Origin of the sequence: Paenibacillus sp. CR_12, from assembly GCF_041953985.1 — a bacterium.
Lineage (GTDB): Bacteria > Bacillota > Bacilli > Paenibacillales > Paenibacillaceae > Paenibacillus_AQ > Paenibacillus_AQ lautus_A.
The window spans coordinates 1-57247 of record NZ_JAVFHO010000001.1 but is presented as its reverse complement, the minus strand read 5'-3'; the positions used below and the strand labels follow the sequence as shown (position 1 = coordinate 57247).

The 57247-nt window shown below is 51.5% G+C and carries 63 protein-coding genes (1 of these 63 cut by a window edge); 2 read left to right on the top strand and 61 right to left on the bottom strand.

Annotation, left to right across the window (positions count from 1 at the left end):
• From RB297_RS00315 to RB297_RS00175, 29 genes are all read right to left on the bottom strand, one after another.
• Positions 1 to 120 carry the 5' portion of an RNA polymerase sigma factor gene (locus tag RB297_RS00315; protein WP_255250451.1) on the bottom strand. 372 nt of this gene lie to the left of the window's left edge, so only the first 120 of its 492 coding nucleotides appear in the window; it begins with the start codon at positions 118 to 120; its stop codon lies off the left edge, out of view.
• A gap of 232 nt (positions 121 to 352) precedes the next feature.
• Entirely contained in the window at positions 353 to 1060 is a 708-nt protein-coding gene (locus RB297_RS00310; RefSeq protein WP_375119421.1) for a CPBP family intramembrane glutamic endopeptidase, read from the bottom strand.
• 225 nt (positions 1061 to 1285) lie between these two features.
• Positions 1286 to 1555, bottom strand: a complete 270-nt coding sequence (locus tag RB297_RS00305; protein ID WP_009595112.1) for a CD3324 family protein — start codon at positions 1553 to 1555, stop codon at positions 1286 to 1288.
• Between the two features lie 286 nt (positions 1556 to 1841).
• Entirely contained in the window at positions 1842 to 2507 is a 666-nt protein-coding gene (locus RB297_RS00300; protein WP_213577804.1) for an HAD family hydrolase, read from the bottom strand.
• Between the two features lie 19 nt (positions 2508 to 2526).
• A complete protein-coding gene (locus RB297_RS00295) occupies positions 2527 to 3216 on the bottom strand; it encodes an HAD family hydrolase (protein ID WP_255250449.1) in 690 nt (229 codons plus the stop codon).
• A gap of 163 nt (positions 3217 to 3379) precedes the next feature.
• A complete protein-coding gene (locus tag RB297_RS00290; protein WP_375119420.1) occupies positions 3380 to 4402 on the bottom strand; it encodes a DUF4367 domain-containing protein in 1023 nt (340 codons plus the stop codon).
• Complete coding sequence (locus RB297_RS00285; protein ID WP_375119419.1) at positions 4366 to 4980, bottom strand: RNA polymerase sigma factor; 615 nt, start codon at positions 4978 to 4980, stop codon at positions 4366 to 4368. Before RB297_RS00285 ends, RB297_RS00290 begins: the two co-directional genes overlap by 37 nt.
• A 214-nt stretch (positions 4981 to 5194) precedes the next feature.
• Positions 5195 to 5941 (bottom strand): DnaD domain-containing protein, encoded by a 747-nt coding sequence (locus tag RB297_RS00280; protein ID WP_009595106.1) that lies wholly within the window; start codon positions 5939 to 5941, stop codon positions 5195 to 5197.
• Between the two features lie 18 nt (positions 5942 to 5959).
• Positions 5960 to 7255: an asparagine--tRNA ligase gene (gene asnS, locus RB297_RS00275; protein ID WP_009595170.1), complete on the bottom strand. Its 1296-nt coding sequence runs from the start codon at positions 7253 to 7255 to the stop codon at positions 5960 to 5962.
• Between the two features lie 30 nt (positions 7256 to 7285).
• Positions 7286 to 8494: an acetate/propionate family kinase gene (locus RB297_RS00270; RefSeq protein ID WP_096773304.1), complete on the bottom strand. Its 1209-nt coding sequence runs from the start codon at positions 8492 to 8494 to the stop codon at positions 7286 to 7288.
• Positions 8491 to 9363, bottom strand: coding sequence for a 3-hydroxyacyl-CoA dehydrogenase family protein (locus tag RB297_RS00265; RefSeq protein ID WP_036665598.1), 873 nt, complete (start codon positions 9361 to 9363; stop codon positions 8491 to 8493). Before RB297_RS00265 ends, RB297_RS00270 begins: the two co-directional genes overlap by 4 nt.
• A 134-nt stretch (positions 9364 to 9497) precedes the next feature.
• Positions 9498 to 11000, bottom strand: coding sequence for an AAA family ATPase (locus RB297_RS00260; protein WP_015734565.1), 1503 nt, complete (start codon positions 10998 to 11000; stop codon positions 9498 to 9500).
• Positions 10993 to 11526: a hypothetical protein gene (locus RB297_RS00255; RefSeq protein ID WP_375119418.1), complete on the bottom strand. Its 534-nt coding sequence runs from the start codon at positions 11524 to 11526 to the stop codon at positions 10993 to 10995. The genes RB297_RS00260 and RB297_RS00255 overlap by 8 nt, the downstream gene beginning before the upstream one ends.
• A 258-nt stretch (positions 11527 to 11784) precedes the next feature.
• Positions 11785 to 12303, bottom strand: a complete 519-nt coding sequence (locus RB297_RS00250) for a cell wall elongation regulator TseB-like domain-containing protein (RefSeq protein ID WP_375119417.1) — start codon at positions 12301 to 12303, stop codon at positions 11785 to 11787.
• A 31-nt stretch (positions 12304 to 12334) separates the two neighbouring features.
• The gene (locus RB297_RS00245; RefSeq protein ID WP_375119416.1) at positions 12335 to 13636 is read right to left on the bottom strand and encodes an amidohydrolase; all 1302 of its coding nucleotides are present in this window, start codon (positions 13634 to 13636) and stop codon (positions 12335 to 12337) included.
• Complete coding sequence (locus tag RB297_RS00240; protein WP_375119415.1) at positions 13611 to 14276, bottom strand: redox-sensing transcriptional repressor Rex; 666 nt, start codon at positions 14274 to 14276, stop codon at positions 13611 to 13613. The genes RB297_RS00245 and RB297_RS00240 overlap by 26 nt, the downstream gene beginning before the upstream one ends.
• A gap of 64 nt (positions 14277 to 14340) precedes the next feature.
• Positions 14341 to 17217: an ATP-dependent DNA helicase DinG gene (gene dinG, locus RB297_RS00235; RefSeq protein WP_375119414.1), complete on the bottom strand. Its 2877-nt coding sequence runs from the start codon at positions 17215 to 17217 to the stop codon at positions 14341 to 14343.
• A gap of 169 nt (positions 17218 to 17386) precedes the next feature.
• On the bottom strand, positions 17387 to 18016 hold the full coding sequence (locus tag RB297_RS00230) for a hypothetical protein (protein WP_375119413.1): 630 nt from the start codon (positions 18014 to 18016) through the stop codon (positions 17387 to 17389).
• A 110-nt stretch (positions 18017 to 18126) separates the two neighbouring features.
• A complete protein-coding gene (gene panD / locus RB297_RS00225) occupies positions 18127 to 18510 on the bottom strand; it encodes an aspartate 1-decarboxylase (protein WP_015734561.1) in 384 nt (127 codons plus the stop codon).
• The gene (gene panC, locus RB297_RS00220) at positions 18503 to 19393 is read right to left on the bottom strand and encodes a pantoate--beta-alanine ligase (protein WP_375119412.1); all 891 of its coding nucleotides are present in this window, start codon (positions 19391 to 19393) and stop codon (positions 18503 to 18505) included. The genes panD and panC overlap by 8 nt, the downstream gene beginning before the upstream one ends.
• Positions 19390 to 20277: a 3-methyl-2-oxobutanoate hydroxymethyltransferase gene (gene panB / locus RB297_RS00215; RefSeq protein WP_015734559.1), complete on the bottom strand. Its 888-nt coding sequence runs from the start codon at positions 20275 to 20277 to the stop codon at positions 19390 to 19392. The genes panC and panB overlap by 4 nt, the downstream gene beginning before the upstream one ends.
• A gap of 281 nt (positions 20278 to 20558) precedes the next feature.
• Entirely contained in the window at positions 20559 to 21548 is a 990-nt protein-coding gene (locus RB297_RS00210) for a biotin--[acetyl-CoA-carboxylase] ligase (protein ID WP_192572463.1), read from the bottom strand.
• On the bottom strand, positions 21535 to 22833 hold the full coding sequence (locus RB297_RS00205) for a CCA tRNA nucleotidyltransferase (RefSeq protein ID WP_375119411.1): 1299 nt from the start codon (positions 22831 to 22833) through the stop codon (positions 21535 to 21537). Before RB297_RS00205 ends, RB297_RS00210 begins: the two co-directional genes overlap by 14 nt.
• 44 nt (positions 22834 to 22877) lie before the next feature.
• Entirely contained in the window at positions 22878 to 24041 is a 1164-nt protein-coding gene (gene bshA, locus RB297_RS00200) for an N-acetyl-alpha-D-glucosaminyl L-malate synthase BshA (RefSeq protein WP_375119410.1), read from the bottom strand.
• A gap of 31 nt (positions 24042 to 24072) precedes the next feature.
• Complete coding sequence (bshB1, locus tag RB297_RS00195; RefSeq protein WP_375119409.1) at positions 24073 to 24780, bottom strand: bacillithiol biosynthesis deacetylase BshB1; 708 nt, start codon at positions 24778 to 24780, stop codon at positions 24073 to 24075.
• The gene (gene mgsA / locus RB297_RS00190) at positions 24780 to 25199 is read right to left on the bottom strand and encodes a methylglyoxal synthase (RefSeq protein WP_015734554.1); all 420 of its coding nucleotides are present in this window, start codon (positions 25197 to 25199) and stop codon (positions 24780 to 24782) included. Before mgsA ends, bshB1 begins: the two co-directional genes overlap by 1 nt.
• A gap of 18 nt (positions 25200 to 25217) precedes the next feature.
• Positions 25218 to 26021, bottom strand: a complete 804-nt coding sequence (gene dapB / locus RB297_RS00185; RefSeq protein WP_009595251.1) for a 4-hydroxy-tetrahydrodipicolinate reductase — start codon at positions 26019 to 26021, stop codon at positions 25218 to 25220.
• Positions 26022 to 26032: 11 nt separating this feature from the next.
• Complete coding sequence (locus RB297_RS00180) at positions 26033 to 26578, bottom strand: tetratricopeptide repeat protein (RefSeq protein WP_375119408.1); 546 nt, start codon at positions 26576 to 26578, stop codon at positions 26033 to 26035.
• Between the two features lie 49 nt (positions 26579 to 26627).
• Entirely contained in the window at positions 26628 to 26957 is a 330-nt protein-coding gene (locus RB297_RS00175) for a nucleotide pyrophosphohydrolase (RefSeq protein WP_015734553.1), read from the bottom strand.
• A 223-nt stretch (positions 26958 to 27180) separates the two neighbouring features.
• Between RB297_RS00175 and RB297_RS00170 the strand changes: the two genes are divergently transcribed.
• Positions 27181 to 28050, top strand: coding sequence for a YitT family protein (locus RB297_RS00170; protein WP_015734552.1), 870 nt, complete (start codon positions 27181 to 27183; stop codon positions 28048 to 28050).
• 42 nt (positions 28051 to 28092) lie between these two features.
• On the opposite strand, the gene RB297_RS00165 is transcribed toward RB297_RS00170, so the two are convergent.
• From RB297_RS00165 to RB297_RS00130, 8 genes are all read right to left on the bottom strand, one after another.
• Entirely contained in the window at positions 28093 to 28950 is an 858-nt protein-coding gene (locus RB297_RS00165; RefSeq protein ID WP_375119407.1) for a sporulation protein YpjB, read from the bottom strand.
• Between the two features lie 66 nt (positions 28951 to 29016).
• Positions 29017 to 29649: a DUF1405 domain-containing protein gene (locus RB297_RS00160; RefSeq protein WP_375119406.1), complete on the bottom strand. Its 633-nt coding sequence runs from the start codon at positions 29647 to 29649 to the stop codon at positions 29017 to 29019.
• A 132-nt stretch (positions 29650 to 29781) separates the two neighbouring features.
• On the bottom strand, positions 29782 to 30669 hold the full coding sequence (locus RB297_RS00155) for a menaquinol-cytochrome c reductase cytochrome b/c subunit (RefSeq protein WP_009595210.1): 888 nt from the start codon (positions 30667 to 30669) through the stop codon (positions 29782 to 29784).
• A gap of 21 nt (positions 30670 to 30690) precedes the next feature.
• Positions 30691 to 31362 (bottom strand): menaquinol-cytochrome c reductase cytochrome b subunit, encoded by a 672-nt coding sequence (qcrB, locus tag RB297_RS00150; RefSeq protein WP_006209500.1) that lies wholly within the window; start codon positions 31360 to 31362, stop codon positions 30691 to 30693.
• 15 nt (positions 31363 to 31377) lie between these two features.
• Positions 31378 to 31923, bottom strand: a complete 546-nt coding sequence (locus RB297_RS00145) for a Rieske (2Fe-2S) protein (RefSeq protein ID WP_015734548.1) — start codon at positions 31921 to 31923, stop codon at positions 31378 to 31380.
• Positions 31924 to 32092: 169 nt separating this feature from the next.
• Positions 32093 to 32530, bottom strand: coding sequence for a DUF2487 family protein (locus RB297_RS00140; RefSeq protein ID WP_213577775.1), 438 nt, complete (start codon positions 32528 to 32530; stop codon positions 32093 to 32095).
• 104 nt (positions 32531 to 32634) lie between these two features.
• Positions 32635 to 32814: an IDEAL domain-containing protein gene (locus tag RB297_RS00135; protein ID WP_009595190.1), complete on the bottom strand. Its 180-nt coding sequence runs from the start codon at positions 32812 to 32814 to the stop codon at positions 32635 to 32637.
• A gap of 107 nt (positions 32815 to 32921) precedes the next feature.
• On the bottom strand, positions 32922 to 34076 hold the full coding sequence (locus tag RB297_RS00130; protein ID WP_375119405.1) for a hypothetical protein: 1155 nt from the start codon (positions 34074 to 34076) through the stop codon (positions 32922 to 32924).
• Between the two features lie 364 nt (positions 34077 to 34440).
• Between RB297_RS00130 and RB297_RS00125 the strand changes: the two genes are divergently transcribed.
• On the top strand, positions 34441 to 35199 hold the full coding sequence (locus tag RB297_RS00125) for a class I SAM-dependent methyltransferase (protein ID WP_096773291.1): 759 nt from the start codon (positions 34441 to 34443) through the stop codon (positions 35197 to 35199).
• A gap of 71 nt (positions 35200 to 35270) precedes the next feature.
• On the opposite strand, the gene RB297_RS00120 is transcribed toward RB297_RS00125, so the two are convergent.
• The 24 genes from RB297_RS00120 to RB297_RS00005 form a co-directional block, all read right to left on the bottom strand.
• On the bottom strand, positions 35271 to 35858 hold the full coding sequence (locus tag RB297_RS00120; protein ID WP_096773290.1) for a histidine phosphatase family protein: 588 nt from the start codon (positions 35856 to 35858) through the stop codon (positions 35271 to 35273).
• Between the two features lie 28 nt (positions 35859 to 35886).
• Complete coding sequence (locus tag RB297_RS00115) at positions 35887 to 36489, bottom strand: anti-sigma factor family protein (RefSeq protein WP_096773289.1); 603 nt, start codon at positions 36487 to 36489, stop codon at positions 35887 to 35889.
• Complete coding sequence (locus RB297_RS00110) at positions 36486 to 37079, bottom strand: RNA polymerase sigma factor (protein ID WP_015734542.1); 594 nt, start codon at positions 37077 to 37079, stop codon at positions 36486 to 36488. Before RB297_RS00110 ends, RB297_RS00115 begins: the two co-directional genes overlap by 4 nt.
• A 407-nt stretch (positions 37080 to 37486) precedes the next feature.
• On the bottom strand, positions 37487 to 38575 hold the full coding sequence (locus RB297_RS00105; protein WP_375119774.1) for a prephenate dehydrogenase: 1089 nt from the start codon (positions 38573 to 38575) through the stop codon (positions 37487 to 37489).
• A gap of 53 nt (positions 38576 to 38628) precedes the next feature.
• The gene (gene hisC, locus RB297_RS00100; RefSeq protein WP_375119404.1) at positions 38629 to 39726 is read right to left on the bottom strand and encodes a histidinol-phosphate transaminase; all 1098 of its coding nucleotides are present in this window, start codon (positions 39724 to 39726) and stop codon (positions 38629 to 38631) included.
• Between the two features lie 40 nt (positions 39727 to 39766).
• Positions 39767 to 40573, bottom strand: a complete 807-nt coding sequence (gene trpA / locus RB297_RS00095; protein ID WP_096773286.1) for a tryptophan synthase subunit alpha — start codon at positions 40571 to 40573, stop codon at positions 39767 to 39769.
• Complete coding sequence (gene trpB, locus RB297_RS00090) at positions 40570 to 41766, bottom strand: tryptophan synthase subunit beta (protein WP_015734538.1); 1197 nt, start codon at positions 41764 to 41766, stop codon at positions 40570 to 40572. The genes trpA and trpB overlap by 4 nt, the downstream gene beginning before the upstream one ends.
• Positions 41763 to 42437, bottom strand: coding sequence for a phosphoribosylanthranilate isomerase (locus RB297_RS00085; RefSeq protein WP_096773285.1), 675 nt, complete (start codon positions 42435 to 42437; stop codon positions 41763 to 41765). Before RB297_RS00085 ends, trpB begins: the two co-directional genes overlap by 4 nt.
• A gap of 12 nt (positions 42438 to 42449) precedes the next feature.
• Positions 42450 to 43259 carry an indole-3-glycerol phosphate synthase TrpC gene (gene trpC, locus RB297_RS00080; RefSeq protein WP_036665632.1) on the bottom strand — a complete coding sequence of 270 codons (810 nt, stop codon included), beginning with the start codon at positions 43257 to 43259 and terminating at the stop codon, positions 42450 to 42452.
• Positions 43249 to 44289, bottom strand: a complete 1041-nt coding sequence (gene trpD / locus RB297_RS00075) for an anthranilate phosphoribosyltransferase (protein WP_096773283.1) — start codon at positions 44287 to 44289, stop codon at positions 43249 to 43251. The genes trpC and trpD overlap by 11 nt, the downstream gene beginning before the upstream one ends.
• A 19-nt stretch (positions 44290 to 44308) precedes the next feature.
• Complete coding sequence (gene trpE, locus RB297_RS00070; RefSeq protein ID WP_375119403.1) at positions 44309 to 45862, bottom strand: anthranilate synthase component I; 1554 nt, start codon at positions 45860 to 45862, stop codon at positions 44309 to 44311.
• A gap of 357 nt (positions 45863 to 46219) precedes the next feature.
• Positions 46220 to 46594 carry a chorismate mutase gene (gene aroH / locus RB297_RS00065; protein WP_009595253.1) on the bottom strand — a complete coding sequence of 125 codons (375 nt, stop codon included), beginning with the start codon at positions 46592 to 46594 and terminating at the stop codon, positions 46220 to 46222.
• A 3-nt stretch (positions 46595 to 46597) separates the two neighbouring features.
• A complete protein-coding gene (gene aroB / locus RB297_RS00060) occupies positions 46598 to 47692 on the bottom strand; it encodes a 3-dehydroquinate synthase (RefSeq protein ID WP_015734533.1) in 1095 nt (364 codons plus the stop codon).
• A 1-nt stretch (position 47693) separates the two neighbouring features.
• Complete coding sequence (aroC, locus tag RB297_RS00055) at positions 47694 to 48863, bottom strand: chorismate synthase (protein WP_015734532.1); 1170 nt, start codon at positions 48861 to 48863, stop codon at positions 47694 to 47696.
• 168 nt (positions 48864 to 49031) lie between these two features.
• Complete coding sequence (locus RB297_RS00050; RefSeq protein WP_015734531.1) at positions 49032 to 49835, bottom strand: CheR family methyltransferase; 804 nt, start codon at positions 49833 to 49835, stop codon at positions 49032 to 49034.
• A gap of 42 nt (positions 49836 to 49877) precedes the next feature.
• Positions 49878 to 50321 carry a nucleoside-diphosphate kinase gene (gene ndk / locus RB297_RS00045; RefSeq protein ID WP_009595207.1) on the bottom strand — a complete coding sequence of 148 codons (444 nt, stop codon included), beginning with the start codon at positions 50319 to 50321 and terminating at the stop codon, positions 49878 to 49880.
• A 119-nt stretch (positions 50322 to 50440) separates the two neighbouring features.
• Positions 50441 to 51415, bottom strand: coding sequence for a polyprenyl synthetase family protein (locus RB297_RS00040; protein ID WP_009595187.1), 975 nt, complete (start codon positions 51413 to 51415; stop codon positions 50441 to 50443).
• A gap of 159 nt (positions 51416 to 51574) precedes the next feature.
• A complete protein-coding gene (locus RB297_RS00035; protein WP_015734528.1) occupies positions 51575 to 52177 on the bottom strand; it encodes a UbiX family flavin prenyltransferase in 603 nt (200 codons plus the stop codon).
• On the bottom strand, positions 52177 to 53049 hold the full coding sequence (locus RB297_RS00030) for a UbiA-like polyprenyltransferase (RefSeq protein WP_009595147.1): 873 nt from the start codon (positions 53047 to 53049) through the stop codon (positions 52177 to 52179). Before RB297_RS00030 ends, RB297_RS00035 begins: the two co-directional genes overlap by 1 nt.
• A complete protein-coding gene (locus tag RB297_RS00025) occupies positions 53042 to 53800 on the bottom strand; it encodes a demethylmenaquinone methyltransferase (protein ID WP_096773280.1) in 759 nt (252 codons plus the stop codon). The genes RB297_RS00030 and RB297_RS00025 overlap by 8 nt, the downstream gene beginning before the upstream one ends.
• Before the next feature lie 9 nt (positions 53801 to 53809).
• Complete coding sequence (locus tag RB297_RS00020) at positions 53810 to 54670, bottom strand: heptaprenyl diphosphate synthase component 1 (protein WP_015734527.1); 861 nt, start codon at positions 54668 to 54670, stop codon at positions 53810 to 53812.
• Between the two features lie 103 nt (positions 54671 to 54773).
• Positions 54774 to 55325 carry a hypothetical protein gene (locus tag RB297_RS00015; protein WP_375119402.1) on the bottom strand — a complete coding sequence of 184 codons (552 nt, stop codon included), beginning with the start codon at positions 55323 to 55325 and terminating at the stop codon, positions 54774 to 54776.
• 112 nt (positions 55326 to 55437) lie between these two features.
• Positions 55438 to 56400: a prenyltransferase gene (locus RB297_RS00010; protein WP_375119401.1), complete on the bottom strand. Its 963-nt coding sequence runs from the start codon at positions 56398 to 56400 to the stop codon at positions 55438 to 55440.
• A gap of 121 nt (positions 56401 to 56521) precedes the next feature.
• Entirely contained in the window at positions 56522 to 57100 is a 579-nt protein-coding gene (locus RB297_RS00005; RefSeq protein WP_096773277.1) for a DoxX family membrane protein, read from the bottom strand.
• Positions 57101 to 57247: the final 147 nt, after the last annotated feature.

Here is a 57247-nt window from a genome sequence, read left to right as displayed (position 1 = left end):
GTACTGGGGGAGAGCTTTGTATACTTGTATGAACACTTCCTGCGACGCATCCTCCGCTTCCTTGGCATCCCGCAGGACCGAATATGCCGTATGGAACACGTGCTGGCTGTATTGGTTCACCAGTTCCCGAAAGGCTTCTTGCTCACCTTGCAGGATGCGCGCAATTAACGTTTCTGCATCAATAACTCTCCCCTCCTTCCCGAATACATAGACGTCAGCTTTATGAGCTGCCCCTGCACTTTTTTCAAAAAAAATATGGATGAATCTAAAAACAAGACCAACACAGCTTGTCCCAAAGTTTGCCCGTACCGGCCAAAACAAAAAAGAACGTCTATCGACGCCCTTAGGAAGGTTACAGAATCATACCGCTAAGGACGAATAGAACGTTCATCGCAAAATGCATGACCATGACGGGAGCCAATCCTTTCGAACGAATAGCTACGCCCCCCATCATGATACCAAAGATGGAAAACAACAGGCAAACGGGCCATGAAAAACCGAGGTGGTAATGGTATAAACCAAAGGTAACTCCGGCGATGACAAGCCCTTTCAGCTCCCCAAACCCACTTACAAAATGACTAAGTATGTATCCCCGCCACAGCAGCTCCTCAAGGACGGCATTGATCAGCGCAAAAGACAGAGCATAACCGGCAAGAGCCAGGAGTTCTGGCTGCCCCCAGTCAATAAAAAATGAAAATACGGCACAAACCACAACCAGGAATATCAGCATAAACCGCCAGGTCGGGTCCTTGAACGGGCCCTTGAAAATCCATGGAAAATAAATCGTTGACCTCCAGGTGCCTTTGGCAAGATAAAGCGGTTTTTCTCTCGTCCGCATTGCCGCGAGCGCAAAGGGCATCACGAACAGAATCAGGCCCAGCCTCGATAGAATAATTCCCCAGGCTTCGTGATCGGCCAACCCATTCTGTATGATTTCACCAAAGGTACGATAAAGGATGTACCCCATGATCATGTTCAGCGCCAGCATGGCTGTATCGCTTATCCGTTTCGAAGGGTTGAACAGACTGACCCTCCTGCACGCGATATAAGCCAGAGTCAAAACGGCCCCCCATATAAAAACCATCGGAAATGAAATTAGCTGAACCCCAATAATAGCCGCAGCCAGAAGCATGAAGCAAACTGTAAAGTCACTTGAGCGTTTCCTTACGGACAAACTTTTCTCTCCCATCCCACACATCGTCTTTTCATTTCATGATACCTGATTCGAGCCGCTTTTTACACAAGAAAAAAGCCACATCAGAATCAGTTCCAATGTGACTTGCTTTTACTTGTTTTTGGTATACACGATTTTTTTGATGGAATCGCAGGATAAACAATACTGAGAAGAAAGCTGGTCAATCGTGGCGCCTGAAGCAAACAGCTGCCGGATTTCCAGGTTTCTTTTTTTCAAATACACCCGGCTGCCCGAGTTTTCTCCCCATTTCTTGCGCAATCCTTCGGGTTTCGGGATGTATACCATCCCGCCCTGTACATATTTTTGCACTTCCTTCAGCAATTCCTCGGGAAGTATAATATCCGCGTTTATATATTTCATGGTAGCTCTGCTCCTTAAAATTAAAATAAAGGTTTTAAGGATGCAAAGTCCAATAGATAAACGGCCCTCTCTACGCGAGGTAATCAGGCGGTAACTTTCTCATCGCTCCATGCAAACAACCGCCGTTGTTCATCATATAGACTTTGCATAGAGCTCATCGTCAATCTTCCCATCATGATCATGATCATGCCCCTCCCTTCACAAATTATGACATTCCGACTGGTTATGACCATTATAACCGATGTTAGGCGAAAAATCGAAGCCTCCGTCTCATCGGCAGGAGATCCTAAACCGCTAAGCTTGCAAACGACCGGAGCATCTCCTCCACCGTTTTGAAGAAATAGGTCGGCTGGCATGCCGTCAGCTCTTCCTCCGAACCATAGCCGTAACCTGCAGCCATGCTGTGTATCCCGCAATTCCGTGCTCCTATTAAATCATGCATCCGATCTCCGATCATGACGGCTTCCGAAGCATCAATGCGGCAGGTATCCAGAACATGCTGAATGATTTCGGTCTTGGCGGACCGGGTGCCGTCCAGTTCGCTTCCGCACACCATGGTAAAATAAGCGGACAGCTGGAAATGCTCAAGTATCGTTTCCGCAAAAACCGCAGGCTTGGAGGTAGCGACATACAACTGTCGCCCTTGCGATAACAGTAAATCCAATACATCGCGAATGCCGACATATACTTCATTTTCATACAGGCCGGTGTCCTTGAAATATTCGCGATAGCTGAGAATTGCTTCCCAAGCCTCGGCCTCGCTGAAATGGTACTTTTCGGTGAAGGTCTCCTGGAGCGGGGGACCGATAAAACATTCCAGCTCGGAAAGATCGTTGACGATAATCCCTTGCTGACCGAGTGCGTGCCTTACAGCTTTCGTGATGCCTTCGCGCGGATCGGTCAGGGTTCCGTCCAAATCAAATAGAATATGCTTGTATTTCAATTCGATCATTCTCCTTCTTTCATGATTCCTAAGTCAGATCCTTAAGCTCCATAAGATCCTTGATCGTATAAGCAGGCCGATGACGGTCGCTTAAAGGGGCGCCCCGGCGATTATAATAACAAAAGTCAATTCCTGCATTCGCTGTTCCTTCATAATCATCCGTAAGCGAATCCCCTATGTACAGCACCTCGCTTGAGTCAACCGCTAATTCCTGCAAAGCAAGCTCAAAGATATGCGGATCCGGCTTCCAGTACTTTACTTCATCCGAAATGATGAAGGAATCAAAATAATGAAACAAGCCTCCTGCCGCAAGACGTTTGCGCTGTGCTTCACCAATGCCGTTGGAGATCACGCCGAGCGCAAAATTGCCGTGCAGGTGCTCCAGTATAAGATCGGCATGCGGCTCCAAATGGGGAGAACTGCAAAATAACCCCCAGTATGTTTCCGAGATCTCCCGGCACTGGTTAAATTCCCGCTTCAATCCAAGGAACGTGTCCGTGAAGGAATGCTCCAACACCTGCCTAATGTCGTGATTATGCTGAACTCGGTTCATCCAGTAATTAAAATTGATCGGTCCGAATGTCCCCCAGAACTCATCCCACGTCAAATCCTCATGCAGACGGTATAACTCCAGCGCCTGCTGCATGCATTTCTTTTCGCTCTGGCTGTAGTCTAGCAACGTGTTGTCCAGATCAAAAATAATGGCCTTGTATCTCATCTCCATCTCCCCCTCCGGCCGATGCTGCAACTATATGCATTCGCTAATCCGGAGGGGTTCTCCTGCTAATCAGGACCTGAAACGGCCGCTGGACCCGGCCGGCTGCATAAAGAAAGTCCCAAGGGCTTAGGTTTCACAAAACCTTTGGGACATGTACATGTGGTTAGTTAATAAAGCGCTCTGCGATTTCTATCATGTTCTCTTTTGTTAGCTTCGCTTTGCTGTTCAATGCGATATGGTAATAAAGATCTTGGGCCTCATCCACCCAAGCCAGGCCTTGATTAAAATAGGCGTCTGCGTATCGAACGTATATCATCTCATGGCCACCTGCCAGAACCTTTTCGACATGGTCCTTATCGGTATAATGAATCTCCTGCTTGGAGTTCATGGCGCTGCGTTTGGTTGCTATTACACTGATCGAGGTTTCCATGTCGCTGCCTTTTACGTAGGATAGCGAAATCGAGCCCGCGCTGGGCGGTTTTATCTCCTTAACGAAAACACTTTTGCTCCCCGTCGATGCTTCCGCCTTCCGAATCAACTCATTTTGAATATCGTAATAGGCTTTTGTCGGTTCTCCCTCCTGAAACAAATCAGAAAGGTCGGGGATAAAGGAAAGGGTTCCTTCATGAAACGAATATTCATTTAATATCCGGGTGGGAATATGGATATCAGGCATTCCGCGCTTGCCGGCTTCCTCTCGAAATACACCCAGATCCCTTAAATGTAACGAACCTGCGTGAAATTCGAGTAAGGTTTCCTTTCCATGAATCTCTCTCTTCAAATCATTGATCTCTTGGTTATGGATATAGTAAGCGATGGCTTGACCGGGAAGGGCCGAGCGAAAGGCTAAACTTCGGGAAGGCGTATCGAGCGAATACAATCGGTCCTGCTTTGCTTGTAATTCCTTAGAGTCCTCGGGTTCCGCTTTGGTCTCCAGCACCACTTTTCCCTCTTTGCTGCGGATCTGTACCAGTTCGGCTGCGGCATACACCGTGACGGACAGCGAAGTCACCAGCAGCAGCGAGGCGGCCATCACGAGCGGTCTTCTATACAAACTCGGCTTGCGTTTTTTGGCCGGAAGTGAAGCAATCCGTTCCATTACCGCATCCCTGACATCAATGACATAACGGCTCTTCGTACGTTGCTCCCTCAGCTTTTCCTCCACGTCATCTCGTTGAAATTCCATCGCGGTTCCCCCTCTCGATCATGCATCCACTTTTTTAACTTTTGGATCAGTCGACTGTAGCGTTTTTTGACCGTATCCTTGGTTTTATCTAGAATTAGTCCGATTTCCGCAAAGCTCTTTTCTTCAAATATCCGGAGAATAAGCAAGTTCCTCTCATCGGGGGACAGTCTGCGAAGAGCGCGTTCCATCGGCTCGCTGATGATATATTTCTGAGCTTCCTGCTCCGCGCTTGCGACATGCTCCTTATCCGCTCTCAGTTTAGGAACGATATTCTGAAAATACCGTTTCCTTCGCAGCATATTCAGACAATGGTGATAAGCCATCTTATACAGCCAAGCAGAAAATGAGGTCTCTGGCATATACGTCTCGAGTTTCTGATAAGCCTTCACCATGATTTCCTGTACGGCATCCTCCGCATCCTGCCGCTGGTTCAGCAGTCTCCAGCAATACATGAAAATCTGCTGTTGAAACGCTTCAACGATATGTACAAAAGCTTGCCGATCCCCGTTTAACACCCGTTCTATGATTACCTCGATGTCCAATTCCTTCATCTCTGGCTTCGTCGGTTGAATGCTCACTTTCGTTACTCCCTCCTCTCATCAGCAAATCATCACTGAAGGTGCCCTCATGATTTATAACACATGACAGCGGAAAAAAGGGACAGCTAGTTTCTGCATTTTGCAAATTTTATTCGTATAAGACCGCATTTTCCATCATGAGTCAAAACGCTTGGAAACGGAATATTTCCATCGCATATAAAAAAAGCACGTCCTTCATGGACGTGCTTCTGAGCTATCTTCCGATATTTCTGAATTTCTGCGTATAGGCTTTGGCATCCTGTGCGGTACGCACCCGGTTGCGGCTCCATTCGAGCAGGATCCGGTCAATGTAGCGGAAATGCAATTTGCCCGCAAATACCGCCTCTTTTAGCGCTAACAGGATCAACTCGTCCGGGTAGCGGTCCGCGTCGACCCAGCCGGAGATTGTCTCCAGCTCCATCGGCGATAGCGGACGTCCGAATTCCTTTTCGAAAATGGTGAACAGATTCCGCTCTTCCTTCTCCGGAGCGGGTTTCTCCGATGCAGCTGTTTTGCCGGAAGCTGGACGGGCATTCAACAGAGGTGAAGCAAACTTGGCTGCTTCAGGGCTTTTGTCCCTGCCCTCTTGGGCCAGGCACGCAGCAAGCTTCTCATACAATCCGTTCAGATTGTATCGCTCATAATGAATTCCCTGGCCCTCGTCGACATATTCATCAATGCCGATCAGTCCTACCTTCATCAGGCGCTGCAGGCTTGCAGCGATGAAGGCGGCAGGAGAGCCCGTTACCTCCGCAAGCTCCTCCAGCGAAGGAAACGTCTTAAACTCCACCTGCTGATACCCGATCAAATGGATGACCAGCATCGCTTCGCGATCGCTTAAACCAAGTGACCGGTAATGCCGGAGCAGGGCATAAGGAATGATCGCCATCCCTTGGCTCATGCCGGCAGCGGCGCCGGCCGTCCAACCGTTCATGCCGGTATCCGCGTTGCCGTGGTCCATGGACTCTCCTCTCACGGCTTACGGGTACATCCGGTACAGGGTCCGTGGGAACGGAATCGTTTCACGAACATGATCCAAGCCGCAAATCCACGCAACGGTACGCTCAAGGCCTAAGCCGAATCCGGAATGAGGCACGGTGCCGTATTTACGCAAATCCATATACCATTGATAAGTTTCCATCGATAGGTCATGCTCCTTGAAGCGCTCTTCGAGCAGCTGTGGATCGTCAATCCGCTGCGATCCTCCGATAATCTCGCCGTAACCTTCCGGCGCGATCATATCCGCGCACAGCACGACCTCCGGACGATTCGGATCCGGCTTCATGTAGAAAGCCTTGATGCCCGCCGGATAATGGGTAATAAAGACCGGCTTGTCATACTTCTCGGCAATGGCCGTTTCGTGCGGCGCGCCGAAATCCTCGCCCCAAGGAATATCAAAATCCTGCGTGTGCAGGAATTCAATCGCCTCATCGTACGTAATCCGCGGGAACGGCGCCTGGATCGCCTCCAGCTTCGATATGTCGCGACCGATCGTTTCAAGCTCCTGACGGCAGTTTTTAACGACGGATTGCACCACATGGCTGATGAACTGCTCCTGCACCTGAAGGCTCTCCTCATGGTCCGTGAAGGCCATCTCCGGCTCAATCATCCAGAACTCGATGAGGTGACGGCGGGTTTTGGACTTCTCGGCGCGGAATGTCGGCCCGAAGGAGTATACCTTGCCGAGTGCCATGGCAGCAGCTTCCATGTACAGCTGTCCGCTCTGGGTCAAATAGGCATCCTCATCAAAATATTTCGTGTGGAACAGATTGGTTGTGCCTTCCGCAGAAGTCGGAGTCAAAATCGGCGGATCCACAAGCGTAAAGCCGTTGGTATCAAAGTACTCTTGAACGGCGCGGATAATTTCTGCACGGATCACCATAATCGCACGTTGTTTCTGCGTACGAAGCCACAGATGACGATGGTCCATCAAATAATCGACACCGTGCTCTTTAGGCGTAATCGGATAGTTTTCCGTAAGATGTATAATTTCAATGCCGGTAACCGTCATCTCATAACCCGATTGGCTCCGCGGCTCTTCACGTATAACACCCGTCACATACAAAGAGCTTTCTTGTGTCAGGCTTTTCGCGTCTTCCCATACCTGTTCGGATACTTCGCTCTTCACTACAACGCCCTGGATATAGCCGGAGCCGTCGCGAAGCTGCAGGAATTGAATCTTCCCGCTGGAACGCTTGTTGTTGATCCAGGCGCCGATCGTGACGGTCTCGCCGACATGCTGGTTGACGTTACGAATCACACTTTTGGTGGCCATGCATAAATCTCTCCCTTATATCACTACTATTTAACGGTTGGAAGCTTGAACGATACGATGCGTATCCCGCGCGATAACCAATTCTTCATTGGTAGGGATCACGAGTACCTCAACCTTCGAGTTCGCCGCGGAAATACGGCGCGGCTCGCCGGATCGAATGCTGTTCAGCTCCTCATCCAATTCTACTCCGAGATAGGTAAGCTGCTCAAGCACTCTTTGACGAAGAACGATCGAATTCTCGCCGACGCCCGCCGTAAATACGATGACATCCACGCCATTCATGGCGGCAGCATAAGAACCGATGTATTTACGGACACGATACTCGTACATTTCAAAAGCTAATGTGGAGTTCGGATCGCCTTTTTCCATGCCTTCCGTGATCTCGCGCATATCGCTGCTGATTCCGGAAATCGCCAGCAAGCCGCTGTGCTTGTTCAGCATGGAGTTCACTTCGTTGACGGTCAGCTCTTCCTTGTTCATGACAAACGGCACGATCGCAGGATCCAAATCACCGCTGCGCGTACCCATCATGAGCCCTTCCAGCGGCGTCATGCCCATGGAGGTATCGATGGACTTGCCGCCTTTTACCGCTGTGAGGGAAGCCCCGTTGCCGATATGGCAGGTAATGATCTTCAGATCCTCCAGCGGACGGTTCAGGAATTCTGCCGCCGCCTGGCTGACATAGGCATGGGAAGTACCGTGCGCACCGTAACGACGTACTTTATACTTATTATAAAGTACTCTCGGAATAGCGTACAGGTACGATTTCTCCGGCATGGTCTGATGGAACGCCGTATCAAACACAACGACCTGCGGAACGCCGGGCATGTTGGTTTCTGCGGCTTTGATCCCCATCATCGAGGCCGGATTGTGAAGCGGAGCCAGATCGAACAAGCGGCGGATTTCCGCTTTGGCGTCACTGTCTACGAGAGCGGACTCTTTAAAAGATTCCCCGCCATGCACCACGCGATGCCCTACGGCCTGAATGCTATCGATGGAATCGATCACGCCGTGCTCCTCGTTTGTCAGCATGCCAAGCACTTTGCGGATCGCGGTAGTATGCTCCAGAATTTCGCTGACTTCGGTTACGTCCTGTTTTCCTGTCGGCTTATGCGTCAGAATCGAGGAATCCATGCCGATCCGTTCAACCAATCCTTTGGCCAGCACGGATTCATCCGTCATATCGTACAGTTGATACTTCAGCGAAGAACTGCCTGCATTAATTACGAGAATATTCATACCCGGTCACCATCCTTGTCGTACTTGAAAAAGCCTTCTCCGGTTTTAACGCCCAGTTGTCCTGCGCGAACCAATTTCTTCAAGACAATCGATGGACGGTATTTCAGTTCGCCGTACTCGCGGAACATGCGCTCCAGCGCGGCGAGAATGGAATCCAGGCCGAAACGGTCGGCCATCTCCAGCGGTCCGTGCTGGAAGTTATATCCGATTCTCATGGCGTCGTCGATATCTTCCGCGGAGGCTACGCCTTCTTGCAGGAGATGCATCGCTTCGTTGATCATGAGCGTGATCATGCGGGTGGTGACGAAACCTGGAGATTCATAGACCATGATGCCCTTTTTATCCGAAACTTCCTCAACAAAGCGTTTGGTTTCGTTAAACGTATGATCTGAAGTCTTCAAGCCGCGAATGATTTCAACGAGGTCGACCTTGGAAACGGGATGTATGAAGTGCATGCCAATAACACGCTCAGGATATTTGGTGGAGCTGGCGAGCTCCGTCAAACTAAGCGTGGATGTATTACTTGCTAATATTACGTGGCTTGGACAAACTTGATCCAACTGTGTAAATACTTCTTTCTTTGCATCCAAGTCCTCTATGATCGTCTCAATTACCATATCGCAGGTGCTGAGCTCCGCAAAATGAGTTACTTTTTGAATCCGGTTCAGGATCAGTTTCTTCTCTGCCTGGGTAATTCCCCATTTCTCCAGTTGTTTATCTAGACTGGTCTCGATCATTCGGTATGAATAGTCCAGTTTCTCTGGAGTTTTCTCTACGAGCAGTACGTCAAGGCCCTTGGCTGCCAGCATCTCCGCAATGCCCTGCCCCATGGTCCCGCCGCCTACAACGCCGATTTTTTTGAAGTACATGGTTTCTACTCCACCCTTTCCTTATCTCTATACTTTAATTGTACCCCATTTGTCGAAAAATACATTTTAGAGCACAAAGTATAATAATATCTTAGCACGACAAAAAAGTAAAAAAAAATAACCAGCATAACAATTTATGCTGGTAAAAGCGCGTTTTCACGAAATTGACAACGAAATTGTTCTCCCGAGAGAATTTCTTCCTTCAACAGGATGTCAAGAGAATTGTCGAATATCGGCCGTTTCTGCTCCAAAAGAGTTTTGGTGCGATTCATCAGCTCTTCCAATATCACATTGTTCTCTTTCATCAGCTCTTCGGTAGTAACCATGTTCATGTTAACGATACCCAGCGACGTCAGACCCGACTTCATCATCGTCTCCACGATGTTCAGCGACTGCTCGAAGTCATTGCTGGAGCCCGTGCTTCGGCCCCCGTAATAGATCTCTTCGGCGGCCGCGCCGCCAAGAGCGATCATAATCTGCTCTTCCAGGAAGGTTTTTGTGTACAAATACTGTTCCTGCTGCGGATTATGGCGAACATAACCAAGCGCCTTGCCGCGCGGGCTGAGCGCGACTTGCTTCACGCTGCCTGGGCGCACCAGCTCTGCCATGATAGCATGTCCCAATTCGTGGATGGCAACACGCTTTTTCTCCTCCAAATTCGATTCACGGTCGGAACGCTCGCCCATCATGACCTTGTCAATCGCCATGGACAGATGACGCTGATGGATAAATTGTTCGTTCTCGCGCATCGTATAGATGGCGGCTTCGTTCATGACGCTCTCCAGCTGTGCACCCGAGAAGCCGTAGGCTTCCTCTGCTATTTTCTCCAGGTCGACATCTTGATGCAGCGGCTTATTGCCAGCATGCAGGTTCAAGATATGCGTCCGGCCCTTCTTGTCAGGCAGATCCACTTGAATATGGCGGTCGAATCGTCCTGGACGCAGCAGCGCGCTGTCCAGCATTTCTTTACGGTTCGTTGCGGCGATCACCAGAATGCGAGGCGTGTCCTGCGAATAGATGCCGTCCATTTCGGTCAGCAGCTGATTCAGCGTTTGATCGTACTCTCGCTGTTGGCCGCCTTCGCGTTTACCGCCGATGACGTCGATCTCATCGATGAAGATGATGGCATTTTGCTTGTTTTCTTTGGCCGCGCGGTTGCGGGCATCCTTGAACAAATCCCGGATACGCCCTGCACCGACGCCGACATACATCTCCACGAATTCACTGCCGGAAGCAGCGACAAATATAGAGTCGGTATAATGGGCAGCAGCCTTGGCCATCAAGGTCTTCCCTGTTCCCGGAGGCCCTGTGAGAAGAATCCCCTTCAATGGACGTATGCCGAATTTCTTGATATCCTCGTGACGAATCAGAAAATCCAATGCTTCCCGCAGCTCCTGCTTAGCGTTATCCTGCCCGCCGATTTCCTCGAACGTCAGCTTGGCCGGGCCGCTCTTCTTCCGCTTTCGCTCATTTCCGGCACCAACCGCGATGCCGCCCTTCATCTTGGCTATAAACAGCAAGCCGCCTACGAGTCCTGCCGCTATTAAGAGAGGCACGATGTTCACGCCGACAAACACAAGGAATACCAACAAAACCGGAATGAAGCCTAACATGATTTCTTTTGCTAATTTAGGCACGGTTCCACACCTCCATTTTGCCAGGTTGACGCGGCAAGATTATAAATTTACCAGACTTGCCGTCCGACAAGCTGACATAGACATTGGTGTCATCGATCGTTGCTTTTGCTTTCAAATTCGGCGACTGGGCAGCCAGCTGCTCGAGCGATGATTGAATATCGGTATACTGCTTATTGTCCATCGCTTCGGCAACCGACAGCATGGCTTGCTCCCACCATTGATCCAATGCTTCCGAGGAATGGTCCTCCACCTGGATTCTCAATTCCCGCTTCCCGATCACGGACTTGCCTTCCTGCTTAATATGCTGAACCAAACCTTGTAAATTCGCATCCGGAGCCAAATCAAGATTCAAAGTCACGGTATCCTGTTTAATATCTATATGAGAACTTTTCACGCCATCGTATTGTGACACAACAGTTGCGAGCGGATTCTGCAAAGCCATCTGCCGATACAGAAACCAACCGCCAAAGAGGACCGATGCTGAGATCACGACAGTCAGCATGATAGGTACAATGCGCAGTTTCATGAAGTTCCTCCTTCAATTTCGATATGAAATTTTGTATAGCAATTGCAGCACAATAATACATATATCAACGATATATGGTGAGGCATGTAATTGATCTGCTCAATTCGTACAAGTACGAGTATATCACATCTTATATACTTTTTCATGCTTGTCTGTGAAAATATTTAGAACAGTTTTACCAATTTATTTCTGTATGCGCTTACATATTTATGTGCCAAAGAGGCATCCCTATGAGGGGACGCCTTTTCATTTGTTTTCTTATTGATTAGGAAGAATAATATCATTTCCGATGGCGTTTCCGTCTTGAAAACGATAGAATCGGTAACCGCGCTGACCGTTGTTTTCATATTGCAGCTGCCAGGCATACTCGCCTTCATACATTCCCGGCAGCAATCGCTTGATGACCGCACCCGGCATTTCTTTACGGATCTGGTCCCGCATCACGGCCTCTGACATGCCCGTATTCAATAACACCGACTGAACGGCATCTGTCCCTTCAACAGGAACGTTATCGTCCGTAAACTTCACCCAGACCATGCGGTCTTGATTGTCTTTATCTTTCCCGCTGACCACCCAATAGTTATTGTCCTCGCCCCATACCGATTTATAGGTCTTGTCGGACGAGACCAATTGGCCATGCTGTTTCGCTGCAAGGATCGCCATTCTTTCTTCATTCCACGTATCTTTCATAACATAGGAATAATAGAGCTGTAGGCCAAGCAATAATAGCAGGACGCCGGACACGCTCAGCAATATCCACTTCGTTTTTTTCTTCAAATCCGTCTTCCTCGCTCCCCTTGATTATTCCCTAGAGGGTTGTAAGACGCTCAAATGCACGCTGCGCTTCCCGGCGGATGCGTTCCTCGTCGAGAGTAAGGCTCGCGCCATTCTTCACCAACTGCTTGCCGTCAACCCATACATGCTCTACATCCTTCGCGCTGGCAGAGTAGATCGCGTGAGAAATATAGTCGGTCCGTGGAAGGAAATGCGCCTGATCCGTATTCAATGCGATCATATCGGCTTTCATCCCAACCGCGAGCATACCGATATCCTCAAGGAAAGCGGACTTGGCTCCGTATACCGTGCCCATTCGGAGCGCTTCGGAGGCCGGAATGGCCGTCGGATCCCCGCTTACTCCTTTATGGATCAGGGCAGCCAGCCGCATCTCTTCGAACATATCCAGGTTATTGTTGCTAGCAGGTCCGTCGGTACCGAGCGACACCGTTACGCCGGCTTTCAGCAGCGCAGGTACGCGGGCGACTCCGCTGGCAAGCTTCAAATTGCTTCCGGGATTATGCGATACGGCTACTTGGTGCTTGGCCAAGACTTCGATTTCTTCATCGGTCAGATGAACGGCATGCGCAAGGAGCGTAGGACGGGAGAACATGCCCAGCTTCTCCAAATGGGCAACGGGGCGAAGCCCGTAGTCCTTAACATTCTGAGCCACTTCAGTTTCCGTTTCGGACATATGGGTATGCAAAGGCAGGTTCAAGTCATGGGATGCTTGAACGAATTTTTCGATGAAATCCGGCGGGCAGGTATAAGGCGCGTGCGGCGAGATCATCGTCGTAATTCTGCCGTCAGCCTTGCCATGCCAATCCTTCGCGAATGCCACCGCCTCATCCAGCTTCTGCTGCTGTACCTCGGGCGGGCATAAACCGATTACGCCGCGCGTCAGGACGCCGCGCATTCCCGAGTCCTGGACAACCTTCGCGACCTGATCCATATGGTCATACATATCCACAAACGTCGTGGTTCCGCCCTTGATCATCTCCAGCACGGAGAGCGATGTGCCCCAATATACGTCGTCTGACGTGAATTTGGCTTCCATCGGCCACATTTTTTCCTGAAGCCATACTTGCAGCGCCAGATCGTCCCCATAGCCGCGAAGAAGCGACATGGCGGCATGTCCATGCGTGTTCACCAATCCGGGCAGGAAGAACAGATGGGTTCCGTCGATAATCTCTGTCCCCTCTTCCACGACGGGCTCCTCTTCGCCCAGGTACGTGATCCGGTCGTTCTCAACCACCATGTATCCGCGAAGCACGGATTGGCTTTCCTCCAGTACTGCAAACGTTCCGTTCTTAACCATCCACTTCGTTGTTGTCATGTGCTGCATCCTCCTTGCCGTTATCCAAATAATAGGCCAAACTTTGCAAATCCGTTGTAAAATCAGCCGTATGAATCCGGATATGGGCTGGGGCTTTCAGGATGGTTGGCGCAAAGTTCAGAATCGCCTCGATCCCTGAGGCGATAAGCTGATTCGCGACGTTCTGCGCTTCGAAATCCGGAACGGTAATAATCCCGATTCGAATGCTGTGCTCATGAACCGTCTTCTCCAGCTCTTCCATCGGCTGTACGACCAAATTGTTAATTTTCATACCAACTTTGGGAGAATACGAATCGAAAATCGCCACAATCTTCATATTATCCTTAAGGAATGCATTGTAATTCGATAATGCATGTCCAAGATTACCGGCCCCGACCAGTGCGACATTGATCTTCTGGTCCAGCTTCAGAATCTGGCGAATCTTCTCGATCAGATAAGAAACATCATATCCGATCCCTTTCCGTCCAAAATCACCGAAATACGCCAGGTCCTTACGAATTTGAGCAGGATTGAGGTCCAGCTTCTGTCCCAGCTCCTGGGAGGAAACCGTGGAAACCTCCCTCTTCTGAAGCTCATTCAAATAGCGCAAGTATACAGGTAATCTGCGGACCACGGCTTCCGAAATTTTTTCCGATTTCATGCATGCTCCCCCTAATAATAGGTTAATAACTACATCTTTTTTGTTGATCGTGCTTGGTTTCACTTTATTCCGCTTGGTTTCCCGCGCTTGCCTCTTCCTGCAGCCATTCCGAAATTCGGGGAACGATCCCCTCTGTCGGCATATGCTCCATCTTCGGCCCCGGCAAGGAATATAAGAAATACTTCCCGTAATAGGATTCAATGACCCGGGTATCGTACACGATCACGATCCCTTTATCTTGTGCTGTTCGCACCAGACGCCCAAACCCCTGTTTGAAACGAATGACCGCTTGCGGAACCGAAAGCTTCATGAAGGGATTCTTCTTCTGCTGCTGCAGCAGTTCGCTCTTGGCCTCGACCAAGGGGTGATTCGGCGGCTGGAACGGCAGCCGGACGATGGCAAGACAAGTCAGCGCCTCGCCCGGGATGTCTACCCCTTCCCAGAAGGAGCTGGTGCCCAGCAGCACGGAAGCGCTGCTGTCCTGAAATCTTCGGATTAACTTGGTACGGCTGGTTCCGTCCATACCTTGTCCCAATACCGTGATGTCGCTTGATGCAAGCGCTTCTTTCAGCGGCTCGTGCACCTGGCGCAGCATCCGGTACGAAGTGAACAGGACGAGCATGCGGCCATGCGTAGCGACGGCCGTATCGGCCAAAGACTTCACGAGCATATTCACAAAGAGTGCATCCCCGACCGATCCCTTCACGCTCGGAAAATCGCGCGGCACGACAAGAAGGGCTTGTTCCCTGTAATTAAACGGGGACGGGAGCTGAACCGTGTTCAGGTTCCCCGCTTCAGCCGCTTCCTGAAGACCCAGGTTTTCGATCATGAACTGAAACGATTTGTCCACCGACAAGGTTGCCGATGTCAGAATCACGCTTTGTTTCTTGTCAAAAAACAATTCCTTCAGATGAGCGCTCACGTCGACGGGCACGGCATACAACTGCAGCGATTTGCTGCGGAAATTGCCGTTCGCCTCCATCCAGTATACCGTGCCCTCATCGTTCAGGGCCATGAAGGAGCGCAGGTCTTCGCGATGCGCGGCCAGGTCCTTAAATAGGCCCGATAGGTCGGTTAACAGGCTGTCCGCGCTGTAGTCATCCAAATCTTCCTTCATTTCGGCGATCAGCTTATCGCCCTTGCGCACGACATCGCCCAGCGTCAGATGAATTTGATGCTCCAGTTCGGCCATCGAATCCCAATCCTTCGGCTTCTTAAGCGGGGACAGGCGGAGCGAGAATTGGCCGGCATCTCCCGGAGAAGCGTCTCCGCGTTCCGGAAGCAGTCCGAACAATTGATCGCTGAGCCGATCCCAGTTCTCTTTTGCGGTAATGAGGTCCGGATACAAACGGTCGATGACGGAAGACCATTCGACTGCCTTCTCGTGCGGCGAAGCTTGCAGCAGCTGGCGCAGAGCCGGGAGCTGCCCGCTTCGGCTGTCTTTGTACATGCGGGTCAAGGTATGGACCACCGAAAAATACTTCATCTGCAAGCCAAGGTGCTTGCCGGCGACATCCTCAAGATGATGCGCTTCGTCGATGACGAGGCGCTCATAGCTTGGCAGCAGCTGATGATTCGCCTTCACGTCGGTGAACAGCTTCGAATGGTTCGTAATGACGACATCCGCGATGCCTGCTTCATGCTTGGCCCTGTGATAGTAGCATTTGCGGAACCAAGGACAGGCGCGTCCGAGGCAAGAATCCGAATCGCTGGAGATGGTCTCCCAGAAATCCCCTCCCCGTCCGCCAAGGTTTAGCTCTTCATCATCCCCGTTCTCCGTCTGGGTCAGCCAGACCAGCATCTGGGCCGCCGTGATTACGTCTTCCTTCGGGGAATGAAAATCTCTTCTATTTATTTTATGTTCAAATTTTCTCAAACACAAATAATGTCCCCTGCCCTTGAAAATGGCCGCCTTAAAAGGAAAAGGAACAACCTGGGTGAGCAGGGGAATATCCCGGTCACGCAGCTGTTCTTGAAGGTTGATCGTATGCGTGCTCACCATAACCTTCTGTTCCTGCTTCACGCTTTGATAGATCGACGGCAGCAAATATCCAAGGGATTTGCCGGTTCCCGTGCCCGCTTCGATCAATAGATGTTTATTGTCATCCAGCGCCTGCATCACTTCCTGGAACATCATGTCCTGGGCATCCCTGCTCTCGTAATGAGGCAGCGTTTCCTTCAGGCGTTCACGGACATCGTTCATGTATTGCTCGAAGCTTACATCGGCCAAAGGGTTGGGCTCCGTCTCATCTCTGACAGGTGCTATATCGTTCCAATCATCCACCGCCAAGGCAAACTGGCGGTAGTACGTATGGGTGTCTCCCGCTTGTACGGCTCGGTGCTCCCTGTCGGAACGAATGCCGTCAAAGAACCAGGCCAAATCGCTGTCCTCGTCGGCAAACAGGTCGCTTAAACGCTGAATGGTGAGCAGCGGAAGCTCGTCGATCTCCTCCAAACATTTCAGCAGCGCATAGGCTGTGGCAAGCGCATCGCTGTCCGCCTGGTGCGGACGGTCATGCTCCAGGCCGAAATGAGAGGACACCATCCCGAGCTGGTAGGACGGGAGCGAGGGAAAGCATATTTTTAAGAAGTGCATCGTATCTAGAATACGGCCGCTGAACGGTAAATAGCCGCAGCGATCGAGCGCGTTTTGCAAAAAGTTAAAATCAAAAGCGACGTTATGTCCAACCAATACGACATCGTCGAGCATGGGCACAAGCTCCATCATCATTTCTTCCAATGACGGAGCATCCGCTACATCACTGTCGGAAATGCCGGTCAAACCGGTAATAAAAGGAGGGATCGGAATCCCGGGATTGACATAGGTGCCGTATACGCGGGATATGCTTCGATCCTCTTCGATGATGGCCAGTCCAACCTGAATGATTTCATCTGCAGACTGGTTGCCCGTGGTTTCAAAATCCAATACGGCAAATTTCATTTCGATAAAATCCCTTTCCTCCAGACTAATTAACAGCATACCAGAAGTTGCGGGTTTTGAACATTCCGGGTAAAAAATCCCCTGGCTTTCTGTACCGCTCCCGTACGCAAAAAGCGATGCCAAAGTCTCAAGGTGAGCTCTGGCATCGCTTCTTGTTGTGGCTTGATTTCTACAGCAAAGAGATCAATTGGCTGCCGTACTGGAGCTCACCGCGATTCTGCTTGCAGACCTCCAGGTTGATCATGGGGTCGGGAAGCGTCGGATCGCTATGAATCGCCAGTGCAAAATGTTCCTCGGCCTTTGCTTGCTGTCCATTCAACACCTCGATGCATCCAAGCGCATTGTAGATCATCGCCCGAAGCTTTCTGTTGTCAGCCAGGGGCAGGATGGAGATCAGTACGTCGGATGCTTGGGCGGTATGCCCCAAATACAGATGGGACATGGCAATGTACAACTTGATCAGAAGGCTGTCCGGAAATACCGCGGCGGCTGCCTCAAACTGCTGTATGGCCGGCTGGAACATCAACAGCTTGTAGTAACCTTGACCGCGAACGAACGCATCCAGCTGCAATTCAGGCGCTTCGGTCGGCGGAAAAACCGGAGGTGACGCTGCACTCTCGCGGAAGATGGCCATTTTTTCTTCAAAATGCAGCCACTCCTCGATAATGCCCTCGCTCATGCTTTTGAGCATGTTCCAGTTTTGTACCAGCGCCTGTTTTTGGGGACCTTGAGCAGAAGGGTAATGCTTCACAATTTCATCTAACATGTTGTTCATTTCGGCGAATACATGTTGAAACATAGCTGCATCCCACCCTTAGCGGAAAAATGAGATCAGTGCGTCGACCTGAACTCATTTTCTGTAGAAGACGGTCTTTTCATCCCTTTAAGGTCCCGACACATTTTGGTTCTTTAGAGAATGGCGGCGTGAACTTCGCGATATTCCGTCGTAACCGGCTTATTCGATTCGTCGACGATCACGACCGTCGGGGTGTGATGGTCGTATTCCTCTTTGGACATCATGGCATAAGAAATGATAATGACGTTGTCGCCGGGCTGTACGAGCCGTGCGGCTGCTCCGTTCAAGCAAATGACGCCGCTGCCGCGCTCGCCTTTGATCACGTACGTTTCCAGACGGGCGCCGTTGTTATTGTTCACGATTTGAACTTTTTCATTCTCCAGAAGGTCTGCAGCCTCCATTAGATCCTCATCAATGGTAATGCTGCCCACATAGTTCAGATTGGCTTCCGTCACCGTTGCGCGGTGGATTTTGGATTTCATCATCGTTCTAAACATGGGATCCCCCTACTTTTGGTTGAAGTAATGCATTGTCAATGAGACGGGTGCGGCCAAAACGCACGGCCAGCGCCATGATGACGGTTCTGTCTTCATCCACAATGCGGTATGAATCTTCCACGGGCGCAAGCTCCGGGAAGGTGAGCAATTCCGCGTAATCGATATCAGCGAGCGGAGAGCGGGATATATAATCCCGAAGATGTGCGCGGATCTCTCCTGCCGTCGTCGCTTGTCCCTGCCGGATTGCCTCCTGAGCCGTCCGCAGCGAGCCCGACAGCACAAGCGCCTGTTCCCGCTCTTCCGGCTTCAGATACACGTTGCGCGAGCTTAGGGCAAGGCCGTCGGATTCGCGAATGATCGGACATGGCACGATGGTCACATCCATATTCAAATCCCGTACCATTTGTTCTATGACGGCCACCTGCTGGGCATCCTTCATCCCGAAGAAGGCATAGTCGGGCTTTACGATATTGAACAATTTATTCACAACCGTGGTGACACCGTCAAAATGTCCGGGGCGGGAGGCCCCGCACAACAATGACGTAATTTCCGCTACGGCAATTTTGGTTTTGGTCGGCTGAGGGTACATTTCCTCTACCGCGGGAATGAATACCACGTCCACCCCTTCGGATTCCGCCAAGGCCAGGTCACGCGCTTCATCCCGAGGATAAGTTTCATAATCCTCGCCCGGTCCGAACTGAATCGGATTGACAAAGATGCTGATGACCACCGTGCCTGACATTTCCCGCGCCTTCCGCATCAGGCTGGCGTGTCCTTCATGCAAATAACCCATCGTAGGCACGAGGCCTACCGGTCCTCTGCCGGACTCCAGCCGATTCCGAAGCTCTGATCTTAAATCCGCAATGCTGCGAATCACTTTCATGATGTCGTGCCCACCTTTTCCTTCTGGCTTCCATATAATGCCGTTGTCGTTTCGGATCCGGCATTGTTCTCCGTCTTGAACACATGCTCCTCGGCCGGGAATGCGCGGTCCTTCACTTCCTTCACATACTGCGTGATACCCTCGCGGATAACGGAGCCGACATCGGCGTAGGTTTTCACGAAGCGTTTGTCCCGATAAGGGGACGCGTATTTCAATATATCATGGAATACCAGCACTTGGCCGTCACAATAACGACCGGCGCCGATGCCAATGGTCGGGATGCTCAGCGCTTTGGATATGTCAGCAGCCGCTTCTTCCGTAACCAGCTCCAACACGATAGCAAATGCGCCGGCCGCTTCAAGCGCCTTCGCATCGTTCATGAGCCGCTGCGCGTCTTGGGCATCCTTGCCTTGAATCCGGTAGCCGCCGATCTGGTTTACCGACTGAGGCGTCAGCCCGATATGGCCCAGCACCGGGACCCCGGATTGTACGATCCGTTTTACGGTATCGGCGATTTCTTCGCCGCCCTCCATTTTCACGGCATGCGCATGACCTTCCTGCATCAATCGCCGCACGCCGCGCAAGCTTTCATCGATGCCTCCATGATAAGTCATGAACGGCATATCCGCTACGATGAACGTATCCTCGGCTCCGCGAGCGACGGCGCGCGTATGGTACACCATGTCGTCCAGCGTAACGGGAATCGTGGAGTTATAACCCAGCACGACGTTGCCGAGGGAATCGCCCACCAGTATCATATCAATATCCGCTTCTTCCGCCAGCTTGGCGGAAGGATAATCGTACGCGGTCAGCATCGTGATCGGTACGCCCTTCTTCTTCATATTCTTCAATTTCACGATGTTCAGTGGTTGTTTGCCTGCCATTGTGACACAGCCTCCCTGTGTGATGTAGTTAGACACAATAAAAAAAACCTTTTAGCACGTACTTGCTAAAAAGTCCGAAAGGCAAAAAAGAGTCACTCGCGATCGTCCCTTCTGTCTCGGTCCTTTCGGCTCAGAGCAGAATCCAACGTAACCGGCATAACAGTTATGAAGGTGTTCTAAATCATAATTCCCATTTGCTGCAGAGTGCAATTCGCTCATGGCGATACCGCCTCTATAGTTGTAGTATATCAAATTCCAGCTCCGATTTCACCATGTTTCATTTACCTGGTATTAAAAAGAATATCGCCCGAATACACGGGAACGAGTTCATCATGCTGGTTGCGGACCAGCAGAGCGCCGTCCTGGTTGAGTCCCGTCGCAATCCCGCTAAAACGGTCACGGGCCGTCTGTACTTGAACCTCGCGGCCCACCGTACCGGATAAAGCTTCCCAAAGCGAGGCTACGGGCTCGAAGCCCTGCTCGTTGTACAATTCGTATAAAACCTCCATCTCCGACATGATGGACTGGATCAGAGATGTCCGGTTGACGGTTTTCCCGCCGGCGATGCGAATCGACGTCGCAACGTTCCGCAATTCCTCCGGAAAATCCGCTTCTTTCAGATTCGCGCTGATTCCGATGCCGGCAATGCAGTAGCGTACTCTTTCATCTTCGGTTGCGGACTCCAGCAGAATGCCGCAAACCTTTTTGCCCTGATACAGAATATCGTTCGGCCATTTGATGTCGGTTTGCACGCCGGCGGATTTAGCGATGGCGCGGCATACCGCCACGCCTGTCAATAAGGTAAGCTGCTGGGTTAGATGCAGCGGCTGCTTCGGCCTGAGCACCAGGCTCATCCATATGCCTTTGCCTCTCGGGGAATGAAATTTCCTTCCCATTCTGCCCCGGCCGCCCGTCTGCTCTTCCGAGATGACAAGCGTGCCTTCGGCTGCCCCTTCTTCCGCCAACTGCCGGGCATCCTCCTGAGTTGACGTCGTTTTGTCCAGCAGCTTGATCGATTTTCCGAAGTACCGACTGGTCATGCCCGCTGTCAGTTGATCCCCGCTCAGTCGGTCCGGCTCGTCCAACATGCGGTAGCCAAGCCGCGGAACGGCCTCGAAATCATACCCTGCATTCCGAAGCTTATTGATCTGCTTCCATACGGCCGTCCGGCTGATGGACAATTTTCGGCTAATCTCTTCCCCGGACAGAAACTGACCGGCATTCTCCTGGAACATTTTCAAAAGTGCGTTGTCTTGATCATGATCCTTCATTATGAATTACCACCCGCTTTGCTTCTTCAATCAACGATTCCTTATCGTTGTTAATCAAACCTGCCGCCGCTTTCCCCAGCAGCAGCCCAAGAAGTTCCCCAAGCCATGGGCCTCCGCGTCTGCCCAGCGTCTCAAGCAATTCGCTGCCGGTGATGGCCAAATCCTTCAAGCTGCGGATCCGGAGATCCTGCAGCCACACGTCAAGCTGCCGGATGAAGGTCAGCGGAGCAGAAGACGCTCCCGCGTGATGCAAAGCCGTTTGCATTTCCAGCCATCCTTGGGCTGCCTCGACCCCGTAGGCAAGGACTAGGCTGATCCACTTAAGCCTGCTTCTTTCGGCATCGCCCGCATTCGGTTGCTGCAGATAGGATTCATGCAGCGAGAGCAGTTTCACGATGGATTCACGCTGCTTATTGGAGAAGGTCCATGACCGCAGCAGCTCCTCTGCTTGCTGAGCTGTAATGCCGCATGCGAGCAGGAGCAAGGACCAACGGATCGTCGCATAGTCCGGTTCAATCCGCTCCATGGCTTCGATCGTCTTCCTATCATGCGTGGTATAGGGAAAGGGCGCTTTCATCCGGGAATGCAGTCCGCTCCGGACAAACATCTCCAATCCGCGCAGCGGGGACGGCCCAGCCAGAATTTTCTCGAATTCGCTGCGGATGCGTTCCATCGCAATCCATCCTAAGGTGTCTCTCTCCGAGAGGATCCCTCTCCATGTACGGAGTGCGATGGAGAAACCGAACACGGAGGCAAAACGGATGCAGCGCACCATGCGCAGGGCATCTTCGCGAAAACGAACACGGGCATCGCCCACGCAGCGAATCACCTTCCGGTCAATATCCTCTCGTCCGCCGAAGGGGTCAACCCAGGAACCGTCAATTCCTCTGGCCATTGCGTTCATGGTGAAGTCGCGACGCCTCAAATCTTCCTTCACTTCCCCGACGAAAGCGACCTCCGTCGGATGACGATGGTCCTCATAACCGCTCTCCACCCGATATGTCGTCACTTCAAAAGACTGGCCTTCCATCAGCACCGTCACGGTTCCGTGCTTGATTCCTGTTGGAATTACTTTGGGGAAGACGGAACAGGTGACTTCCGGCAAGGCGGAGGTGGTAATATCCATGTCGCTGACCCTGCGCCCCATGTATTCATCACGGACACAGCCTCCGACCCAATACGCTTCATGTCCATGCCGAAGCAGAGTGCGGATCACATCCGCACTCCGCTCGGCCATGTCGGGGTCCGCGTTGCGCCATCGAATCGAATTATACATATCTGCCATAGTTTCCCGTTCCTTTTATCCGAAAAACAACGAGAGGGTCGAGCTTAGCCGCAAACCGGCTTCAGCTCGCTAACCTCCCGTCCCAATACTCGGTAATAGATTTCCTCGTACTTGCCCCGTATCAATTCATTGCAGAACATGGTTTTGGAACGCTGCAGGCATGCCTTGCGCAGCCGTTCGCTAAGGGCTTCATCCTTACATATTTCAAGCACGTGCTGAGCCATCGAATGCGTGTCTCCGATTGGAGCCAGATACCCGGTTTCCCCATGGGTAACCAGCTCGGGAATGCCGCCTGCCGTGGATCCGACCGTTGGCACTCCGCACGCCATTGCTTCCAGGGCGACCAGGCCAAAGCTTTCTTTCTCGGATGGGAGCAGAAGCACGTCCGCCATCGAGATCACATGGGCAATCTCGTCTTGTTTGCCGAGAAAATGCACCTTGCCGCCAAGCCCCAGCTCATTGATCCGGCATTGGATCTTCGGAAGCTCTGGCCCTTCCCCGACTAACAGCAGTTTAGCGGGTATCTGCTCCTGCACCTGGGCGAATATTTCCAATACGTCGCCTACCCGTTTCACGGGACGGAAGTTGGAAATATGCATCATGATTTTTTCGTTCGGATCGGCATAATCATTACGCAGCGATCTCGAATCCCGCGGATAATACACCCGCGGATCCACGAAATTATAGGTAAGGTCGATGTCACGGCTTATATCCAGCAGCTCCCGCGTCTCACGAATAAGATCCTGAGAAACGGCGGTAACGGCATCACTTTCATTAATGGCAAGCCGGATCAAATCCTTCAGCGACTCGTCCTGCGCCAGCACCGTAATATCGGTTCCGTGGAGCGTCGTAACGACTTTCAGCTGATCTCCGACCATCTGCTTGGCCAAGAAGGCACATACGGCATGCGGCACGGCATAGTGCACATGAAGCACGTCAAGCTGCTGCATTTTTGCCACCTGAGCCATTTTGGTCGCCAGCGAAAGGTCATATGGGGGATAACGAAACACATAATAGTCGTTTACTTCAACTTCATGATAAAAAATATTTTTATGGAAAGTTCCTAATCGGAACGGAATGCTGTGCGCGATAAAATGAACCTGGTGGCCTTGCTCCGCGAGGAGTTTGCCCAGCTCGGTCGCCACGACTCCTGACCCGCCGAGCGATGGGTAACAGGTAATGCCGATTTTTAATGGTTGTTGATTCATGTCAGGCCTCCTTTATGTACGCCTCTATATATTATGCCTGCTTGGGGCCGAATAGATGAACAACATACGGACTTTTACAAGCAAAGCCCTCTGCATAAGGAATAAGCCTGCGCGCCCCAAGCAGTGAATCCCTGGCCCGCACACGCTCGATGTACCCCTCGGTCAACGGGGTTGAGACTGCATCTTCTTCAGCCTTCTCGAACTGGGAACGGTAACAAGACAAGGCCTGCTCCTTAACGCCGTAATGCTCCGTAACGTCAACGACCAAATCCGTTCTTCCGATATCGTTTATGAAATAAAAATAAAGCTCGTCCACCTTAACCGGCGGCTGCTCGGACATGTATCGGCGAAGCTTGGCATTGAATACCGCTTCCTCAACCAACCGGCTGCACGCGACATGGTCCGGATGGCGATCCTCCCAGTAGGGAGCAAATACAATAGAAGGAGAAAACTTGCGAATCTCGGCCGTGACCCGTTCAATATGATCCGGCGTCACGAACAAACCGCGATCCGGCAGCCCCAGATTCGTTCGGACCTTGAGATCCAAAATACCGGCAGCTTGCTCTGCCTCCTGCTTGCGAATATCGACGGTGCCGTTCGACGACATTTCCGCCTGCGTGAGATCGCAGATCCCGACCGACAGCCCAGCTGCCGTATGCTTTGCAATCGTTCCTGCCATTCCGATCTCGGCATCGTCTGCATGTGCTCCGAAGATTAATATGTCCAGTTTGGTGTTCATCAGCTATCCACACCCGGTTTATATTTATGAACGAGTTCGCGCCATGCAAAATCGCCGCGGTCCAGCGCCTTGACGAGAATCTCAGCCGTCGCCACATTGGTAGCAAGCGGTATTCCCTGCACGTCGCACAAACGGAGGAGTGCATTGATGTCCGGTTCATGAGGCTGTGCCATCAACGGATCCCGCAGAAAAATAATCAGGTCCATCTCATTGTCCGCCACAAGAGCTCCGATCTGCTGATCGCCGCCCAGCGGTCCCGAGGCAAAACGGTGAATGCTGAGTTTGGTTTGCTCCATAATCCGGGTTCCCGTCGTTCCAGTCGAGTATAATTTATGATCTTCGAATACATTTTCATAAGCGATAACGAAATTGACCATTTCCTCTTTTTTGCGGTCATGCGCGATAAATGCAATATTCATAGTAATTTCTCCCCTATGTTAGTCAATAAAATGATCAAATCCATAGACCAATCCGGTGTAGCCCATTACCTTCTCTATAGCCATTTTCACGCCCGGCATATAAGCTGCACGTTCATACGAATCATGTCGGATCTTCAGGCTTTGACCGTAACCGCCAAAAATGACCTCCTGCTGGGCAAAAACGCCCGGCAGACGAACGCTGTGAATTCGGAAGCCGTTGTAATACCCGCCCCTTGCACCTTCAATGACTTCCTCTTCCTTCGGATTGCCTTGACGAATCTCCTCGCGGTTCGCCGCAATCATTTCCGCTGTTTTGATCGATGTTCCGGACGGAGCATCCAGCTTCTGGTCGCCATGGGTTTCGATAATTTCAACGTGAGGCAAATATTTGGCCGCCTGGGCTGCAAATTTCATCATCAGAATGGCTCCGATGGAAAAGTTCGGCGCGATCAAACCGCCAATGTTCTGTTCCGTGCATTGCTTGTCCAGCTCTTCGATTTGCTCCGGCGTGAAGCCGGTCGTGCCCATGATCGGGCGAACGCCGTGCTTGATGGCCAACGCCGTATTGCTGTATGCAAATTGAGGCGCCGTAAAATCAACCATGACGTCCGGTTTGGATTCGACAAGCGCCATCTCCAGATCCGATGTCACCGTAATGCCGCAAGCAGGCAAACCTACCAGCGTTCCTGCATCGGCACCCGCATCCGACAAGCCGACGGCAGCAACCAGTTCCAGTTCCTCGTCGCCCAATACAAGCTTCACTACTTCTTTACCCATACGGCCGCCGGCACCGACGACCGCAACTGTCCATTTGTTTGCCATGTTACATATCCTCACTTTCCATCCGATGCTGTATCCTGCATATATGATTTCAAGCGCTGTTTGAGTTCCTCCATAATATGCTGCAGCCCGCTCTCCTGCGGGTACAACGAAATTACCTCTTTAAGCGTGGTAATGGCGAGCGCATGCTCATCGAGTTCACTGTAAACAAGAGCAAGCCATACATAAGCCTGAGCATACAAAGGGTCCATGGCTACGGCGGATTTCAGATGTCCAACGGCTTGATACAATTCAGCCTTGGTCACATCCTTGCGGTTTTCCACCATTTTTCTTGCTCGCTGCACCAGCTCCGCAGCCTTGATATGCTGTAAATGAAGAGCATATTCCGGTTTGTCCGGCTGCAGCCTGACGGCTTCCTCCGCATGCGTAATCGCCATCTCCAGCTTGTTGCTTCTGCCGTAGGTAATGGAGCACCGATAATGCACTTCGGCATCTCCCGGATTCGAGATGATCGCTTGCTCAAACCAACGCAACGCTTCTTCGAAATCATTTTGAAGTATGCATCGATATGCTTTTTGTATATAACTTTCAGGTTTCACGGGCTGTCCCTCCCCACAGCGGGTTTGGTACAGCATATGTAGCAGCTGCCTAATCGGTGTTTATTTTCGTCCAACGATCGGCATCGCGCGTAGAAAATTTATGCATCACTTTATCATGCGCTTCCGCGAGATCGATGCCGAGGGAATTGGCAAAACAGATCGTAATAAACAATATATCTCCAAGCTCCATTTCGATGGAATTTTCCGCTTCATCCGCTTTTTTCGGCTTCTCGCCGAACTGATGATTAACCTCTCGGGCGAGTTCCCCCACCTCTTCAGACATTCGGGCCATCATGGATAAAGGACTGAAATAACCTTCCTTGAATTGTGATATGTATCGATCGACTTCCTGCTGCATTTCAGCCATTGATTTTCCCAAGACTCTTAACTCCCTTCACTGCACAGTCAGCCTCAGCTTGTAACCTTCAAGCTGGGGCAGTCTTCCCTCATACGAGCGATTGGTTTTAAACCTATGTTATCGTAAAGCGGATTTGAAAACAAATAATTTTTTATTGCTGAAACCATATCGGCGCATACTAGACAGGTGCGAAGCAATCTGCAGACAATCGGAAATATCCACTATTGGAAATGCGAGGGGTCTTATGAAAACGTCCAAGTTGCTCCATCAGCTGCAAACGATCATTCCGATCATCGCCGGTTCCGCCATATACGCATTCGGACTGCTGTATTTCATCATTCCGAATGAACTCATGGAGGGTGGGGTCACCGGCATTACCGTACTGCTAAATTACGCCTTTAACATATCGCCGTCCATTTCAACCATGGCATTGAATATCCCGCTGTTCCTGGTCGGAATGAAAATACTCGGCAAACGCCAGTCTGTCTATACAGGTCTCGGCATCGCATCCTTAACCCTGTTTCTGTGGCTGTTCGAATTACTGATCGACCGCGGGTATGTCGTGCCTTTTCACACCGAGCATGATTATATTCTGGCTGCGCTTTATGCGGGGGTGACATTGGGGGCCGGGCTCGGCATCGTTTTCCGGTTCGGCGGGACGACTGGCGGCTCCGACATCATTGCCAGAATCATCAACCGGAAATTCGGCTTCAGCATGGGCCAGATCATTTTATCCCTCGATATTTTGATTATCGGTCTATCCTTATTCTTTATCCCGCTCGAGCGCATATTGTATACCCTGGTCGCCGTGTTCATCGCTTCCAAGGTGATCGATTTCATACAGGAAGGGGCTTATGCCGCCAAAGCCTTCACCATCATCAGTGACCGTGCGCCTGATATCGCAAATCGCATATCCACGGAAATGGATCGTGGGGTCACGTTGATCCCGGCTATCGGCGCCTACTCCATGCAAGCCAAGCATATGGTATACTGCGTCGTATCGAGGCAGGAAATTCGCCGCCTTACGGGAATCGCCAAATCCTTGGACCCTCGGGCTTTTATTATCATTAATGATGTCAATGACGTGCACGGGGAAGGTTTTAAAGAGGAATAGCCCGGTTTGCACCGGGCTATTCGGACCATGATGGATATTCGACTACTTTCGGGGGAACATCGGTTTTGCGCTGTACAGCTGGCCGCGGTATTTGCGGTACCCTGCAAACGTTAATGCCGCCAAAATAAAAGCGGCAATGACCAGCTGCCAAGTCCATGGCTCTTTAACCTCTCCCAGCGGAGCAAGCGCAGGCTCGTCTTTTTTCTTGCCGAATAACATATTCATCATTTCCTCGCCCTGCGGGACCACTTTCTCCACTTGCGCCGCGTCTCCGGATGCCACCAGCCCCCCTGCATAGGAAATCCAAGATTCCATCATGTTGACATCCTCGGGCTTGCGCTGAATGACAACGGAAGGACGGATGAGCTCATAATGCTCGCTCAGGCTGTCGTAGGCTCGTCTCATGCCAGCCTGATCGTGCTGCTGCGCATACTGTCCCATGACTCTCAGGTCTTCGCGTATGACCTTGTAATATTGATGCCATAACGCATCCCTGGCATGGATCAGGCTATCCGCTGCCATTCGGAGCTTGCCGGCGGACACCATCCAGTGCTGGGGCTCCTGCGTCGCCCGTGCCGTAGCTTCTTTCATCTCCAGAATGCTCTCAGCCAACGCGTGGATCCCCTCGACGCCGGTCAATCCTTGAAATGAGGAAGCCTCAAACAGCCCGGATACCCGGCGAATATCCTCTAACACGGCTTGTACATTGCCTTCCTCCACATGGCGGTATAACTGCTCCACTTCCTTGTTCAGCGCTTTGGCCTGAATGGATGCAGCGGGCGAAGACTCCGACTGTCCGTTTGCCGCCGGGCTAGCCCATATGGGATTACCCCAGCCTGCGGTAACCTGCAGAAGCAGTGCGGACAGGCACAGAAGGAGCTTCGGAAAGATTCGTAACATGGGACATCCCTCCTACCGTATATGTATGGCAGAAGGGATGCTCATAGAACCGTGCCGGCGAAACGGCTAGCGTTGCTTGGGATTCCCGTACTTCATGAAGATCCAGCCGGCGAAACCGCTGAAGAGCGTCAATAGATAAGTGAACAGCTGGACGGCTGGCAGGTCATCATATAACGGACCGGGCAGCCACGGAAACACGCCATATGTATAATCGACGGTGTCGTTCAGCAGCGTCCAGGCAATGGCCCCGGTTAGGGCTGTCCAGCGGTAATGAAACAATCGGACGAACAGCAAGGCTTCTACTGCCATCGCTGTGTGCGAAGCGACAAGCATCCAATCCTGCCATGCCAGCACATCTCCTTGGGCTTGTCCGGCAAATATCATAACAACGGCCCATATGCCATACTTCACCGATGTGACGACTGCCAGTGCCTCTATGAATTGCTGAAACAACGCGACGCCGAGGCTCCGAGGCGGGTAGAGAAGCAGCAAAAGCGCCAAACTGAAAAACAAACTGGCCGTCGGGCTGTCCGGCACGAATACGACCTGCCATATGTAGCCATGTTCCACCGTATCGGCCATTTGAGCGCCGTACCATATGTATCCATAGATCGTTCCAAGTACGTTGCATACGAGCAGCAGCCAGAGAATCGATCGCTTGCTTAGAAATTCCCGGCTCCATAAAAACGAAATTGACAAACTCGGTCCTCCAATCCTGTTCCTGTATTCTTTAGACTAATGCCGATTATACATAAACCAGGTACATATTTCATCTATGTACGCATTTAAAAAAGAACCTGACCGTAATACGGTCAGGTTCTTTAATGCATGCTACTCTGCAGCCGCTTCTGCTTTTTGGCTTGCGAGCCAATCCGCCAGCTGGTCGAGTTGTTCTTCAGTAACTCCAGCAGAAAGTGCCGTTTCTTTCATAGCCGGCATGCTGCCTTGGCCATTTTCGATGATCGCCACAATCTCTTCTTTTGTATGGGTGTCACCGACGCCGCGCAGCGACGGTCCGGATGCCCCTTTCAAATCTGCAGCATGACAGGAGATACAAGTAGCCGTTTTAAAGGTCTCCATTGCAGGATTATCCTTATCCACAATCGCTACGATGCTGTCTTCAGGCTGCTTGCCGCTGGTTGTTGGCAGACCAGCGGCACGCTTCTCGTGAGCTTCTTCTTCCCGCTGAATATGCTCCGGCTTCTGGCCTGTAGCTTCCAGTTCATGCTGATAATGCGTCCATGCAGCATTGGTCAGATAGATGACGGCAAACAACGACAGAATCATAAGCGCCGAAGTGATAGGTCTCTTGTAGAACCTCCGCTCTTTCCCTGTATCCAGGAACGGAACCAGGAGCAATGAGCCAAAGGCCACGCCGGAAACGCCAATCGTGCCGAGTACCACATAATCACCGGATGCGTACGGAAGCTTCAAATATTCATACAGGAACAGGAAGTACCAGTCCGGCATCGGAATGACCGAAGCCCCCGGATCCGCCGGATAACCAAGCGGCGCCGGTTCCGAGATGGTCAGTACAAGGAAACCGACCAATACAACTACACCAACCATCCATTCCTTCAACAAGAAGTTAGGAATGAACGCTTCTGATTTGCCGGGATATGCGGTGTAATCCGGCGGCGTAACCCAACCGCTGCCTTTTTTCACACGCGAATCGCCGACATAAACTACTTTTTCATCAGATTTATGACCATGTGCCATAAATATGCGCCTCCCTTCTTCTTATAGTGGACCGGAAATACCTTGTCTGCGGATCATGATAAAGTGTCCTACCAATAAGGCAAGAAGGACAGCCGGAAGGAAGAATACGTGAATAGCGAAGAAACGCGTCAGCGTTTCGGCACCTACGATCGTACCGCCTTGCAGCAATTCTTTAATGATAGGTCCAAGCCAAGGTACGGAGTTCGCAATCTCCAGTGTAACTTTTGTAGCGAAGTAAGCTTTGTTATCCCATGGCAGCAGGTAGCCTGTCAAACCAAGGCCGAGCATAACAAAGAAAATGAGCATACCAACGACCCAGTTCATTTCACGCGGCGCTTTGTAAGAGCCGGTGAAGAACACGCGCATCGTATGCAGGAACATCATAACGATTACCAAGCTTGCGCCCCAGTGGTGCATGCCGCGGACAATCTGTCCGAAGGCAACCTGTGTTTGCAGGTACTCGACACTGTTGTAAGCGTTTATGATATCCGGTACGTAATACATCGTCAGGAACATTCCCGACAGAATCTGGATGACTGTGATAAAAAACGTCAAGCCGCCGAAACAGTACACAAACGCGGAGAAATGATGCGCCGGGTTTACGTGTTCCGGTACCTCGTGGTCTGCAACGTCTCTCCAAATCGGCGTGATATCGAGACGTTCATCAATCCAGTTGTAGACATTCTTCAACATCTGAATCTACGCCTCCTATTTAACTACGGTATTTGGCACGATGGCGCCGAGGTAAATCCAGCCGTTCTCGATTTTCGTCTCGTACTGGTCAAGCGGCTTCGGCGCGACTGCCAGGTTCTTACCGTCCGGTGTATAACGCGCACCGTGGCAAGGGCAGTGGTATTCATCCGGGAAATTCTTGTTGTTATTCCATCCAACAAGGCATCCCAAATGCTTACAAATCGGTGAAAGCGCTACAATTTCACCTTGATCGTTCTTACGAATCCACGCCGTCAAAGTAGCTGTACTGTTGTACCAGCCGTCCTGCTGTTTGAGCTCGAAATGAAATTCCTGTGGATCGTTGGTAATTTTGCTCTCTTCCGCGACTTTTACAAAAGACCCTTCTTCCTTATTTTGAAGAATCGGATCAACGGCAAAGCGGAGCATTGGCAAAACTACTCCAGCAGCCATATAAGCTGTGGCACCGCCCAACGTGTATGTAAGAAATTGTCTGCGGGACATCTCTTTCTGTCGGGGTGGATTGTGCGATTCTTCATGCTCGTCATTGTGGTTGCTGCTCATTCTGTGTTCAACCCCCTTTGTCAACCGTTCTTAAGTGTCATCAATGATTAAAATCACACGACTTACTAGGACATACTAATAATATCTTAGGCACCCAAGACCGTCAAGAATTTGAATCCCAAATTTGGGTTCGCTTCCAATAGCCCTTTCATAAATTGTTGGTTTTTTGTCACAATTCAACACGGCTTTCCTGCTGCCACATTTCGCTGATCTGTCCTGATACGATGGCAGGCATAGGGATCGAGTCACTGCCTTCCAGCCTGCGCCGCGAAAGGACAAGCGTGCTTTCGGGCACATCCTCTATAGAGAGCTCGGAATCGGCTGTCATGACCACCACGAACTTAAAGCCGATGGATTTGACATTGTGACAAACTTCATTTAGAAGCTTCATATCTTCAGTATTTCCATATTGTACGGCAGGATATGTAACCAATCTTCCCTTAAACGGAATTTCTGCCATATCCATAAAATCCCGGAGCCGTTCCAGCGCGGCTGTCGCCTCCCATGGCGTTTCCGTACCCGAAAGTCCGGTAAACGGAATCAGGCAGGTATCAAAATAAGGTTTCAGCTCCGGCCACGTCTGCTCGTCCACTTCACTAAATTTCATGCAAGATACATTCCTTTCTGCTCACTCATCATGATTTTGTCTTCATTATACGAGTGAAAGGGCAGGTTAGGCAAAAAAAAGAAGAAATGCGATAAAGCATTTCTTCAATTCAAAGTCCTCAGTTCATCCGTCAGGGTTCGGAAAGCCACTTCGTCGCCGGAAGCCAGCGCTTCGTCGATTTCCTTGTACAGCTCTTCGCTCCGATGCTTGCGCAATGCCTCGTCCCACACCATTTCGGCCGCCAGACCTAACATAACCTCGTAAGTAACCTTCATCTTATCCATTAGGATGCACCTCCAAACTAAATTTGCGTATAGCTTATATTCTTTCCCTTTAATTGCTTAACTTCCAACATATTTACGGCTGCTGCGAACTTGTCCAAACAACCATGCTAGAGGATCAGATCATCATTCGAATCGCTGATATGTATGCCGGCTTCCGCTGCCTTCAATCCAAGCGCGGTCATTTTGTATGATGTTCCCATGCTCTGGCTCTCCCCTATTCTGAGCATCCCCAAATGCATCAGCATGCGGATAATCCGCTGCTCCAAGATGTTTTGCGGACTATCATAATAGAAAGGACGGATTAGCCAGCCCAGCGATTCGTAAAGCGAGGCTGCCGTGACCCAATCTCTTGCGCACTGACTTATCCAGTAAACAAGAGAAGATATATTGGGAATTGCGCCTTTATACAGTCTTAACCAAAAGCGGAATATCTGTATCACGCTAACTTGATTTCCTTCCTCAAGAAACGAGGCTCCCGTTTCACTCAGGATCAACCGGGCGTGGTTTTCCCTGATCCATTTTTTGGCGTAGGCATAATCGTACAGCAGCGCAAATCGGTCGGGATATTCAATGCAGGAACGGCCATACCCGAACCGCCACGCTCCTTTGGTAATCAACGGCTCCGAAATATGCAGCGTACTCATGAGCTGCTGCTGATTTCGCCTGTACATGAATCCTTCCTGGTTCAGCTCGATATCGTGCCCGCCTACATATTTAAGAATCAGCTTGAGATCTTCCGCGGCTAGTCCCTGCTCATCCCGGTATGCTTCCGGATCATGCAGCAATCGCTGCAGATTTTGATGAAGCCGCTCCCGCAGCACATCGCGGAACCGCTCCTTCAAATCCGAGGGCACTTGAAACAAATACTTGGTGGAATGGGTAAAACCGTTAAACAGCCAGCCGCTCCGGCGATAACGCGCGACCGCCTCCCGCGGACTTTCCGTTTTGGCGCCAGCTGCCTTCTTGTTTGAAGAGGCTTTATCTTCTTTCTCCTCCAAATCCGCCGTATGACGGATGGCGGCCGTCAGTTCTTCCAGGCTGTAGCCTGTTCGAGTGTCAAAGACCAGATTGTTCAGAAAACGCAAATCGCTCGGTGACAAGCTGCTGACCTGCTCCTCGAAAAACTCTCTTCGCCCGAGCTTGGACAGGATGCTCTGGATCAATTCGTGCTTCGAATTCCGCTTAGCGTCACAATCATAGTGATTCGCTATATTGCTAAGCTGTCCAATATCGGCATATGTGAGCATATCCGCTAGATTCATCTTCCATCGCCTCGCCGTTTTACAACCATTATGGGAAGGTTTCGGACTTTTGATACCTGATTCTCGTCGGTTTGATGAAATATTTTTTGATTATTTCTATATAGAAATGACTATGCTCTCTTATTAAATGATAGAATACATACAAACGGTTACAGGAAACCGCACTTGATGTTTTTATAACGAATACAAAATGAAGCCCAGCTTTTTTAAGACGGGCTGATTCCATCCATACAGGAGGATCATCATGATAAGAACGCCGGAACACGAAATATAACTTGGTGCGAATCGAATCCGCGGACCTCCCTTAAGAGCGTTTTATATGAAGAAACTTATTCATGATAAATGACTTGGAGGTTATGCAGAGATGATAAAAGATGCTGAATTTTTAAAGTTCATTCAAAACATGGATCACCATTTTTCGGGATGGGATTTTTCGCGTATTACCGCTTCCGGCCGCATGCAGTCCCACGCTCTCCCCTGGTCTTTGGGCAGCGTGGTGCTTCCTTTGATGCGAAATGCAGCTACGATGCTGGACATGGGTACGGGAGGAGGAGAATTCTTATCCTCCCTGCAGCCGCTCCCCAAAACCGTTTATGCCACCGAAGGGTACAAACCGAACGTTCAGATTGCAAAGCAAAGACTCGAGCCGCTGGGCGTAAACGTTGTCTACTTTGAAGAAGATTCCTCGCTTCCTTTAAAGGATCGTTATTTTGACCTGATCATCAATCAGCATGAATCCTATTCGGCAGCGGAAGTAAGAAGAATATTGAACGGTCGCGGGGTGTTTGTAACCCAGCAATCCGGCGGAACCGATTGTTATGGGATTAACGAATCGCTTGGCGTTCCGCTGAATGAAGAGTTCGCTCATTGGAACCTGGCCATAGCGGCCCAAGAGCTGCAGGATCACGGGTTCAAGATTACCTTCAGCCGCGAGGACTTTTTACCGCAGCGATTTTACGACATCGGCGCACTGGTTTATTATTTGATAGCGATTCCCTGGCAGATTCCTGATTTTAAGGTGGAGCGCTATATCGAGCCTTTACATCATATTCACCGGATGATCCGGACCAATGGTTACTTCGAGGTCCAGCAGCACCGGTTTATTTTAATCGCCGAAGTGTAAACGTCAACCTATCCAACATAAAGAAGGAGCCTTCCCGTCGGAAGGCTCCTTCTACTAATACACGCTCATATTTACGATTGGTTCGTCAACAGATGCTTGGTACAGTTAAACAGCAAGGGAGACCAGTCATCCTCTTTTCTCTCCAGGACGGTGAGCGACAGATTGCCGATCCGTTCGCTCAGGGCACCACGGCACACCAGCTTGTATAACTGCGCTAAAAAACCGCCATGACTGACAACAAGAATATTGGCTTCCGGATGTTTATGCCACATATCATCGAGAAAGACAAGCCCTCTGGACTGAAGCTCCAGATCCGTTTCCTGGCCCAGATCCAACATGTGCCAATCGGCACCGAACCGGGTTTCACGCTCTTCCGCTGTCAAGCCTTCCACCTGACCGTACTTGCGCTCACGCAAGCGGTTATCCGGCGGCGCCAAGGGAATGTTCAGCATGGACGAAATAATTTTCGCGGTTTCTTCAGCGCGGGAGAGCCCGCTGCTGATCGCGAAGTCCCATCGGTAATGCTCCTGCAGAAGCCTTTCCCCAAGCAAACGCGCTTGACGACGGCCTTCCTCATTCAGTGGTATGTCCGTTTGGCCTTGGATTTTGCCTAGAGCGTTCCAATCCGTTAATCCATGGCGAACCAAGCCGATCTGCATGCCGCCTCTCCTCCATCCTATCCATATTTTATCTTCTGACCCGATTTAGTCTTTTTAGGAAAAACAAAGCGCATCCGATTCCCAAAAGGGAAAGTATCATCCAGTATTCTGGCTGAGTGGGACTCATATCAACCACAAAAGGATCAATAATGCCGCTGTTGGTTTTTGGGATGTTGTAATCGTCCTTGGTATTCAAGCCTTGGGCCGTATCCGCTACGCCTGTAGGGATAATCCCTGTCTTTACGGCTTCCGGAACCGGATCCGGTTGATTGCCCGTCGCTGCAAAATAAACAAAGCTGCAAACGAACAAGGCCAGAAAACCGGCAATCATCAGCGTCAGCCGCTTCCGGAACACCCGGCTTACCGCCCGGCTCTTGGACGTTTCCTCCACCAGCCAGGGAAAATCGCGATAAATGCGGTCCATCACGTTGCGGTTGATCTGTTCAGCGTCCATGTCGGGAATCTCATGCTCCAGGGCATGAACCATGTTCTGGCTTTCCACCCACATTTCGTACTCCGCTGCACATGAACTGCAGGTTTGAACATGTGCAATCAGCCGTTGTCGCCGCAGATCGTTGTCCGGTAAATCCCAGACCGTTTCCATCAGCTCTTGGGCTTCATTGCAAGTCATCTGTTCTTCATCCCTCTCAGATCCTCAAAAACCGGCTCATAAAAATAGGGTTCGAGCTGAATTTTGACGCTGCCGCGGGCCCGGAACAACAGTGACTTAACCGAACTGACGCTTTGACCTAAAATATCTGCGATTTCCTGGTAATCCAGTTGATCATACTCCCGAAGAATCAGCGCAGATCTCTGTTTCTCCGGTAAATTGTTAATCGCTTCCCTTACCATATGTACTCGTTCACTGCGCAGGATCGCCTGCTCCGGGGCGACCTCCAGCGGCGCCACTGGCACGACCCCGCTCTCCTCCAAGGGCAATGTGCCGCTGCGATGCTTGCGAAGTTCGCTCAGCACGGTGTTGCGCGCAATGGTGTAGAGCCAAGTCGAGAAGGATGCATCCACTTCCCGGAAGGAATGCAGGCTCCGGAAAGCCTTGTAGAACGTTTCCGAGCATAAATCTTCAGCCATAAGCTCCATGTGCGAGCTTTTTAACATATGATAGACAAATGCCAATATTTTTCTCTGATAACGCCTCATCAATTCGGAATAAAGTTCGGTATTGCCTTGCTTAATTTCTTGGATTAGTTGGGAATCCGTCATATGATTTTTCGTTCCTCCTTCACCCACCGGTGCCCATTCCTTGTCATTTCCACCTTCATGAGGAAAATCAAGGATTTGTGCAAAAGTACCGTCAAACCATATATAGTTACGCCTCATGTTGTCTGACTATTCTATGTATTTGGCAATTTCCCCAAATCTTCTACACTAGCACTCTAGCATTATAGCACATATTGGAGAAAAGTTCAGGTTTGTGGCAGAAGGTTTTCCACGGATAGGAAAATCGGCAAAAAAAATCCGCCTTCATCATTGAAGGCGGTTGCACAAAGTGCAATATTTTGGATAGGAGTGGAGAGAAACCATACTGTACTTTTATTATATGTATACGTTTTCATTTTGTCAACACTGAAAACGCATTTATTTCCGGTTGTTTAAAAACAACCGGAAAATTACTGATACACCGAGTGTCCTTGCGATAACAACAGCTCTTTAGCCCGCTCCTGTTCGATTTCATTGCGGAAGGAAAGCCTCATCACGCCCGGCACATCTTCCCGACTCTCGATAATCTGCATGTTGCTGAGGTTGATGCTGTTCGTCCCGAGCTCCGTCGCAATGCGGCCGATGATGCCCGGATGGTCAGGCACGTCCAAATACAGATCAAATTGGGAAACGATCATGCCCTTGCGCCGTTCTGGCAGTACGCTGCGGAATTCCCCTGCCATGCGGAAAGCCTCTTCGATCGCAGCACCGTCCTTCGACTCCAGCATATCCATGAATCGCCGGATCCCTTCATTCCAGTCTTGCAGCAGCGTCAGCATGACCCTGCGATTGTTTAATAGAATGTCCCGCCATACGACCGGGTCGCTGGAAGCGATGCGGGTTATATCCCGAAAGCCCCCTGCGGCCAAGGTGCGGTACAACGGATTATCGTCATTATAGGAGCTGATCTGATTGACTAACGCCACTGCGATCACATGGGGCAGATGGCTGATCGCTCCAACGATCTCATCGTGAAGTCTCGGCTCTACCTTCACAATATGGGCACGCGTGTGAGACAAAAGCTCTACAAGCACGTTCAGCTTCTCCTGAGGGACATCATCCGGCGGAGTAAGCACGTAATAGGCATTCTCGAACAATACGGTGGAGGCAGCTCCAACACCGGACCGCTCCGAGCCCGCCATCGGATGACCGCCGATGAAATACGCATCCTTAAGGGCAAGCTGGGACGCGCATTCGGCAATGCTTGCTTTGGTGCTGCCAACATCCGTAATAATGCATCCCGGCTTCAGCCGCATTTCGCTCAAACGTTTCATGTACATCTCAAGACTGCCTACGGGAACGCATAAAAAAATGACGTCCGCGTCTAGGGCAGCTTCTTCTACCGAAAGCGTAACCTTATCAACGACGCCTTTAGCAATGACCTGGTCGGCATATTCTTGGGTGTGGGCATAACCGGTAACGGTTATGCCAGGTTTTCCTTTGAAGTTTAAAGCTAACGAACCGCCGATCAAGCCGACGCCGAATATGGAAATTTGCATTGTCATGTTCTCTCTCACTCGTTTCAAGCTGCGATTATTGTTATGTCATTCGATCAGGCTGGCGCATTCACTTCGCTCAGCACTTGTTCCAAAGCGCCGATAAAAGCCTTATTCTGTTCTTCGGAGCCTACGGTTACGCGAATATAGTTCGGATACAGTTCAAATCCAGGCCGTACGATAATGCCTTTGCTAAGCAGCGACTTAAACACTTCGGTGCCTGGCTTCTTCACGTCCACCATAATGAAGTTACCGTTCGCAGGAAAATAAGATAGTCCAAGACGATCAAATTCACCTTGTACGTAATGGATCCCGTCGGCATTCAATTGACGGCATTTCGCTACGAACTCCTGATCTTTCAGGGCTGCCTTCGCCGCTACTTGAGCCAGGCGTCCCGTATTAAACGGCTCACGTACCCGATTGATCAAGGAAATGACTTCCTGCTGCCCGATGCCGTAGCCGATCCGGAGGGCGGCCAAGCCGTATATTTTGGAGAAGGTACGCAGGATGACCAGATTCGGATAACGCTCCATTAACTTGATGCTGTCCGGGTACGAAGCGTCCGTTACATATTCATAATAAGCTTCATCAAGCACAACCATTACATGGGCCGGGACTTCATCCAGGAAGGAAACCAGCTCGCTTTCGGAAACGATGGTTCCGGTCGGATTATTCGGATTGCACACCCACACGATTTTGGTTTTGTCCGAAACGGCTTTGGCCATGCCCGGCAAATCGTGCTTACCGTCCACCAGCGGCACCTCGATGCATGTCGCACCTTCGATATCCGCGTTCGTTTTATACACCGAGAAGGTCTGATCCGCCATGATGGTTTCATCCCCCGGTTGCAGGAATGCCCGGATAATGAGGGCAATGATTTCATCGGATCCGCAGCCGAAAATAATCTGATTGCGTTCAATTCCCAGCTGGCCAGCAAGCTCAGCCGTTAAATCGGCCGCACTTCCGTCCGGATACAGGCTGAGCGTTCCCAGTTCGGCGGTAATCGCTTCGGTTGCGCGCGGCGAGCAGCCGTACGGATTCTCGTTGGAGGCCAGTTTAATGACAACATCAAGCCCTAATTCCTTTTTGACTTCTTCGATCGGTTTCCCGGGCTGATATACGGGAAGATTAACAATTTGCGCTTTCGGTTTCATACGATATTCGCCTCACCTTTCATAACTGCTATGGACAACACTATCCTTTTAATTGTGCCACAAACTCCCTGATTTGCAAAAGTCCCTGCTGTCTTGTCTCTTCCTTCTCCAGCAGAGGAATGGTCGATTCAATCTGACGCACAATCGCGCTGCCGACAACGACGCCGTCGCAGATTTTTGAGAATCTGGCCACCTGCTCACTGGATGAAATGCCAAAGCCGATCGCGATCGGCACGCTGCTGTACTGCCTTACCGTCTCAAGAAAAGACTCCACCCCCGCGTAAAAATCGGTGCGCTCGCCCGTCACGCCAAGGGAGGATACGCAGTACACAAAGCCGGTCGCTTCCGAAGCGATGCTCGCGATCCGCTCATGGGAGGTAGGAGCCACCAGCGGAATCAGATGAACGCCCGCCGCGTGGGCGCGTTTCCGAACCTCCTCGGATTCCTCCACCGGAAGATCGGGAATGATCAAGCCGCTGATGTCGTGCCTTACCACTTCCTCGAAGAAAACGTCCAGTCCGGTTTGCAGTACCGGATTGTAATACGTGAACAGGATGAACGGCAGCTTGCTGCCCCGCTCTCTTGCCAGGCGCGCGGTTTCCATGCAAGTGCGAATGGTCACCTTGCCCTTCAGCGCGCGCTCGGAAGCTCGCTGGATGACCGGTCCGTCAGCAAGGGGATCCGAGTAAGGAACGCCGAGTTCAATAATGTCGGCTCCCGCGATTTCAAGCTCATGGATGATATCCAGCGTCGACTTCACATCCGGATCCCCGACGGTGAGATAAGGGATCATGGCAGTCTTGTTTTGTTGCTTCAACGACGCAAAGGTCTGATCGATTCGGTTCATTCGGTTTTCCCTCCCGTGTAAGCCATGATGGACTCCACGTCCTTGTCGCCGCGACCGGATAAATTAATCACGACGATATCGTTCTCGGTCCACGTAGATGCCATCTTTACGGCTTGCGCTACGGCGTGCGCGGATTCCAGGGCAGGAATAATGCCTTCCGTGCGGCATAGCAGCTGCAGGGCATCGAGCGCCTCTTGGTCGGTTATCGGTACGTACTGCACGCGTTCAATGTCTTTTAAATAGGAATGCTCCGGACCAACCCCGGGATAATCAAGGCCGGCTGAAATGGAATGCGCCTCCTGTACTTGTCCGTACTCGTCCTGCAGCAAATAACTCATCGAGCCTTGGAATACGCCTTGTGTCCCCTTGGACATCGTAGCCGCATGAAAATCGGTATCCACTCCCTTGCCTGCCGCTTCGACGCCGATCAAACCGACTTCCTTGTCTTCAAGGAACGGATAGAACATGCCGATCGCATTGCTACCGCCCCCGATCGGCGCAAGAATGACGTTTGGAAGCCTTCCTTCCGTCTCCAGTATCTGCCTCCGGGTCTCGTCACCGATAATGCGCTGGAAGTTCCGCACCATCATCGGATAAGGATGCGGCCCTACAGCGGAGCCCAGCACATAAAAGGTATCCTCGACGTTGCTGACCCAGTAGCGAAGCGCCTCGTTGCCGGCATCTTTCAGCGTTCGGCTTCCCGACGTGACCGGAATCACTTCGGCACCGAGCATTTTCATGCGGAATACGTTCAACTGCTGCCGTTTGGTATCTTCTTCGCCCATAAATACCTTGCATTCAAGACCCAGCAGAGCGGCTACCGTCGCGGTCGCTACGCCATGCTGTCCGGCGCCCGTTTCGGCAATGACCTTGCCTTTGCCCATGCGCTTGGCTAACACGCCTTGTGCAATGGCGTTGTTGATTTTGTGCGCGCCGGTATGGTTCAAATCCTCGCGCTTCAGGTAAATTTTAGCCTTGCCGAGATGTTGGCTGAGCCGCTCCGCGTAATAAAGCGGCGTTTCCCTTCCGGAATACTGTTTCAGCAAATAGGCGATCTCCTCTTTAAAAGCAGGATCCTCCGAAAAACGATTATATTCTTGCTCAAGCTCTATTAAAGCGTTCATCAGTGTTTCCGGCACGAACCGGCCTCCAAACACCCCGAAACGTCCATTACGGTCAGGAAGCTGTGTCATTTCCCCTTCACCCTTTCTACAAATGCAGTCACTTTGTTTATATCCTTCACGCCAGGCTCGCTCTCTACGCCGCTGGATACATCCACCCCGTACGGAGCGTACTGGCCGATCAAATGAGCAACATTATCCGGATCGAGCCCGCCGGCTACAAACAAGGGAATCCCTTGCCGTTCAGCCCATTGCTGGTACGCCGGGATCAGATCCCAGGCAAAGGTCTTGCCCGACCCTCCGCCGTACACCGGATCATAGGTGTCGATCAGCAGTCCGTCGATGCAGCCCGCATACGAATCCAGTGCCGACAGACGTTCCGCTTCCGGACGGTCACTTCCGATCGATACCGCCTTAAAAACGGAAACCGGGAAGCGCTCCTTCACTTCCCGGCAAAATTGCGGCGATTCCTGACCATGCAGCTGCACGACGTCAAGCGCCGTTTCTTGAAGAAGCTCTGCGAGCTCGCTCAAATCAGGGTTAACCAAGACGCCAACAGCAGCGGGAATCTTGTCATGCTCCCATTCCCGCAATACTTGCACCAGCTGCGCAGCCTGCTGCGGCGTTACCCGCCGCCGGCTCTTGGCAAATACGAATCCGATATAATCCACAGGTAAGTTTATCATAGATTTTAGCACTTCAACGCTTTGAAGTCCACATATTTTTAGAGCCGTACTCATCATCGAATGTCCCCTTTATTCCATGTCTGCAGCTATCGGCAGCGGTCCCATCAGATCGTTCACAGCGCGGAACACGTCCTGCTGGCGCATGAAATGTTCCCCGACCAGAACCCCGTGTGCTCCCACATAATGCAAGTAGGAAATGTCGGCCGGGCTCGATATTCCGCTTTCGCTGATCAGCGTCACTTCCTGCGGAACCTGCGCCGCGATATCTGCCGTTGTCTGCAATGAGGTTTCAAAGGTCCGCAGATTACGGTTGTTAATCCCGATCAGACGGGCCGTTCCCAGTCCGAGTACCGATTCCAGCTCTTGCCCGTCGTGAACCTCAATCAGGCAATCCAATCCGATCGAGCCTGCAACGTCAATGAACTCCGCGATACGCTGCGGCGCAAGGATGCTCGCAATCAAGAGAACGGCGTCCGCACCCAGCAGGCGCGCTTCGTAAATCTGAGTCTCGTCGATAATGAAATCTTTGCGCAGCAGCGGGATGTTGACGGCCGCCCTTACCGCTTGCAGATATTCTCCGCTTCCCTGAAAGTAATCCTTATCCGTCAGCACGGACAGACAATCGGCATCGGCTGCTTCGTAAGCCTTGGCGATCATAACCGGGTCAAAGTCGGGACGAATCAACCCTTTGGAGGGCGAAGCCTTTTTGACCTCGGCGATTAACCCCATGCTGCGTTTGCGTCCCATGGACAACGCCTTCTCAAACCCGAGAGTCGGAGGCAAATCCGCTATTTGCCTCTCTGCTTCCGAGATGCTGAACGTTTCTCGCAGCTGTGCAACCTCATTGCGTTTCGTTTCTACGATTCGATCAAGATACATAACTCATTTCCCCCGTTCTTGAGATCAGCTGCTCCAACTTGGACTGCGCCAGCCCGGAATCAATCGCTCCCGCTGCACGCTGCACGCCTTCGGCCAAACTATCCGCAAGTCCCGATACATAGATGCAGGCACCGGCATTGGCAAGCACGATGTCCCGATAAGCACTGCGTTCTCCGCGCAGTACCGAGCCGATGATGGCCGCATTCTCTTGTGCATCGCCGCCCAGGATATCGTTCATCGGATGAACCGACAGCCCCAAATCATGGGGGTGGATATCATAAGTGCGGACTTCTCCGCCCCGGAGCTCCGATACCCGGGTAGGCGCCGAGACGCTGATTTCATCCAGCCCATCGTGGCTGGTCACTACCATGGCCCGCTTCAAACCGAGCTCTTTGAGGACCTGCGCAATGGTTTCCGTTTTGTTCATATCGTATATCCCGAGCATCTGCCGGTCCGCGCCCGCCGGGTTCGTCAGTGGCCCCAGCATGTTAAATACGGTCCGGACCCCGAGCTCTTTGCGAGGAGCAGCCGCATGTTTCATCGACGGATGATAAATTTGGGCGAACAGGAAGCAGATTCCGATATCGTTCAGGCAGGCTGTGGCTTGTTCTGCGGTCAAGTGGATATTGACGCCAAGCGCTTCCAGCACATCGGCGCTGCCCGCCCGGCCCGATGCCGAACGGTTGCCGTGTTTGGCCACTCTGACCGAAACCGAGGAGGAGATAATGGCGGATACGGTAGAAATGTTAAACTTGTGAATGCCGGATCCTCCGGTGCCGCATGTATCGAGCAGCTGGTTCCGCTCGGTAACGACACGTCCGCCCGCGCCTCTCATCGCTTCGGCAAAACCGGTTATCTCTTCTACGGTTTCTCCCTTCATTCTTAAGGCCGTCAGCAGCGCGCCGATTTGAGAATGGGTCGCATGGCCTTCCATTATCGTCTGCATCACCCCGCGGGCCTCGTCCCGGCTCAGATCCTGACCGCCGATCAGCTTTGAAAGGCTGGATTGCATCGTCTCCATCACGTTCATTACGATCTCCTCCTTCATGTTAAGGTGTATATTGATACAGATAATCCTGATTGATTAAGTCGTTGGCCCCCGTGCTGGACGGAAACATCGCTTCCGCGACGCGGATCGCCTTCAGCATCCCTTTGGCTTTATTCATGGTTTCCTCATACTCCTTCTCGGGAACCGAGTCCCATACGATTCCGGCCCCTGCCTGAACATAAGCTTTGCCCTGGCGAAAAATGATCGTGCGGATCGTAATGCAGGAATCCATATTGCCTCCAAAGCCCAGATAACCGATAGCCCCGGCATATGCGCCTCTCGCTTCCCGCTCCAATTCGGCAATGATCTCCATTGCCCGCAGTTTCGGAGCTCCTGATACCGTTCCTGCCGGCAAACAGGACAGAAAAGCATCAAAGAAATCCTTATTCTCGCTCAGCTGGCCGGATACGCTGGATACCATATGCATCACGTGGGAGTATTTTTCAATCTCCATGAACGTATCGCATTTCACCGTGCCGAACTCCGATACGCGGCCCAGATCGTTGCGGCCGAGATCCACCAGCATCAAATGCTCCGCGCGTTCCTTCTCGTCCTGCAGCAGATCATCCGCCAGCGCCTGATCTTCGGCTTCGTTGCTGCCCCTCGGCCTTGTGCCCGCGATCGGTCTTGTTTCCAGCCTTCGTCCATCCACCTTCACCAAGGCTTCAGGAGACGTTCCCACGATAATGTCGTCGTCCATTTTGAGATAATACATGTACGGCGAAGGATTCAGCGTTCTCAGCACCCGGTAGACGTGAAGCGGCGATACTTCGGTCTCGATATGGAAGCGCTGGGACAACACAACTTGAAAAATGTCGCCTGCACGAATATATTCCTTCGCTTGCTCCACATTGGAGAGATACTTCTCTTTGGTCATGTTGGATTTAATATCGCCCATGTCGACATCGGCCGGAATGCCTCTGGAGTTCACGTTCTCCCGCGGCCCCTGATCCTGCAGCTGTTCGGCCGCCGCTTCCAAGGTACGGCATACATCCATATAGCTCTGACGGATGGTGTCGTCCGAATCTCCAGGTTTCACGTGCACGTTGCCGACCAGCATGATCTGCTGCTTCACGTGGTCGAAGACAATGACTTGATCGCAAAACATGAACCGGATATCATCCATCCCGAGATCATCCATCGCGTGTGCAGGCAGCTTCTCGTAATATTGAAGCAGATCATATCCGAAAAATCCGATGGCCCCTCCGGTAAAAGGAGGCATCTCCTTCAGCTGCGGGCTGCGGTACGTACGCAGCAGCGCTTTAAGCTCTTCGACGGGCTTGCCTTCCAGCAAGGAACGCTCCCCGTTCTTTTCAATCTCTATCTTTCCTTTTTTACCCGTTATCATTAAGAAGGGGTCTGTTCCGATGAACGAATACCGTGCCCACTGTACGCCGCCCTCAACGCTCTCTAGTAAAAATGCCCGTTTCCGCTCCGCATACCGCTGAAAAATGCGAATCGGGGTTTCCATATCGGCTAACAGTCTGATCGCTACCGGAATCAGGTTGTATTCACCTGCCATTGCCACCACTTGCTCCATTGATGGATTCGCCATGTCAATCCCTCCTTAATGAATGTATACAACAAAAAAACCTCTACCGAAGTAGAGGTTAACGTTCAGAATAAGTCTATGAAAAAAGAGCGCGGTCAAAGGACATTCAACCCGTTCATCGACAACCTACAGCGCTGACGTTCCATGGAACGGATACAAGAAATAGACCTGTAACCGGCCGTACGAACATGCCGTAAGATTCATCATGAAATCAAGTGTATCCTAAAACCCGATGATGTTACTCCCTAAAATGCCTCAGCTCTTCTCAACTCAACTCATCTGTAAAACCTAACTCTACTCAGCTATTCTGATATCACTATACAGGATAATGCCGTGTTACCGCAACCCTAATTTTCAATATCAAGCGTTGGAGCCCGATAAATCCGGACGCAGCCGCTTGGCTTCGTTCAAATACACATGCTTGATCTCGCTCTGGCTTTTGTCCGTATTGACCTGCACCATAAACCGGATGCAGCGCGGCAAACTGCCCTGAACGGGGATTTCAACCGAACACATCAAAGGGACGAGATCCCAGCCCTCCAGCTGGCGTATCGCCTTGGCCGGGAACGTTGCATCCAAATCCTGCGTCATCGTAATCCATATGTTGCTGATATATTCAGGCTGTAGCTCGTTGCGTCTCACCATCTCTTCCAGCAGACGCAGCGTCTCCTGTACGATCTCCTGCTCATCGTTGCGGGTGACGGTTGTCGCCCCCCGGATTCCCCGATTCATCATGAACTATCCCTCTCCCTTCAACTGTTCGACCACGGATCGAACAGCTTCTACCGGTACATCCTTAACGATGCTGACGGAACCGATGGATTCCGGAACGATAAATACCATTTGCCCCTCGGCGAACTTCTTATCATGCTGCATGGCATCCATGATGCGATCGACCGAGACGTCATCCGGCAAGATTACCGGCAGATTCACCGCCTTCAGCATGCTCACCGTCTCTTCGTGCAGATCCGCAGGTCTGCCAAGCTTCTCAGCAAGTCGGGCCGATCCCGCCATGCCGATTGCAATCGCCTCGCCGTGCAAGAATCGGCCGTAACCGCCAACGGCTTCGATGGCATGGCCAATGGTATGCCCCAGATTAAGAATGGCGCGCAGGCCGCCTTCCCGCTCATCCTGGGATACCACGTCCGCCTTGATCGCGCAGCCGCGCTCCAGGCCGTAGATCAAAGCTTCCGGTTCCAGGCTCAGCAGCTTGGAGCCGTTCTCCCGGCACCAATAGGCAAAATCCCGGTCCAGGATCAAGCCATGCTTCACCATTTCCGCAAGGCCTGAAGACACCTCGCGCGCCGGGAGCGACATCAGCGTATTCACGTCATAAACCACCATGACGGGCTGATGAAAAGCGCCGATCATATTTTTGGCCAGAGGATGGTTCACCGCCACTTTGCCGCCTACGCTGCTGTCATGGGCAAGGATCGTGGTCGGGATCTGAACAAACGTCACGCCGCGCATGTATGTCGCCGCGACGAATCCGGCCAAATCGCCCACAACGCCTCCGCCCAGCGCGAAGACAGCCGAGCTGCGGTCCAGCTTGCCGTTGATGGCCGTGGTCATAACCTCTTCATAGACCTGTAGCGACTTGGAGGACTCGCCGGAAGGGACGATATGGGATATGACCGTGTACCCTTCCGATTTCAGCTGCTCCTCCACTTGCGCCAAATAGTGAGGCGCAACTTGATCATCCGTTACGATCAGATGCGGGCTCTTGCGTGTTATGCCATGCTTCGCGCTCAGCTCGCCGAGGGTATTCAATATCCCCGCACCGATATAAATCGGATAGGAACGCTCTCCCAGTTCCACATGTAATGTCCTCATATCAGTAGTTCTCCAGCTGTTTCAGGTAGTTTTGGTAATTCGCATGGATTTCCTCCATCGAATCGCCGCCGAACTTCTCAAGGAACGCCTTAGCTACCTCCCAGGTCACAACGTGCTCCATCACGACGCTGGCTGCCGGAACCGCACAGGCATCCGAGCGTTCAACCTGAGCCGTGAAGGCTTCCTTCGTGTCGATATCCACGCTTTGAAGCGGCTTGTACAGCGTCGGAATCGGCTTCATGACGCCGCGCACGACAATCGGCATGCCGTTTGTCATCCCACCCTCGAATCCGCCCAGGCGGTTGGTCGCACGGTGGTATCCGCGCTCCTCGCTGTACATAATCTCGTCATGCACCTGGGAGCCGCGCAGCTCGCCTGCTTCGAATCCGATGCCTACCTCAACGCCCTTAAAAGCGTTAATCGACATCACGCCCTGCGCGATGCGTCCATCCAGCTTGCGGTCATATTGGACATGGCTGCCCAATCCGACCGGCAATCCTTCGATGATGCATTCCACGATGCCGCCGATGGAGTCGCCTTCTTTTTTGATCTCGTCTATGTAGGCTTCCATCTTCTTCTCGGTCTCTTCGTCCACCACACGAACCGAAGAAGCTTCCGTACGCTCGATCAGCTCATCGATCGAAAGATTGTGCGGGGGAGCCTCGATTTCGCCGATCCGGATGACCTGGCCAGCCACTTTGACGCCAAACTGAGCCAGGAATTGTCTGGCGATAGCGCCAACGGCAACGCGGACCGTGGTTTCACGGGCGCTGGAGCGTTCCAGCACGTTACGCAGATCCTTCAGGTTGTACTTCAATCCGCCGTTCAGGTCGGCATGACCCGGTCTTGGACGATGAACCCGTCTCTTCGCCTCGTCGTTGCCCTCAATCGGCTCCACGTTCATAATGTTCTGCCAATGCTTCCAATCGTTATTCTGGACGACCAGCGCGAGCGGCGCACCGGTTGTATAGCCGTGGCGCACACCGCCAAGGATTTGCGCGGTATCCTTCTCGATCTGCATGCGGCGTCCCCGGCCGTACCCCTTCTGTCTACGATGGAGCTGAAAGTTCAGTGCGTCGAAATCAAGCTCCAAGTTGCTTGGAAGCCCTTCGATTATAGTTGTCAGCTGAGGTCCGTGCGTCTCCCCAGCGGTTAAAAACCGTAAGCTCATGATGCTTTTCCCCCTTTAGGCTTTTAAGCGTTAAACCGCTAAACTCCGTGAACATCTTCTGCTCATTATAGTATAGGTCTAACGCTTTGACAAGAATGTCGACAAACGAGCAAAAGCGCCTCTCATCCTGCGGATTGAAAAGCGCTTTATGCGTTAAGACTGCCGTCTCTATTGAATTTTACGGTAGAAAAAGGTCTCGTTGCTTTCCAGGCCATACTGCCCCGGATTAAAGATCTGTTCGGTGCTGCCCACAAACAGAAATCCGCCCGGCTTCAGGCTCGCGGCAAATTTCTGATACAGCTTGTGCTTGGCCCCTTCCGTGAAATAAATCATCACGTTCCGGCAGACAATCAGATCATGCCCGGCTTCGAACCGGTCCGTGAGCAGATTCTGCTTGTGGAAGGAGACCTCCTTCTTCAAGTTCTCGCTGAATCGATACAGCGAGCCCTCTTCCTTAAAATAGCGGGCGGCTACTCCGGAAGGGACGTCCTTGAGTGACCTCTCGACATACAGGCCTTCCTTCGCTTTATGTAACGCACCGTCGTCGATATCGGTCGCCATGATGCGCGCCCGGCCCAGCATGTTTTGTTCCGCCAGGATCATGGCAAGCGTATAGGGCTCTTCGCCGGTCGAGCAGGCAGCGCTCCAAACCTTCAACACCCCGGGATTCTGCTTGGCCAGCTCCGGCAATATTTTGTCCCGGAGCACTTCCCACCGGTTCGGGTTGCGCCAAAACTCCGAGACGTTAATTGTCATCCGGTCCAAAAACTCATGAAAGAGCGGCTTGTCCTTCATCATCGCATCGTAAAAGGCCGAAAAGGTTTCAAACCCCTTCTTCATGCGCAGCGTCGTCAGCCTTCGCTTCATCTGCGCTTCCTTGTAATCGGCCAGGTTGATCCCCGTGCTTCGCTCGATGCTGCGAACAAAGCCGATATAATCGGGATCCTCCAGTACTGGTTCATGTTCCGTCATCGTATCATCCTGTTAATCAGATTATTCCGCTTCCCGCTTCGCTTACAGCCAAGGGGACAGCGTCTTGTTGTACTCAACCAATTCCCGATCATCAAAAAAATTGGCGATCTCGCGCTGCGCGCTTTCAGGCGAATCCGATCCGTGAATCAGATTATGCGGCGTATGGGCCGAAAAATCACCGCGTATCGTACCTGGCAGCGCATCCTTCACATTCGTTTTGCCGATGACCTGGCGAGACAAAGCGATGATGTCGTCACCTTCCCAAACCATCGCAAACACCGGTCCGGACGTGATGAACCCTACCAGGTTATCGAAAAAATCCTTGCCTTCATGTTCCGCATAATGGCGCTTGGCCAGCTCGTCCGAAATCTGCATAAACTTGCCCGCAACCAGCTTGAATCCTTTATCCTCCAAACGGCCGACGATTCGGCCGATCAGCCCACGCTGCACACCATCGGGTTTAATCATTAAAAAAGTACGTTCCATAGGCCTCATCACGCTTCCCCTCATCCTAGGTAATTGAACAATTGAACCTTCATTCCATGCTCAGGTGATGTTACATGTTTGTACCCGTATTTTAACAGAAAGCAACCTCATGGGTAAGGCTAATATGACCGCTTTGTAATAAAATTTGCGATATCTCTAAGCTGTTTTTTGGTCTTGATGTCAGGCAGCGTATCCAATGCAGCCAATGCTTTACCTATATACCGATCAGCCAGCGCCTCGGATCTCGATATGCCTTCGCTTGAGGTTACAAGCTTTACGGCGCCCGATACATCGCACTGGCCATTTAGTGCATGAATCCGTTCCAGCTCCTGCAGCAGCGGCTCTCTCCGCTGGCTGTCCTCGAGAGCGAAAATGACGGGCAGCGTAATGTTTCCCTGTCTCATATCGCTCCCCGGGGGCTTGCCAATCTGCTTCTCCGTCCCGCACAGATCCAGGAGATCGTCCTGAATCTGAAATGCCATGCCGACATTATATCCGAATCGATACAGGCTGTTGGCCACCTTGCGGTCCGCATCCGCAGCCAACGCGCCGAGCTGGCAGCTGACGGCAATCAGGAGCGACGTCTTGCGGCGAATGCGGAGAAGATATCTTCTGACGTCCTGTTCGGTATTAAAGAAATCACGTATCTGCTCCATTTCGCCAATGGACATCTCAACCATGGCCTTGGCCAGAATCTGATGAATTTCAGGCTGTTTCAGGTGAGTCGTCAACTGGAGCGCCTTGCCATAAATATAATCGCCGGTATACATGGCGATCCGGTTGTCCCACTTGGCCTTCACCGTGGGTTTGCCGCGCCGCGTGTCCGCATCGTCAATCACGTCGTCATGAACGAGGGAAGCGCTGTGGATCAGCTCCAGCGGCACGGCCACATGCTTCAGCTTATCAATGTCATAGTCGCCGAATTTGCCGCCCATCAGGACAAAAACGGGACGGAGGCGCTTGCCGCCTGCTCTAAGCAGATGCAGGGAAGTCTCTGTCAGCTCGGGACTGTCGCCTTCGACGCTGAGGTAGAGCTCCCTCTCGATAACGTCCATATCTTTTTTTAATGTTCCGAATATGTCAAATCGTTTCATCTCTTCACCCGTATGCTTAGATTCTCATTCCATAACTCCGGCGCTACCTTGCGATTTCAGCAGGCCAAGCTCTGATGCGAACTTGAAATTTAAGCGTAACCCTTCCTGTTGTCGTTCATCAAATCGCAGCACAGGTTAATGCCTGAACCATTGTTGTTGCTAGTCACCCCATCTGGTGTACAATTCATGTTCGATGCGTAAGCTGTCCAATACCTTGCCGACCAGAAAATGGACGATATCATCAATCGTTTTCGGTCCGTGATAGAAGGCTGGCATCGCCGGAATGATTTTGACCCCAAGCTTGGCCAGCGTCAGCATGTTCTCCAGGTGAATGGCATGTAGCGGCGTTTCTCTCGGGACAAGCACCAGGGGACGGCCCTCCTTCATCATGACGTCGGCGGCGCGGCCCATCAGGTTATCGGAAGATCCGTGCGCCACTGAGGATAACGTGCCCATCGAGCATGGCATGATAATCATGCCTTCCACCAGGTAAGAGCCGCTGGCAATCGTAGCTCCGATGTCGGAGATCGGATGGTATATCACGTTCCCCTCGAAACCGCCGAATTTCTCGGCCAGCACTTCCTCGCGGTTGCCCGCCTGAAAGCCCATTTCCTCCTTCAGCACGCGCCAGCCCGCATTAGAGATAATCAATTGCACATCGTAGCCCAGCGAGAGCAGGGTCTCCGTTAGACGAACCCCGTATATGCTGCCGCTGGCCCCCGTAATGCCGACAACCCAGCTCTTTCTGCGCATGGATTTCATCAGATATAACGCACCACCAAATCAATGAGAGTGAATACGAACAGAATGATGCTCAGCGTACTGTTCATGGTAAAGAACGCGGTTTGCAGGCGGCTCATATCATTTGGCGACAAGATGTAGTGCTGATAGAACAAAATTCCGCAAGCGATCACCATGCCCGCCAAATACCACCAGCCCACCGGCGTTACAAAGAAAAGAACGATAAAACCGACAGCCGTAACGACGTGGAACCCGCGAGCGAACCAGAGCGCTTTGTGCAGGCCGAACCGGGAAGGAATCGAGTACAGCCTTTCTTTTGCATCAAACTTCTCGTCTTGGCATGCATAAACGATATCAAATCCGCCCGTCCAAAACGCAAGCGCGATATAAAACACCATCGCCTTCCAGTCGATTTGACCGGTTACCGCAACCCATCCGCCCAGCGGTGCAAGCGCCGTTGTAAGCCCGAGCACCAGATGGCATAGCCAGGTGAACCGTTTGGTAAAGGAATAAATGATAAGCATGAAAATAGCGATAGGCAGCAAACGGAAAGCAAACGGGTCCAGCATGTAAGTAGCCCAGAAAAACACGGCGAAAGACAGAATAATAAATATGATGACCTCCAGCGGCTTCAGCAGGCCTGCCGGAATGGCGCGATTAGCCGTGCGGGGGTTCTTGGCATCGATATGTTGGTCGGTGAGCCGGTTGAGTCCGAAAGCTGCGCTTCGCGCACCGAACATGGCAAGAAAGATCCAGCCGATATCTCCCCAGGACGGTAATCGGTCAAACACGACGGCCGATCCTAGAATCGCCCCCATAAAAGCGAAAGGCAGAGCAAACAGCGTATGCTCCACTTTAATCATTTCAAGATAAGTTCCTATTTTCTTAAACATCCAGATTCTCCTTGATCCCAATATGTAAGGCTGCTATGCCACCAGTCAAGGGAAAGGCCTGAACCTGTTGAAGTCCGGTCTGACGGAAAGCTTCGGCTAACTCCTCTCGTCCCGGGAACAAAGCCAGCGATTCGGGCAGCCATTTATACTGCTCATAACGCTTGGCTACCAGTTTCCCCATCCGAGGCAGCACTTGTTGGAAATAAAAATAATAAATGCCTTTGAACGGCTGCCAAGTCGGCTTGGACAGTTCGAGACATACCACCATCCCACCGGGCTTAACCACGCGTTTCATCTCATGCAAAACCTGCATGTAATCCGGCACATTGCGAAGACCGAAACCGATCGTCGCGTAATCGAATTGATTATCTTCGAACGGCAGGCTCATGGCGTTTCCCTGAACCAGCTCGATCTGTGGTTCGAGTCCATGCTTGGCAACCTTCTCCCGGCCGACGTTCAGCATCCCCTCACTGAAGTCGAGTCCGACTATGTGTCCGGATTCACTTGCCTGGGCCATGCTAATCGTCCAGTCGCAAGTTCCGCAGCATAGGTCGATGGCCGTATCGCCATGGCGCATGTTCATCTTTTTCATCGTATACTTGCGCCAGGCTTTATGTCTTCGAAAGCTGAGAATGTCGTTCATCAGGTCGTATTTGCCCGATATGCTTTCGAAGACGGAATGGACGTACTGCTCTTTCGGATTTTTGCCGTCATGCTTGATTGCGTCTAACTTGGTTGTTTGATTATCCACTGCATCCCCCTACCCTTCACTTACGACGGACCGATATGTGCTGAGCCGTTTCAGAAACGGGTCCAGCACACCGGCGTACGGGCTCTCGCCCACGCGGCCTCCCAGCAGCTGCTGTACGGCGCTGACGGATTCCCGGAGCTTGTCCAGCAGCTTCTCCGAAGCCTTATGCTTCAGAATCAGCTTCCGCCAATCCTTCATATCCGTTTTTCTGCCCACCAGCATTTTCCGTTCCTCGTCGCTTCCCGACTCGATCAGATGCCAGTACGCGTAGCCGCATCTGCCGATGTCAGGCGTCGCACAGCGTTCCATCTCCTGCACAAGCGTTTCACATTCCGTAATTTCCTTGAGCAGCTTCTCCCATGTTTCTTGCACGGACACCTCAAGCAGCGGAGTAAAAGAAAGAAACAGCTGCATATTCAGCTGTACCGTTAGCTGTAGATATTCTTCAGAAGGCAGCAGGTTTTTTTTCATTTTGCCGTATAATCTCATCTTCATCACGTTCACTTCGCTAACCGCTTTGCTCAGAAGCGAGATGACGGCAATTTCGCCCTTCAGGGCCAGGAGCTGATAAAAACGGCTGCTGAAGTAATCCCCTGCGAGCACTTTCAGCTGCCGGGATCGCATCATTGCCTCTCCTTGATTGCCTTCCGTAACGTCGATGCTTTCATGCGTATCGAGTCCCACCTGAACCAGTGAGGTAACCAGCGCGTACAATTCTTCGTGTCCGGCAATATTCCGTCCCGAATCCATTAAAAATATGTATAACAAATGAACACGGGCATCCGGAAAACCCGGAAGTTCCGTGTGGTTCTGAATCATATCATAGTTTATATATTTCTCTGCCAGTTCTGGTACGCGATACGGTTTCATTCTCAGCCTCCGTGCACTTGATGTTCTTTTGTCCAATTGAGCCCACAATCCAATCTATTATAACACATGTTCAGGGCACGTACATGCCCTGTCATCTACTATTTTACCCCTTTCCAGGGCCGCTGAACTGCTTTGGCCAAAGATTCGTAAAGGTCAGGTTCAGGGCAGCAGCGACGGAAGGCGGCACATCCTCGTTCTCCAGCTGGGTTAGGACTTCCGCATAGCGTGAATCCCATGCTTCCCTGTTCATATTCGAGGCCAGCAGCATATACCGTTTTCCTCCCCAGCGATCGATGGCAACCACCCTGAGATACAGCTGCCTCACATTATCCGTGCCATCGAACGAATAGGACATAATGCTGGCGATGTCCTCGTAAACCTCGGAGGCCGTCTCCGTGGCATCGCTCAATTTGATATCCAGCGTCAAAGCGCCTTCTTCATAGTCCGCCCGGCTTATCTGCAGATTCAGAGGTAGACTCATCAGGGAATCCACTAAGCTGGCATCGCTTAATTCGCGGCTGTGATAAGGCACCGCCGCGGGTACAGCGCCGACCTTATAACGAGCTTGCGATTGGAGCCCCATCAACAGGCCAAGCAGGATGAATGCAATCGCCGCAGGCAAGAATACCGCTTGTACGGATTGCCAATGCTTCATGACCGAAACCTCCTCTGTTCCTAGTTTCTTCCGCTCCTCTGAAGTCCATACCTCATTGTATAAAGAAAAAAAGCAGGCTATGCCTGCTTCTGGTAAAACGAACGGGATTCGGTTAGAAAAGCGAAAGCGAGGTCAATGTCACGGCCACAGCCAGCGCCGCGATCCTGGCCAAATTCATGACCACGAAATTTTGCACCGCGATCACGAAGGTTTTCTCTTTGGATGGATGTGCGGTGAATGCGGCTCCTTTTTTATATACCGGGACAATGGTGACGAACACCAGCAGAACCAGCACAGGGTGCACCTTCATCAGAAGAAGAGCCGCCAAGTCCAGATAAGCAAGGCAGTATAGAACCCGGAACAGTCTCAGCGAATGCTTGAAGCCGATATATACCGGCAGCGTATACCGTCTGTTCTCCAAATCCTCATCCATGTCGCAGATGTTATTGGCAAGCATGATGTTGGCAATCCCGAGAATGGCCGGCAATGACACGACCAGCAGCAACAGCACTTCAGGAAGGTTCACCTGAAGGGAGAGGACGCTCCCTTGAATATCCATAACCGCCAGATGGCTGCCCTCAGCATGGATCCAAGCCGAGATGAAGATGATGACAAACCCCATGAACAATCCGGAGAACAGCTCGCCTAGCGGCATCCGCGAAATCGGAATCGGTCCGAACGAATATAATATCCCTACCGCGAAGGACATTCCGCCAAGCAGCAGAATTAACCAGCCCGTGGACAGAAACAGCGCTATTCCGGATCCGACGGCCGTCAGCAGCAGCAGAGCGATGACGGACACAACCGCCGGCTCTTTCAGGTTATAACGTACGATGGCATTATGCTGCTCGTAACCGAAGCCGTTCTTTTTAATCGCTTTTTTGTAATCGTAATAATTATTGATCGCCGTTGTTGCCATATCAAACGACAGCAATGATGCGAACATCAGGGCAAAATGATACCCATTGAACTGCTGAAAACGAAACAGCGCATACAAGGTTCCGAACAGGAACGGGATCATGCTGGCAACCTTCGTCTGAATTTCCACCAGTTTAAAAAAAGCACGGATTCCCATGACCATCATCCTTTATCCATATTGATCTGATTTCAGATTAAAGGATTTCATGGCCGCGGTCTGTTCGAAGTGTACTTGACAAACGCGTGATGAAAGTGACGAATGTTACTTTTGAGCAGGATCAAACTTGTTCCGGAATATCCTTATCCTTGCGCTTGCGGCTCCAAGGCGTACCCAGCAGCGGCAGGGCCCAGCGGTCCAAGCCGTACCAGCCCGCGACTTTCCAGGCCAGCACCAGCCATGTCGCCAAAATAAACAACAACGGATTGGAGCTTACCGTGCCCGCGAATAAAAAGCTGGCATTCATTAATCCGCCGAAAAACGCGGCAATACCGGTCAGCAGGCCCAAAATCAGCCCGAGTCCTACCAGTACCTCGCCGAAGGCCACCATATAGGCAAACAGCTTGGCATTGGGAAGCACAAAACCCTCTAGGAAAGAAGCATACCATCCGGTTACGTCCTTTCCTTCTTCCGCTTTTGCCAGCGCGCCGCCGACAAAGCCCTTAATGGCCGCTCCGGCTTCGCTTCCCGTCCAGGCTTCGGCCGTCAGTTTTTTCAAGCCCGACGTTAACCATGCGTAACCGAGATACAGCCTAACCAGCAGCCATATCCACGCCGAGCGCGTACTGTTGAACAAAAACATGGATACCGGATTTTCAGGGACCACAATATACTGTCCGTCTCTGTATTGTTTCGCCATGATTTCTTGCCTTTAACAATTTGTTAACACACATTCCGCGCGAATAAACTCGAAATACAAAAAAGCCCCACCGAAATGCAATCATCCTTTCGCATTTTTATTCATTCCATTCCCGTTAGTATATCCATTGTTCGACAAAGCGGCAAG

Excerpts from the sequence above, each read along its gene's own strand:
- hisC (WP_375119404.1), bottom strand. The coding sequence starts at position 39,726 with ATGAAACCGAAAGCGCAAATTGTTAATCTTCCCGTATATCAGCCCGGG.
- RB297_RS00210 (WP_192572463.1), bottom strand. The coding sequence starts at position 21,548 with ATGAAGGATCATGATCAAGACAACGCACTTTTGAAAATGTTCCAGGAG.
- ndk (WP_009595207.1), bottom strand. The coding sequence starts at position 50,321 with ATGGAACGTACTTTTTTAATGATTAAACCCGATGGTGTGCAGCGTGGG.
- RB297_RS00280 (WP_009595106.1), bottom strand. The coding sequence starts at position 5,941 with ATGGACCACGGCAACGCGGATACCGGCATGAACGGTTGGACGGCCGGC.
- RB297_RS00040 (WP_009595187.1), bottom strand. The coding sequence starts at position 51,415 with ATGAAACGATTTGACATATTCGGAACATTAAAAAAAGATATGGACGTT.
- RB297_RS00205 (WP_375119411.1), bottom strand. The coding sequence starts at position 22,833 with ATGGCAGATATGTATAATTCGATTCGATGGCGCAACGCGGACCCCGAC.
- trpE (WP_375119403.1), bottom strand. The coding sequence starts at position 45,862 with ATGGCGAATCCATCAATGGAGCAAGTGGTGGCAATGGCAGGTGAATAC.
- bshB1 (WP_375119409.1), bottom strand. The coding sequence starts at position 24,780 with ATGAACACCAAACTGGACATATTAATCTTCGGAGCACATGCAGACGAT.
- qcrB (WP_006209500.1), bottom strand. The coding sequence starts at position 31,362 with ATGTTGAAGAATGTCTACAACTGGATTGATGAACGTCTCGATATCACG.
- aroC (WP_015734532.1), bottom strand. The coding sequence starts at position 48,863 with ATGAGCTTACGGTTTTTAACCGCTGGGGAGACGCACGGACCTCAGCTG.
- panC (WP_375119412.1), bottom strand. The coding sequence starts at position 19,393 with ATGAAAGTGATTCGCAGCATTGCGGATTTAAGATCAGAGCTTCGGAAT.
- RB297_RS00230 (WP_375119413.1), bottom strand. The coding sequence starts at position 18,016 with ATGTTTCAACATGTATTCGCCGAAATGAACAACATGTTAGATGAAATT.
- RB297_RS00170 (WP_015734552.1), top strand. The coding sequence starts at position 27,181 with ATGAAAACGTCCAAGTTGCTCCATCAGCTGCAAACGATCATTCCGATC.
- trpC (WP_036665632.1), bottom strand. The coding sequence starts at position 43,259 with ATGTATCTTGATCGAATCGTAGAAACGAAACGCAATGAGGTTGCACAG.
- RB297_RS00270 (WP_096773304.1), bottom strand. The coding sequence starts at position 8,494 with ATGAATATTCTCGTAATTAATGCAGGCAGTTCTTCGCTGAAGTATCAA.
- panD (WP_015734561.1), bottom strand. The coding sequence starts at position 18,510 with ATGTTTAGAACGATGATGAAATCCAAAATCCACCGCGCAACGGTGACG.
- RB297_RS00130 (WP_375119405.1), bottom strand. The coding sequence starts at position 34,076 with ATGAATCTAGCGGATATGCTCACATATGCCGATATTGGACAGCTTAGC.
- RB297_RS00015 (WP_375119402.1), bottom strand. The coding sequence starts at position 55,325 with ATGAAGCATTGGCAATCCGTACAAGCGGTATTCTTGCCTGCGGCGATT.
- trpD (WP_096773283.1), bottom strand. The coding sequence starts at position 44,289 with ATGAACGTGATGGAGACGATGCAATCCAGCCTTTCAAAGCTGATCGGC.
- RB297_RS00005 (WP_096773277.1), bottom strand. The coding sequence starts at position 57,100 with ATGGCGAAACAATACAGAGACGGACAGTATATTGTGGTCCCTGAAAAT.
- RB297_RS00300 (WP_213577804.1), bottom strand. The coding sequence starts at position 2,507 with ATGATCGAATTGAAATACAAGCATATTCTATTTGATTTGGACGGAACC.
- RB297_RS00020 (WP_015734527.1), bottom strand. The coding sequence starts at position 54,670 with ATGAAACCGTATCGCGTACCAGAACTGGCAGAGAAATATATAAACTAT.
- trpA (WP_096773286.1), bottom strand. The coding sequence starts at position 40,573 with ATGAACCGAATCGATCAGACCTTTGCGTCGTTGAAGCAACAAAACAAG.
- RB297_RS00265 (WP_036665598.1), bottom strand. The coding sequence starts at position 9,363 with ATGTACTTCAAAAAAATCGGCGTTGTAGGCGGCGGGACCATGGGGCAG.
- RB297_RS00010 (WP_375119401.1), bottom strand. The coding sequence starts at position 56,400 with ATGGGAATCCGTGCTTTTTTTAAACTGGTGGAAATTCAGACGAAGGTT.
- RB297_RS00125 (WP_096773291.1), top strand. The coding sequence starts at position 34,441 with ATGATAAAAGATGCTGAATTTTTAAAGTTCATTCAAAACATGGATCAC.
- dinG (WP_375119414.1), bottom strand. The coding sequence starts at position 17,217 with ATGAAATTTGCCGTATTGGATTTTGAAACCACGGGCAACCAGTCTGCA.
- RB297_RS00135 (WP_009595190.1), bottom strand. The coding sequence starts at position 32,814 with ATGGATAAGATGAAGGTTACTTACGAGGTTATGTTAGGTCTGGCGGCC.
- RB297_RS00305 (WP_009595112.1), bottom strand. The coding sequence starts at position 1,555 with ATGAAATATATAAACGCGGATATTATACTTCCCGAGGAATTGCTGAAG.
- RB297_RS00240 (WP_375119415.1), bottom strand. The coding sequence starts at position 14,276 with ATGAAATCGGAAAAAATTTCGGAAGCCGTGGTCCGCAGATTACCTGTA.
- RB297_RS00085 (WP_096773285.1), bottom strand. The coding sequence starts at position 42,437 with ATGATGAGTACGGCTCTAAAAATATGTGGACTTCAAAGCGTTGAAGTG.
- RB297_RS00050 (WP_015734531.1), bottom strand. The coding sequence starts at position 49,835 with ATGACGGAACATGAACCAGTACTGGAGGATCCCGATTATATCGGCTTT.
- RB297_RS00110 (WP_015734542.1), bottom strand. The coding sequence starts at position 37,079 with ATGACGGATTCCCAACTAATCCAAGAAATTAAGCAAGGCAATACCGAA.
- aroB (WP_015734533.1), bottom strand. The coding sequence starts at position 47,692 with ATGAGGACATTACATGTGGAACTGGGAGAGCGTTCCTATCCGATTTAT.
- bshA (WP_375119410.1), bottom strand. The coding sequence starts at position 24,041 with ATGAATCAACAACCATTAAAAATCGGCATTACCTGTTACCCATCGCTC.
- RB297_RS00165 (WP_375119407.1), bottom strand. The coding sequence starts at position 28,950 with ATGTTACGAATCTTTCCGAAGCTCCTTCTGTGCCTGTCCGCACTGCTT.
- RB297_RS00295 (WP_255250449.1), bottom strand. The coding sequence starts at position 3,216 with ATGAGATACAAGGCCATTATTTTTGATCTGGACAACACGTTGCTAGAC.
- panB (WP_015734559.1), bottom strand. The coding sequence starts at position 20,277 with ATGGCAGGCAAACAACCACTGAACATCGTGAAATTGAAGAATATGAAG.
- RB297_RS00245 (WP_375119416.1), bottom strand. The coding sequence starts at position 13,636 with ATGACAACAACGAAGTGGATGGTTAAGAACGGAACGTTTGCAGTACTG.
- mgsA (WP_015734554.1), bottom strand. The coding sequence starts at position 25,199 with ATGAATATTGCATTTATCGCGCATGACCGCAAAAAAGAGGAAATGGTC.
- RB297_RS00030 (WP_009595147.1), bottom strand. The coding sequence starts at position 53,049 with ATGTTTAAGAAAATAGGAACTTATCTTGAAATGATTAAAGTGGAGCAT.
- asnS (WP_009595170.1), bottom strand. The coding sequence starts at position 7,255 with ATGGCCACCAAAAGTGTGATTCGTAACGTCAACCAGCATGTCGGCGAG.
- aroH (WP_009595253.1), bottom strand. The coding sequence starts at position 46,594 with ATGATGAATCGGGGAATCCGGGGGGCGACAACCGTCACCCGCAACGAT.
- RB297_RS00035 (WP_015734528.1), bottom strand. The coding sequence starts at position 52,177 with ATGAAATCCATGCGCAGAAAGAGCTGGGTTGTCGGCATTACGGGGGCC.
- RB297_RS00155 (WP_009595210.1), bottom strand. The coding sequence starts at position 30,669 with ATGGCACATGGTCATAAATCTGATGAAAAAGTAGTTTATGTCGGCGAT.
- RB297_RS00140 (WP_213577775.1), bottom strand. The coding sequence starts at position 32,530 with ATGAAATTTAGTGAAGTGGACGAGCAGACGTGGCCGGAGCTGAAACCT.
- RB297_RS00115 (WP_096773289.1), bottom strand. The coding sequence starts at position 36,489 with ATGACTTGCAATGAAGCCCAAGAGCTGATGGAAACGGTCTGGGATTTA.
- RB297_RS00145 (WP_015734548.1), bottom strand. The coding sequence starts at position 31,923 with ATGAGCAGCAACCACAATGACGAGCATGAAGAATCGCACAATCCACCC.
- RB297_RS00290 (WP_375119420.1), bottom strand. The coding sequence starts at position 4,402 with ATGGAATTTCAACGAGATGACGTGGAGGAAAAGCTGAGGGAGCAACGT.
- RB297_RS00120 (WP_096773290.1), bottom strand. The coding sequence starts at position 35,858 with ATGCAGATCGGCTTGGTTCGCCATGGATTAACGGATTGGAACGCTCTA.
- dapB (WP_009595251.1), bottom strand. The coding sequence starts at position 26,021 with ATGGCAAACAAATGGACAGTTGCGGTCGTCGGTGCCGGCGGCCGTATG.
- RB297_RS00105 (WP_375119774.1), bottom strand. The coding sequence starts at position 38,575 with ATGCAAATTTCCATATTCGGCGTCGGCTTGATCGGCGGTTCGTTAGCT.
- trpB (WP_015734538.1), bottom strand. The coding sequence starts at position 41,766 with ATGACACAGCTTCCTGACCGTAATGGACGTTTCGGGGTGTTTGGAGGC.
- RB297_RS00255 (WP_375119418.1), bottom strand. The coding sequence starts at position 11,526 with ATGAAACTGCGCATTGTACCTATCATGCTGACTGTCGTGATCTCAGCA.